The sequence below is a fragment of the Vibrio sp. 779(2023) genome (assembly GCF_033344285.1).
In the GTDB taxonomy this organism is placed as follows: Bacteria; Pseudomonadota; Gammaproteobacteria; order Enterobacterales; family Vibrionaceae; genus Vibrio; species Vibrio alginolyticus.
Window position 1 is genome coordinate 1 of record NZ_JAWPOM010000015.1, and the last position, 57671, is coordinate 57671.

A 57671-nucleotide genomic window follows, 5' to 3' on the forward strand; every position below is an offset into this window, starting at 1 on the left:
ATGAGTAGTTTTACAGGCAAAGCCGAAACGGATGATAACCACCTACTGAAGTAGGTGGTTTAGGGCTGAAAACAAAAGGGACGCGAGTCCCTTTTTTGCCGCAGATTACTTGCCAATATGCAACTAGATTGCTAATTTATACTTGTACTTAATGAGGAGAGTTAGCCTTGACTGAAGGAATAGTCAAAGTTGGCGAACGTCTGGCGTCCGTATGTAACGATAGCCTTAAACTAGGACTGCAAGACACTTACCGACTCGGCGTTTTACGTGGAAACGTCCCCTTTGCTACTTGTGTTAAAAACACGCGAGTTGAAGTTTTTTCATCCCTACATTTCGACCATTGCCGTTTGGATATAAGTCAAAATATCTTTAACAATGACTTTCTTTTTGTAAGTTTATCTCAAGCGACAAGCAAACTATTTCTGCTCAAATACTGGTTATGCCATTCATACCTTCGGCTAAGCCTTCATTATCCGAAACATTCCTCTACCTCAACGTTTAATAGGGGTATACATGATTAATTTTGATGTTCTCAATACATACATGGATAACGACGTAGATCTCATCGTCACTGTTTTTTCTACATACCTCGAAGATCACACGAGTGATATAGAGCGTATAGATGAGCTATATGCAAGCAGATGTTGGTCAGAACTCTATCTATTAGCTCATAGTTTAAAGGGCATTCTAGAGAGTTTCGGAGAAGACACCGCGGTCATTGCGTTTCAAAGAATAGAAGAAAAAACCAGAAACGATACAGCGCCAGATAGCTCAGATATAGCTATAGTTACTAAAGAGCTAGCTGCAATTAATCAACAAATCTTCGCTTACTTGAAGAATATGCAATAAAGAAATTCAAGGCTTAACTGGGGGAAATATGGCAATGAATAATAGCAATTTCAGGGAGTTGATTGAGTCTCTCAAAGACCTAACACCAACTCAAAAAAGGTACTTACTTAGCCGTACAAAGATGGCGCTAGATGATGAAAGTAATATGTTAAACATCAGTGATATTCTAACACCAGAAGAGTTGGAGGCGTTACTATCACCGGCACCAACAACGAATACAAAATAACAATGATATACAACGCAACCGTCAGATTAACGCTAGGGACCAAGTGAAGGAAATCGACTTTGCTTGGTTGTTAGTTTCTCTCCCTATTCCTTTTCACTACAACAAACGTATTGTTTTCGAAACCTTTTTCCAATTTAAACAGGTCAGATAATTGAGCGACTAACATCAGTCCGCGACCAGAGGAGGACCAACTATCGTCATCCATTAAGTTAGGTGCCTCAATCTGTTTGTTTTTATGTTGGATGAACGTCTTTTCATTGATCGGCGCTCCGCAATCAGAGACTCTCAGTTCCACGAAACCGGACACTTGGTCATCCCCAACCCTACACTCCACTTCAATTGGCAGGCCTTCTATTTCACTGTAAGAATGAATATAAGCGTTATTCATGAGCTCAACGACACAAAGCTCCAATGATTGAATTGCATTTAAGGGGATTTGATGACCCATCAAAAACCGAACAACGTCTTTGCTCGCACTTCGTGAGTGAGTAAGGGAGCTCCCGTAAGTTCGTTTAAATTCGCTCTTTGACATTCTTTTCCTTAAAATCGAGCCTCTCACCATGCCATTTTACCTGTAAAAGGCTGGCATCATCATCAAACTCATCTTCGTTATGCCAAGATTGTACTTTTTTAAAGACGTCTCCCACTTGGTCTTCAACTGTCAGCGTGCAAACAGCTTTTATACTCGATGCCAATCGTTGTAGTGAAAACATCTCCTCACCCTGCCTCGCTTCAATCAAACCATCCGAATAAAGCCACAATGCATCGCCCTCATCCAGACTAATTTGGTTACCGATATATTCCATCGGCTGCATTGCACCAACGATAAAGTTATCGTCACCTATCTGTTCCATCGTTTTCGTACTCGCTCGCCAAACTAAGATCCTGGGGTGGCCAGCCGTGCAATAGCTAAGTCGCCCTGATTTTGTGTTAAGAATGGCGTAAGCCATAGTAAAGTAAAGTTGACTGTTTCTAGTTTGCTGATAACGCCGATTTAGCCGTTCAATCACAGATGCAGGCTCACTTACGCAATAGCCGTCATCTCTCAACTCCATCGTGATCGAATCAGGCCCCTGACTTTGAGATAGCGTTTGTTGAATAGAAAAAGCCATCAAAGCTGAAGAAATACCATGACCAGAAACATCAAATACATAAAACGCAACATGTTGTTCATCGAGCTCCAAATACCCCAACATATCACCACCAATCTGGGAGCATGGTTTGTAGACATAACTAAACTGTATATTTTGGATAGTTGATTCAGAAGGGAGTAGTTGCTCCATCAGATGACTCGCAGACTGCAGGTCTTGGTGAATTGTTTGATAGGCCGCATCTAGTTCTTTATTTCTCTCAACGAGTTTGTTGTGCAGTTCTAAAGTACGAAACCCCGCACGGATTCTGGCCTGAAGTTCCTCTACAGACGTCTTCTTATCTACGAAATCATCTGCGCCAGCATCAATGCCTTTCACGATCGAACTTTGGTCATTTCTAGAAGACAGTAGAACAAAGAAAATGTAACGCTCGCTAACTTTAGATTTTAATTGGCGACACAATTCAATACCACTAATTCCAGGCATCATTAAATCACTCAGCACAAACTGAATATCAGGGCGGTGGGTTAGCACTTCGAGCGCCGCTCGTCCGTCTTCAACAGCAAGCACTTCATAGCCTTGCTTTTCCAATGCACTGCTGATGTAAAGCAGGACTGTTTTACTATCATCGACCAAAAGAATGGGTTTCATCTTCCTCCTTAATACGGTTGCTTTACTGGCTAACGCAAAACACTAGTCACTGACTGCTCATTTCTAAAACGGCTGTAGTCTTCGGCTAATAATTGGTGTTGATATCGAGTGTAAGACAACGCTTCATTAGAAATTAGTATCTGATGCTCTTTTTCGATTAACTGACTTTGCAGCCTTTCAATCTGTTCATTCTGCTGTGTGTAATTGAGGTACAGTGCGAATAGACCAAAAACCGAAACCATTAACAGGGCTATTAGAATATTATTGATAGTTTTCACTTGAATATTCATGACCTCTCCTTGTCTATTATTAGACTTTCCATGATGAAAGAGAGCGTCTACGGACCAAGAGCTCGAGGCTCTAAAACGCAACGAAGCAAATTGAGGTTGTTTTTCCAATTATAGGCGATAGGAGAAAAAATAAGAAAAATCTGAAAAAATTTGAATATCCTGCTGAGTTAAGAATCGGTAAGGTAGTAGCAGCGAGCTATCATCCACTCGCTGCAATACATTAACTCTGAAATGCAGGTCTAGCTAAAATTTGGTTATACCATCGAGCAATGTTTGGCGACGTCGATAGCACATCAATTTCTAGGCCTTTAATTGCGAAACTGATCAAGATAAAGCCTGTTATATCGACAATAGTAAAATGGTCTACGGCGATAAAATCATTATGTTCAAGACGCTTGTCTAAGACAGGCAGAAATTCGTAGACGCGTTGTTTTGATTCTTCGCCCCATGCTTCAACACAACGTTCTCTGTCTCCATAAACTCCGGTCATGTTTCGAAACGCCTGAAATGCCGCATTTAGTCCTTGGAACTCCACCACACGATGCCACATTTCTACCTGAGCACGTTCGAGCTGGTTAGCACCAAACAGCGCCAGATCATTTCCAAACGCTTCATCTAGGTAGCGACAAATCGCCACGCTTTCACAGATCGTCGTACCATCATCCAGTTCCAGCAGAGGCACTTTGCCATTCACGCTTTTCGATTTAAACGGTTCAGATAGGTTATCGCCCTCACGAACGTTCAGCGCAATTCGCTCAACCTCGCCACCGATTTCCTTCAGAAAAATGCTAACTCGCTTACAACTTGGAGTCATTGCGGTTTCATAGAGCTTCATTTCACATCCTTTTATCTTTTTCTAACCGATTGGTTAGGATATACTGTAGTCAGTTTATAAACGATCAGTCAAGAACTTCACTATCAAAAATTTTCAAACAGTTGTGGGTCTGTTTGCTGAGCGAGATTTTTGATGCCGTTTGTGAGTTCACATGAATTTGGGGGCTGATACCCAAGAATAGATGGGTATTCATCATATTGGTTCAGTTCTAACGCTAGAGGTTCTCTGTACCATCCCTCCAAAGCAATTTAATTACCCAATAAGCAGACCCAGGCAGGTAATTTATGGCAAGAAAAGCCAACTTCGACCGAGATGAAAAGCTTCTCGTGGCTATGGATGTGTTTTGGCGCAAGGGCTTTGCGAACACGTCTATCTCGGATCTCACCGACGAACTGAACATCAACCGCTTCAGTCTTTACAACACCTATGGTGACAAGCAACAGCTCTACTACGAAGCGCTCGATACTTACTTAAAAAAGGTCTCGCTACCGTCACTGAATGATTTGGAAAAAGACGACGCGTCTTTACCTGAGTTGGAATCGTTCCTTAAATCTTTTGCTGATCTGCAACGCAAACGCAGCTGTGGGTGTTTTATCCAAAATGCGTTGATTGAGCACGCTGGTGAAGACGATGATGTACTGCGCAAAGGGCATTTTTTGTTTGACCATCTTATCGACATCATTGCGGATGCGCTGACCAATGCACAAAAAGAAACCTTAGTGCCGAAAACGCTGAAACCAGAAGAGCTTGCTCGTTTTGTTCTCAACAACATGCAAGGTATGCGCGTACTTGGCAAAGCCAAACGTTATGCCGACTTGGATACGGCGCTTTCCTGCTTGCTGGTTTTGATTAGGAAGTGACATGTCGATTGAAGTGATAGCAGTACGTCTTACCAAAGGCATGGACTTAAAGCTGAGCCTAGCGAAATTGGTCGAGCAGCATGGTATCAAAGCAGGCTCGATTGCTTCATGCGTTGGTTGTGTCACTGACCTCAACCTTCGTTTGGCAGGTGCAGAGAGTACGTTAACCAAACAAGAGCCATTTGAAATCGTCTCTGTGATGGGAACACTAACGCCTGAGCATCAGCACGTTCATATCTCGGTGTCTGATCGTGATGGACGAGTTTGGGGTGGGCATTTGCTGGAAGGCACAGTGATTGATACTACCGCAGAATTGATCATCCATTCTTACTCAGAGCTTGAGTTCACTAGAGCGATGGACGACTCGACTGGCTATACCGAACTACAAGTGAATCCTTCCGAATAATTAAAAGCTCCAGAGCCATACTGTGGTGTCTCTGGAGCTTTATTCGCTTATCTCTTACGCTAAGAATTTACTCATATCGAGCAGGCAAATTTCTAGGATCATTCTTCGACTAAATAACAAACCTGATTATCGTCGACCGTTACTTGCCAAGTTTTTAGACAGTACGCTTCATCTTCCAAACACTGCCCACTCTTTAAACTGAAATGCTGTTTGTACAGTGGTGATGCAACACACATCTCACCATCGATATCACCGACGATCCCTCGACTCATCACATAAGCCTTACCAATTGGGTCCCAATCCTGAACAGCGTAAACACCGTTATCGGGAATGTAGAATAACGCGACATGCTCGCCTTCAATCAACACCGTGGCACCGATGAACGGCATTAGGTCATCAAGCTGACACAATTTCACTTTAGTTAAAGCTGCCATTTACACCTCCTGTTTCACGGGAATACGCTGACCGCGCACACGTTGGTACGGCAAGACTTTGCTGCCCGACGTGCTGTTCAAGAAAGGACGGAAGCGTTGCAATTTTTGAGGATTATCCAACGTGCTCTTCCACTCACACTGATAGGTATCTACGACTCGTGCCATTTGTTCATCCAAAGAGTCACATAGGTTGAGAGAGTCATCCAAAATCACTTGTTTAAGGTAATCTAAGCCCCCTTCCATGTTCTCCATCCACACCGACGTACGCTGCAAGCGATCTGCGGTGCTGACGTAGAACATCAATACTCGGTCGATCATGGTGATCAACTCTGATTTGGATAGGTCGGATGCAAACAAATCAGCGTGTCGTGGTCTCATGCCGCCATTACCACAAACGTATAGATTCCAGCCGTTTTCGGTGGCGATCACCCCAATGTCTTTACTTTGCGCTTCTGCACACTCGCGAGTACAGCCCGATACGGCAAACTTAAGCTTATGGGGCGCTCGCAATCCTTTGTAGCGGCTCTCTAACTCAATAGCTAATCCGACCGAGTCATCAACACCATAGCGACACCAAGTAGAGCCGACGCAAGATTTCACGGTGCGCACCGATTTACCGTAGGCATGCCCTGTTTCAAAACCAGCATCAATTAAGGTTTGCCAGATTTCAGGAAGCTGTTCTAACTGCGCGCCAAATAAATCCACGCGCTGACCGCCAGTGATTTTGGTGTACAGATCGTATTGCTGAGCAACTTCGCCTAGCACGATGAGTTTGTCTGGTGTGATTTCGCCGCCCGGAACACGAGGTACAATCGAGTAAGAGCCATCTTTTTGCAGGTTTGCCATGAAAGCATCGTTAGAATCTTGCAGAGATTGATGTTGAGGCTCCATGATGTGTTCATTCCACAAAGAAGCAAACACAGATGCTGCTGTCGGCTTACAGATATCACACCCATGCCCTTTGCCATGCAGTGCAATTAAGGTGTCGAAGTCTTTGATTTGTTCCACTTGGCAAATATGGAACATCTCTTGGCGACTTAACTCAAAGTGCTCACAAAGGTGGTTGTTGACCTCTACCCCCATGGCTGCTAATTGAGTATCCAATACCGACTTGACCATATTGCTACAGCCACCACAGCCAGTACCGGCTTTGGTGTTGGCTTTAAGGTCCGTCAGGTTGGTAGTGCCAGCTTGTATCTCGGCAACTAAGTCGCCTTTTGTGACGTTGTGACAAGAACAGATGATGGCGCTGTCTGGCATCTCTCCATCAAGCATTCCGGTATCAAACAGCAGGTTCGCTGCGTGGTCTGGTAGAACCGTTTTGTTCAAATAACACTGTAAGAGCGCATCGTAGTCGCTGTTGTCACCAACGAGAATCGCACCAAGCAATTGGGTGCCGCTCGCATCAACCACCAGCTTTTTGTAGATGCCTGCAACCGCATCTTGCAACACCATTTCCTGTGCGCCTTCGGTTTGCATTTGTGCATCGCCGATAGACGCCACATCCACCCCAAGTAGCTTGAGCTTGGTGCTCATGTCTGCGCCTTTAAAACCTTCGCTTGGCATACCAGTCAAGATATCGGCAGTGGTTCTCGCCATGGTGTAACCGGGTGCGACTAAACCAAAGATCTTCTGCTCCCAAAGGGCACATTCGCCAATCGCGTAAATGTTCTCATCGCTGGTTTGGCATTGGTTATTAATCACAATGCCGCCTCGCTCGCCTATTTCTAGCTCAGCCAGCCTTGCCAACTCATCTTGAGGACGAATGCCTGCGGAGAAGACAATCACATCCACTTCGAGAGGATCTTTGTCTTTAAACACCATACGATGCTTAGCCGTTTCACCATCGCAGATTCGTTCCGTACCCGTTGAGGTGTGAACGGTTAGCCCTAGTGCTTCAATCTTCTCTTTTAGCACTAAGCCAGCACCATCATCTAACTGCACGGGTATCAGGCGAGGTGCAAACTCAATGACGTGAGTTTCTAGCCCCAATAGTTTGAGTGCGTTTGCCGCTTCTAAACCCAACAAGCCGCCGCCAATCACTGCGCCTGTTCTTGCGCCTTCACATGCCTTTTTGATTTGTGAAAGATCATCAAGCGTGCGATAGACAAACACGTTGTCTCGGTCTTTACCTTCAATTGGCGGCACAAACGGGTAAGAACCGGTCGCGAGCACGAGTTGGTCGTAACCCAGCACATCTTCACCATCAAGCAGAATGCGCTTTTGCTCTCTGTCGATGCCTGTTACTTGGCTGCCAAGTACGAGTTGGATGCCATGCATGTCGTACCATTCTTGGTTACTCAGCATCAAATCATCATGAGACTTACCCGCAAATAAAGAAGAAAGTTGTACACGGTCATACGCGATAAAGCGCTCTGCACCAATCACGGTAATTCGGTGCTCCAAATGCGCGTTTTTCTGCACTAATTGCTCGACGAGGTGTTGCCCGACCATACCGTTGCCTACCACAACGATGTGGCTCAATGCGTTCTTTACTGGAATCGTTAAAGGACTGTTCATCGCTGCCTCCTTATGCCGTTTGCGCTGCGGTTTTGGGTTTGTCTTCTTTCGAAGCAGGAATCTCGACTTTGGATTGCTTCTCGTAAAGGAACTTCAGCACCGCTTGTCGACACTTCTGATACTGCGCATCATCCGCCAGTGCGACACGCTCACGAGGGCGAGGTAGATTCACTTCTAACACTTCACCAATGGTTGCCGCCGGTCCGTTAGTCATCATCACGATTTTGTCGGATAGCAGTACGGCTTCATCCACGTCATGGGTAATCATGATGACAGTGTTGTTTAGCTCGGCTTGAATCTTCATCAGTGCATCCTGCAAATGCGCACGTGTTAACGCATCCAACGCGCCAAATGGCTCATCCATCAGTAGAACCTTTGGTTGAAGTGCCAGTGCTCTGGCGATGCCGACTCGCTGCTTCATACCACCAGAGATTTCGTCCGGCTTTTTGTGCGCGGCATGCTGCATTTGAATCAACTCCAAATAGTGATTCACTTGCTCCTGAATCCACGCTTTGCCCTTTTTGCCGGCAATTTGCTTTACAGCTAACTCAACGTTTTGATACACGGTTAACCAAGGCAATAATGAATGGTTTTGGAACACCACTGCGCGGTCAGGTCCTGGTCCAGATACTTCTCGTCCATCGACGATCACGCCGCCGTCTGTTGGCATGTGCAGCCCTGCGACTAAGTTCAATACCGTTGATTTACCACAGCCAGAGTGACCAATTAGGGATACAAACTCGCCTTTATTGATTTGTAAATCGACGTTCTTAAGCGCGATGAACTCGCCATCTGGCGTTGGGAATCGCATCCCTAAACGCGTTAGATCTAATAATGCTTTTTCCATGATCGTTTCCCTTATCTCAACGCTTGTTGTTTATTCCAAGACAGCCACTTTTGAAGTTGCAGCATGCCTCTATCGAGCATCAAACCGATAAAACCAATGGTGATGACTGCCACCATGATGCGCCCCAATGATGCCGAGCTGCCGTTTTGGAATTCATCCCAAACGAACTTGCCTAACCCTGGGTTCTGCGCGAGCATTTCTGCCGCAATCAACACCATCCAAGCGATACCTAAAGAGAGACGTAAACCTGTGAAGATCATTGGAATGGCAGAAGGTAATACGATGGTGCGGATGTGCTGCCACCACGAAAGTTGAAGCACTTTACTCACGTTGATTAAGTCTTTATCAACGCTTGTTACACCCACAGCGGTGTTAATCAGCGTCGGCCATAAGCTACACAGCGCTACAGTGATCAGAGAGTTGATGAACGACTTAGCAAACATCGGGTCATCACTCACATAAGTGGCACTTACAACCATAGTGACGATAGGCAGCCAAGCTAAAGGTGATACGGGCTTGAGCAGTTGAATGATTGGGTTGAACGCTTGATACAGCCCTTGATTAAGACCAAGCACGATGCCAAGCGGAATCGCGATAACCGTCGCCAGCAAAAAGCCCGCAGTTACGGTCACTAAGCTTGTTATGATTTGGTCGAAGAACGTCGGTTTACCTGTGTAAGGACGAATCTTCACTTCCGCGTCTGGATTCTTCGCTAACTTCGCAGCATTGCGCTTTTCCTGACGCTCGATAAACGCTTGTTCCTTTTCTCGCTCTTGCCAATGGTCATCGACAAGGTTGCTGAACTGCTGAAAAGTTTGCACTGGCCCTGGTAGCGTACCTAATGAGGTTTGCACTTCTCTCGCTGCTAAGTGCCACATTGCCAAAAAGATCAGCAAGCCAATGACGGGCAAAAGCACCAGCCGACTTCGGTTCACTACCTGCTTAGCAGGAAACAGGGAAATGACATTACTAGACATACTCACTCCTAAGAAATTTACATCCTTGTTGCCACAAGCGAATTCCCTCGCCTGTGGCGTTTATCGTTATGGTTAAACCTTGTCTTTTCCTTTAAGCCCGATAGAGAACTTCTCTAGATATTTATTTGGCTCGCGACCGTCATAAACGATGTTGTCGATAAAGTGTGTTTGTGGCGCACGGAAACCATCTTCAGCACTAAAATCTGGGAAGTCTTTTTTGCTCAACACACCATCTTCAATCAGTGCTTGAGCCGCTTGTTGGTAAATGTCCGGACGGTAAACCTCTTTTGCGACATCCATGTACCAATCATCGGATTTCTCGCTTGAGATCTGTCCCCAGCGACGCATTTGGGTCAGGTACCAAATCGCATCGCTGTAATACGGATAAGTGGCGTTATGACGGAAGAACACGTTGAAGTCTGGCACGTCTCGTTTGTCGCCTTTCTCGTATTCAAATGTGCCCGTCATCGAGTTGGCGATAACTTCGGCATCGGCTCCAACGTATTCGCTTTTTGATAGCATCTTCACTGCTTCTTGGCGGTTGGCATTGTCGTTTTCATCCAACCAATGTGCCGCCCGAATCAAGGCTTTCACTACGCGAATGTGCGTGTTTGGATACTTCTCAGCCCAAGCTTTAGAAACACCAAACACTTTCTCTGGGTTGTTCTTCCAGATCTCGTAATCGGTCACGACTGGCGTACCAATGCCTTTGAATACGGCTTGTTGGTTCCATGGTTCGCCTACGCAGTACCCTTTGATCGTGCCCGCTTCCATTGTTGCTGGCATTTGTGGTGGCGGTGTAACACTCAAAAGAACGTCAGCATCCAACTGGCCACTGTTATCGCCTGAGTCTGGTGCGTAAAAGCCTGGATGAATCCCACCTGCCGCTAACCAGTATCGCAACTCATAGTTGTGCGTCGATACAGGGAACACCATCCCCATGTTGAACGGTTTGCCTTTATCCAGATAGCTGTCGACCACAGGCTTCAGTGCATCCGCTTTGATTGGGTGAACTGGTTTGCCATCTGGTTGCTTTGGAATGTATTGCTTCATCTGTTCCCAAGTATCATTGGAAACCGTGATTGCGTTGCCGTTTAAATCCATACTGAACGCGGTAATCACTTCTGCTTTTGTGCCGACACCAATCGTCGCGCCCAATGGCTGACCAGCAAGCATGTGCGCGCCAGCAAGCTCACCATCGATGACTCGGTCTAAAAGCACCTTCCAGTTTGCTTGTGCTTCTAAAGTGACGTACAAGCCTTCGTCTTCAAAAAAGCCTTTCTCATAAGCAACCGCCAGCGGTGCCATATCGGTTAACTTAATAAAACCAAACTTCAGGTCTTCAATTTCTGGCTCACCCAACTCTGCCTTTACGCTGACCGTGGTGAATACCGATAACGAAATTGCTGACACTTTCAGCATCGAACTCCATTTCATTGGTTTGCTCCCATAAAAAAAGCGCCACTACTCCGAAGAGCAGTAGCGCCGTTGCTAAGTCTACAATTACCGCCGTTGATAATTGAGATAAGCGATTCAACAATAAACCCAATTCTACTAATCCAATTACTGTGCCAACTTATTTTTTACAGTAGATACAATGAATTAGTATATTCTACCGTTTATTTTTCCCTGTTATTGCTTGCTGATAGTGCAACACGCACCACGTTAGAAAATGCACCCTAACCCCAAAGTGGTAGAGCAACTAATCCAACACTTCCAAAGTAGTTATCAAATTCTTGGCAACTTGTGCGAGCGTTTGGCTGGATTGCATAGCTGAATTTCTAAGCGCTTTGTAAGCCTGTTCTTCATCAACGCTGTGCATCTTCATCAGCAGACCTTTGGCTTTTTCCACCAGCTTGCGCTCTTCAATCTTGTGGGTCAGCGATTCAATTTCCGATTGCATACTTTCGAATTTCGTTCTCACTAATGTCGCATGTTCAATCCAAGGTTGAAGTGCAAACTCACTATCATGCGGCATGAGCACATAGTCCATTTTTTCTGATAAACGATTGATATCATTGGATGATAATTGCTTTAAGACGATAAGAAGTGGTGCCGATTTTCTGCGGCAGAAATCGACGATCAAACGCAGTTCCGCAGTTGGTTGCTGCCATCCAACCACAACGCTTGCTGACGGTTCTCGTTGCATTAACGTTTCTAGTTGTGCCAATTGGCAACCCATGATGTTGTCGTAATCTTTGCTCAATAAGCCGGACAATCGAGCCTGCTCTTGGTGGCTATCGCAGCATACTATGATGGGTGTTTTTGACGTTGATTGAGTCATGCACATTCCTTGTTTATATCTCACTCACTAAGAGAGACATAACAAGGAATGTGCCAACTAAAGCTGAAGCATTTTAACTAGAGGCGAGATGTTCTTTGAAGAAGCCGAGTGTGCGCTCCCAAGCGAGTGCTGCTTCTTCCGGTGCGTAGCGTGCTGTTGAGTCGTTATGGAAGCCGTGGTTGACGTTCTCATACATTAACGCTTGATACTGTGCGTCGGTTGCGATCAATTGCTGCTCATAAGCAGGCCATGTGTCGTTAACACGCTTATCGAGCCCTGCAAAGTGAATCATCAATGGCCCTTTGACTTGCTTTTGGATCTCTTGAGCCGCGGGTGTTCCATAGAAAGGCACACCTGCATCGAGCTCTTCAGGCATTACCGCTGCAAGCATGTTGACAATGTATCCACCGAAGCAGAATCCAACCGCGCCCAATTTACCGTTGCCACCCTCGTATTGTTTGAGGAAGTTAGCGGCTGCAATAAAGTCTTGTTCGATCTTGTCTCTGTCCATCTCTTTCTGCATCGCGCGACCTTCATCGTCGTTCCCCGGATAGCCGCCGAGTGGATAAAGCGCGTCTGGAGCGAAAGCAATAAAGCCGTCTTTTGCAACTCGTCTTGCGACATCTTTGATATAAGGGTTCAGACCTCGATTTTCATGAATCACCAACACGGCCGGCGATTTTAAGGTCTTCTTCTGTGGCATCACCAAATAACCACGCCCTTCTCCATGCCCATTTGGAGATGGAAAGGTTTCGTAAGTTGCTTTGATGTCAGGATCGTTAAATGAAACTTGTTCTGCGAGTGCGTAATTCGGGGTTAACGCATCGACCAGTGCTGTCATGCTAAAGCCAAGCACCGCAAGGCCACCCAGCCTGTTAAGAAACTCACGGCGCGTGATTTTTCCGTGGGCGTATTCGTCGTACCAATCGAAGGCTTCTTGCGGGATTGGGTGAGAAGCCTTTTCACTAGGAGTGGTATGCTTTAGAACCATTATCCATGTCCTCTGTGTCTTACCATATGGGATTTTCTCATTCTCAAAAGCGCAGCGAGAAACGAACGCGATTGAGGCTAAAACTGCGGTTTCACCACTCTGATACGGAGCAAGGTGGTGAAACACATCATTGGCGAGCTAGGATCTTTTACCTTCTTCAAACAATAGATAATGGATTCAGATTCAACAACTTTGCGTCGTTGGTTTTACATTAATTGACAATAGTGCGTCATTGCTGGGCGCAATAGGCTTGCCAGTAAGAGAAGGCTCGTTCGAATGCTTTTTCTCTGTCGTGCATTTGTGCAAATAGCACCACTGTCATGGTGGCAAGAACCGTATTCGCCATTTGGTTCATGTCATCTTCTGACGTCCCAAACGGGCAGTTCGCAGGCATTGTCACCTCAGACAGCATTTGCTCCGTCCAGTAGTGCGATGTCACGCCGCTTGTTTGGCTTAACCAGACCGTTTGGCTTACTTTCGGGTTGTATTCTGACTCACCCGATTGTCCTTTGAAGGACACAACAGCATGAGCGGTTTGACCAATCTCGTATTCGACTTCAGCATGAAGTTGTTGGAATCCAGGATGGAAGCTACCACGAATACCAACCGTCGCCTGCCCCGGATTCAATGCTCGAACCACAGTATTAATCGGCGTTCTAAGCCCATAACGATTCTTCCAACCGATCATGGTTTCTGCTTGAGGAGCGAACGCACTGAGCGGCAGATACACGATGTTTTGTGTGTCTAAGACACGTTTTGAGTCTTCGGCTGATTCCGCTTTCTTGATAGCAAACTTGTCGAGGTAATCTTCAGCATGCAAACGACCAGATTGACGGTCGTGATAACCATGCATCAGCACTTTATGGCCATTATCGGCGAGGATCTTCGCTGCCAACAGGTGCCAAGGTTGACCTGCCGCTTCACGTTTACCTGCATAACATGGCCAGTCGATGTCTGCACCAATAGCAGGCATGCGGGATTGGAATGCTTTCACAAAGCCGGCGATTTCTTGTTGAGTCTCGTTCTGTACACGAATCAGCATCAATAACATTGCCATCTGATCGTCATCGCACTCACCGTTTAGGTATTCATCCATAACTCGAAACGCTTGGTCAAAGTTCAGTGGTTTTCTACCACGTTCGCCACGACCGACTGTTCTAATACATTCCAAAATGCTGCTCATATTCCCTCGTATTTCGTCACTGACTGTACGGTTTCTATTAGTTGTTCGCGCAGTTTGACAACTTCTCCCATCACAATCAATGCTGGACTCACGCCTTTAAGTGTAATCGATAAATCATTGAGCTGATTGAGTTGTGTAACGTGCACTCGTTGTTGAGGGCTGCAACCATGAGTGATGATCGCGACAGGGAAATCTTCTCTCAAACCGGAGCCTAATAAACCCGTTTGTATTTGCGATGACTTTTCTAACCCCATATAGAAGACTAACGTTTGTCCGCTTTGCATCAGTTGGCTCCAAGCCTCAAATGCGCCTGTTACCACTTGCCCTGTCACAAAGGTAACGCTGCGAGCAACGCCACGATGAGTCAGCGGAATCAAGCTGTTTGCGGAACACCCAATCGCAGCAGTAATACCGGGGATGACTTCGTAAGCGATTGATTGTTTTACGAGTGCTAATGCCTCTTCACCTCCACGGCCAAATACGAAAGGATCTCCCCCTTTTAAGCGTACAACTCGCTTTCCTTGCTGAGCGAGCGATACCATCAAGTCACAAATTTCTTCCTGACCAATACTAGGTTGTCCGCATCGTTTGCCCACGTAAATCCAATCGGCTTGTGGCGAAGCCAACTCCAAAATATCTTTGTTAACCAAACGGTCGTACAGCAGAACCTCTGCCGACATAATCGCTTTCACAGCCTTTACCGTTAACAAGTCAGGATCGTGCGGCCCTGCTCCAACAATCGAGACAAAACCTTTGTGGTTCGCATCTAGATCTGTGGAGTGATTTTCTAAAAGTTGGTTCAGTTTGCTTGCTTGATCATGCTTAGAAAAGCGAGACGAGCGTTCTTGTTTCTGACTCGCTTGTCCTTTCTTAAACCAAGACTTTTGATAAGACGCTTCCATGTGCTTATCCTCTTTATGACTTACTTTATTTGAATAGCCAGACTTTGCTGGTTCGCTTGCTGTTTGCCCTTTTGATGCTGATGGCTGTCGACCATTTGTTTGATTTGAGAAACGCACGAGCCACAGTTAGTGCCGCATTTGAGTTTGTTTTGAAGTTGAGTCAGTGAAGTGCAGTCTTGCTTCTCCATCGCGTCATGTATTTGTTTATCAGTAACACGGAAACAACTACAAACCAGTTTGGCACTGCTTTGCGATTGAGTGATGGTAAGCAGTTGCGATAGCTCCATTGGCTTGCCAATCAAGCCGGTAAAGTTGGTGTAGTCGGTTTGAATCGGTTCACTAGACACCACTAAAACAGAACGAATGATACGAACGTCTCCAACAAGGTCGTAATCCACCGCTAGCCAACCTTGGGCAATATCTATCGTAATTCTGCGGCTCTTTTCCGTTCGACAAAAACTCTGCTTCTTTGGTCGCTTATCGTGTGCAAAGCGCCAAATGCCCAAATTGCTTTCTGCTTGAAATGCGCTGTAGAGAAACTTTCCGGAATCAAACTGTGTACCGATGAACATACCGTAGGTTTTGACCGCTGCGTCTTGCACTTCAACATAAGACGACTTAAACGCAGGCTGCCCAGAAATAGGGTCTTTTGCGCTGTTTACTATTGCGTTAACACCGCTTTCACCGCCATATCGACCCGCCCAGTGCATTGACATAAACAGCTCCTGAAAACCCAAACCTTCATCAATGGCAACTTTGGCATAAATACCGGTGTTTGAAGTAGACTGAAACAGCTTGGTGAGTTGTCCTGCTTTTAAGCGATTTTGAGTGGCAGAGAGTGTGTTCATGTACACGGTTGGTTCTAACTCAGAGGCGGCAAGGTGTGCGATATGACCTGTGCGCGTCATGGTATGCCATTGGTCTCGTTGCCTGCCAGTATTGAGCCACCAGCCTTTTGTTCTTTCTAAACGCGTTGGAGATTCACTGGTCACGACAAAACGCGCTTTTCCATCTGGGTGCGAATAGATTCCATCAGCAAAAGGACGCTCTCCTCCCCATTGTGTCGGTACCCACTCTTCGTATTCTTGCTCGGTTAAGTTGGCGTATTGAGAAAGATCTAGCTTCAATGGCGAATCTGCATTCATGCCTGTCATCGCGGCATATTCCCTGAATACCGCCCGCTCAGAAGTAAACGCAAAGCCATTTTGTGTCTTTTCCAATGCACACAAAGCTTGTCCAACTTGGCTTATCGCCCACCAATCTGATTTTGCTTCACCCGGAGGCGTTTGAAACTGGCGCTGCCTTGAAAGTCGACGCTCAGAGTTGGTCACCATGCCTTGCTTCTCACCCCAACCAGCGGCGGGCAGCAACAGATCCGCAAAATGCGCTACATCCGAATCCGCTGTGATATCGGAAACAATCACAAACGGACAAATCTCTAGTGCACGTTTTACCAATTGGTTATCTGGTAAAGAGACAACGGGATTGGTTGCCATGATCCACAGAACTTTAATCTCACCACGTTCTACCGCCTCAAACAGCTCAACGGCTTTTAAACCGGGCTGAGTGGCAATTTCTGGCGAATCCCAAAACACCTGCACTTGCTTGATAGACTCTGCGTCAAAAGCACGATGAACCGCTAACTGATTGGCCAATCCACCGACTTCTCGCCCACCCATCGCATTCGGCTGACCTGTAATAGAAAATGGCCCACAACCTGACTTGGCAATTTTACCTGACGCCAAATGTGCATTAATAATGGCATTGCCTTTATCGACACCATTTTCGGCTTGGTTAACCCCTTGGCAAAACAACGTGATTGCGGTTGGGCTTTGTGCAAACCATTGGAAGAATGTCGTGAGTTTTTCTTCTGAAATCCCAATGGAAGACGTTAGATTAGTGACATCGTAACGAAAGTCAGACACTTCTTCTGCAAGCGCATCAAACCCGTCGGTATAGGAGTTTATGTATTCAGAATCAATACATTGCTGCTCGATAAGAAACTTGAGCAACCCATTAAAAAGTGACACATCCCCATCGTTTTTAATCGGTAGATGCAAATCCGCTTGCTGCGCTGTGACTGTTTCACGCGGGTCAATGACCACCAGCTTGAGGTTAGGATTGTTCTCTCTCGCTTGTTGAATACGTCGAAATAAAACAGGATGCGTCCAAGCGGTATTAGCACCGCAAATTATCAATAGCTCAGTCTTATCAATATCGTCGTAATTGACGGGAACGACATCTTCACCAAATGCTCGTACATGAGCCGCAACCGCCGAAGACATACACAAACGCGAGTTAGTATCGATGTTTGCGCTGCCAACATAGCCTTTCATGAGTTTGTTGGCGACGTAATAGTCTTCCGTCAACAACTGCCCTGACACATACATCGCGACGGAATCCGATCCAAACTCTGCTTTCGCTTGATGAATCTTTTCTGCAATCAGATCCGTGGCTTGTTGCCATTGCACTTCTTGCCCTTGAGGTCGCAGCTTGGTGACAAGCTTTGGATACAGCAAGCGCGAAGGCATATTCAAGCTCTCTGCCAACGCGACGCCCTTTACGCACAGTGATCCCGCATTTGCAGGATGACACGCATCCCCAACGATTCCTTTCGCATTGACCTCGACACCACATCCAACACCACAATAGGGACAAGTGGTTTTTTTGCATCCTTGCGACATAACACCTCCAGTGCGATTCAGCCCAACTTACTAGCAAAAAAAAAGCCTCTCCCGAATCGAGAGAGGCAGCAATGCCTTTAACGCTGTTAGTACATTTTCAAAAAGTAATACCCTATACCGCTCTCGCCTGCTATTGAGAGCGGTGCATCGAGTTATCGATGAACGTTTATGTAAAGCAAGTGAGGTGCCAAGATTAAAAACCATTACTATACAAAAGGTTAGCTTAAAACCAATTATAGCAACGTAATGCTACGCACTGATTGTGTGCAAATTTCGGTCATTATCGTGCAGTATTACTTTACTAATTCCATGACTAACCTGGATTCTTCGTCACCAAAATAATGCGCTTCTTCTTCTAACGTTTTAAAGCCAAGGGAGAGGTATAAAGACAATGCAGGTTGGTTCTTAGGATCGACAGTCAATTTCACGCTTGAGCCTAACGTCAACGGCGCAATAACGTTTTCTAGGAGGGAACGCGCAATACCTTTACCTCTATGTTGAATATCGACGGCCAATGACATGATCCAATATTGATGTGCATTTGTGCTAGTCGTTAGCAATATATACCCTGCGACCTGCTCTCCCTCTTTTGCTACCAGTAAGGTCTCTCCCCAACAATCAAAAGCTTGCCGAAAGAAAAATTGAGGATAGGCGTGTTCTCCAAATAAAGTATTTTCGAGCTTATATATGGCAAATAAGTCCTCTTTTTGCGCAGACAAGATGTCCATTCAATGACTCCTTCTTTAACATGAATGGCAGCAGTATACCTAAATCTCATCTAAATGACGGGACACAAACATCTCAATTAAGTGCTTAAGAAATGTAATATTCTTCCTGAAAATTAGGCCTAACTCACTTAGAACATACATCCGTGATTAAGTTTTAACCGCAAAATCAAAAACCACACAAGATGAAAATTTCAACACATACAACCATTAAACGCATTAAATTTAAGAACTTTATTCTGGTTTATTGAAAAATTCATAGTTGGATAATTTACAACCACCCCAAATTCACAGCATTATTCACCAAGCTTCGCGTGTGATAATAAACACTAAAACCTTTACCATTTTCAGCATTATTATTTTTATAAAAGCGAGTTTTAAAGTGAAAGAATCTCGAAATGCCTTAAATCCTAGTGAAATAAACACAACCACAGCTTGGTCAAAACATGATACACATTGGGTTCTTAGCCTATTTGGAACAGCCGTTGGCGCAGGCATCCTGTTTCTGCCAATTAACCTTGGGATTGGTGGTTTTTGGCCTTTAGTCGCGATGGCAGTACTTGCTTTTCCAATGACCTATCTTGCGCACCGTGGCTTAGCTCGTTTTGTACTATCTTCTAAGATCAAAAACGCAGACTTCACTGATGTAGTGGAAGAGCACTTCGGCGCAAAAGCAGGCCGTTCTATTTCACTACTGTATTTTCTTTCGATCTTCCCGATCCTGTTGATATATGGTGTTGGAATAACAAACACAGTAGATAGCTTCATGGTAAATCAGGCTGATATGGCTTCTTTACCTAGACCTTTGCTTTCTGGCGTACTAGTGTTTGCACTAATTGCTATTATGATGGCGGGTGAAAAAGTAATGCTACGGGCCTTTGCCATTATGGTGTTCCCACTTGTTGCCATTCTTGCCTTTCTATCATTTTACTTAATACCGAACTGGACCATGCCTGTCATGGATGTGCCAGAAGCGTCAGCTTTTGCTAGCACTATGTGGTTAGCAGTTCCTGTAGTGATTTTCTCGTTTAGTCACGCAGCTGCAATTTCAAGCTTTGCAAATGTACAACGTCGCCATTACGGTAAGCAGGCAGATGCCAAATCCGAAGTTATTCTTCGTCGCACTAGCATCATGCTGATTGCCTTTGTTCTTATTTTTGTATTTTCCTGTGTGCTAACACTGTCACCTGAACAATTGGCTCAAGCAAAAGAACAAAACGTATCCGTATTGTCTTACTTAGCGAACGCAACCGATAATCCATTTATTGCAACACTTGGTCCTTTAGTAGCGTTTGTCGCTATCACTTCATCTTTCCTTGGGCATTTTTTAGGTGCGCGTGAAAGCTTAAATGGTTTAATTAACAAGCATTTTAACCTACCTGAGAAGCGTGTTGATCGTATCAGCGTGGCAGCACTGTTCTTCTCAATCTGGGCGGCGGCGATCATGAACCCAAGTATTCTTGGTATGATGGAAGCATTGTCAGGGCCTGTTATTGCAATGATCTTATTTATTATGCCAATGTTAGCGGTGTATAAAATCGAGGCGATGAAACAATATCGAGGAAATATCTCTACTTACTTTGTTCTAGCAGCAGGCATTGTGGCGGTAAGTGCATTGATTTTTAGCTTCTTCAGCTAATAACTAAAGACTAGCTTGGATTTTCAGGGGAATACCTTACACAAGGTTAAGGTGATTCCCTGAATTTTCTTACTCTTTAAAAGGTAATCATCGTTACCCTTGACTCTTAAATAAGAGCGAAAACACCCGCAATCATAAGTACTGAAGCAATGCAGGTACGGCCGATAATGCCGAAGTGCGAAGGTTGAATCATTTCATTATGCATAGTTAATCTCCTATTTATTATAAAAGCCATTTTTTATTGGCTTAATAACACTATGTCTAATATCCAGTTTTTTAACAACCCATACAAACATTAAATATTTATGACAGAAACGTAATTTTTTACACTTCACCCTGATTTCGAGCGATGAATCCGCGGCTTAAATCACTAGATTGAGTCCACCGAATATGCTCGCCTACCCGTCATCGTTACCTTGTCTATACCATCGCCTAATCATTGCATAAGTTTTCAATAGATTTTGATTTATAAATCATAATATTATAGAGATCCTTCTCGTATCTCACTCCCAAAACACTTTGCCACTGGGAATCCATCCGCACTTAACCAACAAGAAATGGTAGACTTAACTGGTATTCGGTTAAGAGATCACATTTTATTAATACGCTCATGCACTTCTCAATTAAAACACTGGCTTGCGCACTTTGTACTGCACTTGGACTTTTCTTGCATCCCACCAACGTACTGGCGAGTACTGAAAAGCAAGCTTATCTGGAAGAACACATTTCAGCAGAAAGCAAGCCCATGTTAAAACTCTACTTTCGCTCGATGGGTAAGCCGCGATCAATTCAAAAAGATGAGTTAAATGCGCCACAGAATGCATCAGCGGAGTCTCTTGCTCTGTATTACTTTGCACGAAAGTACCTTAAGCGTTACGAAGGCGTTCCATTACCGAAAGATATGCCCGATTTAATCGAATTCGGTAAAAAGCACCATTTGGAATGGGTCGTCGCTGAAGCACAGCTCAATAAGGCTGTAACAATGATTGAGCAAGACGATAACTGGAACGCAGAATTGTTACTCCATGACGTTGTTTCTACAGCCCGTGATCTTGGTTATCTAGCATTAGAAGGCCGTGCTTACCGCTGGTTAGGCAATCTAGAAGTATCTCGAAATCAACTACGCAGTGGCCTAAAATATTATCGCAATGCCTATGAGTTATTAGAAAAAACAGTATTTGAAATACAAGTCGCGATGACACTGAACAACATTGGGACGGTCTACATCGACGCATCAGATTGGGCTCGGGCCAACAGCTACCTAACGCAAGCTCTCGACACTTACCTAGAGAGCGAATATCAATACGATAATAGCTTTTTTATGGGGGTTATCTACGCAAACCTTAGCATCGTTCACTCGAGCCTCGGAGATAACAAAAAAGCGGAATATTATTTCAATGAAGCCATTCGACTTTCAATGCAAACGGGGTCTGACACAGTCAAGCACCACTCTTTATCCAGCTTTTCACAAATGTTGAGCTCGGTAGGAAAAATTGATGATGCATTAATGGTCGCACAGCGTTGCGTAGACCTGCCCATTCCAAAAAATCTAGAAATGCTAAAAACGTCTTGTTACGAGGCATTTGCAGAGGCTTACCTCGCAAACAAACAATACGATAAAGCTATTACAACAGCGCTTAACGTTCTAGAACAAACCAAGTCAACCAGTGAATTAGAGCTGCGGCAGCGTATTGATATGCTTTCGGTACTGGTAAACGCTCATCAAATTCTTAATGACTATGAAGCCGCTTTTCATTATTTAACCCAATTAAGAGAGCTGGAGGCTGAGTTTTCTCATCATATTCATGGTGAAGAGATGATTAACATTAAGTTTGATCTCGAAGCTAAGTTAGCCCAGAAAGAACTCAAATTGCTAGAAACAAAAAATGCGCTACAAGCGTCTGAACTGCGTTCGCAGCGCTATCGAGAAATGTTCTACTTTATCGCTATTACGGCAATTGGTGTCGTTGGTTTTCGTTACGTACTGCGCGTTAGACGTATTAATAAAGCACTCACTCAAGAAAATACTACCGATCCGTTAACTCAACTGCATAACCGTCGCTATCTTCACATTTGGCTGGACAAAATGGCTCGTAGAAGCCCAGATAGAACATTTGCCTTAGCAGTTTTAGATGTTGATCATTTTAAAACCTTTAATGATCAATATGGACACGATATTGGCGATAAAATGCTGACTCATATTGCCACGCTATTTAATGAATCCACTCGCTCTGGTGACCTACTCATTCGTTGGGGTGGAGAAGAGTTTGTCCTATTATTCGAAGTACAGCGAGCTGAAGATTGCGCTAAGTTTTTGGAGCGATTGAGATATACTGTTGAAAACACGCCATTGGTGGTTGACTCTAAACCATTAAACGCGACAATTTCCCTTGGAGCAGTGGACAAACTGTCGGCACAAATAATTAAACAAGAATGGGATCAATGGTTTTTCTTGGCAGACCAAGCTTTGTATGATGCGAAGCAAGCTGGTAGAAACCAGTTCGTCATTCATCCTACATCATAAAAAAGCACACATGAAAAAAAATCTAATCATTATTACTTTTGCGCCTCTATTTCTTATGGCGTGTAGTAATCAGCAAGCATCTCAACTGGGAATGCGCAGCAGCAGTGTCAACGTGTATGCCCAGCAAATGAGTAACACTCAACTATGTGAAACTCTCTACTACAACCGTGCAACTAACCAAACCAAAGTGGCGATTGGTGCTGAGTTCAATCGACGTGGATTAAACAAAAAGTGGTGTGATAAAGAATTCGATAAGTTGTACATTAAAAAGTGGATTGATAACGTGCTGCCTAAGAAAAAAGCCGAACCCAAGAAACCAATCGCAACTATTCAACCCGCTTCAACTAAATAACCCACCATCTTGAAGCAGACGGTACACTCGTATTTTCTGCTTTTCATTTTTCATGCATGTTCGATGCGACATATAAAAACCTCATGGTTTCAGTAAATTAACAAAGACTTATGTTGTCCATCGAACTTTTAATGTAAACAAGTTGTAAATGGTTTTCGTCCTTATTCTTTGTCGTTAGCTTTGTTTGTTCCTGTTAGCGGAATATGAAACAGGAACTAAAAAATTCCAAACAAAGACATGAGGTCAAAAATGGAAATACGCATTAATCGCCTATTTGCTGCTATGTTGGCAGTAGGCATTGCACCTGCCGTCTCGGCGTTTGATCCACTCTATTCTGAACAATGGCACTTAGACAACACGGGGCAAACTGCGTTTGCGGCTAATCCTGCTGTTGCTGGGAACGACTTAAACACTAGGCTCACTCAGGCAATGGGGATTGCAGGTGTTGGTGTGAAAGTTGCCGTCATTGATTCTGGAGTTCAGATCGATCACCCCGACCTTGCAGGTAATATAGTTACAGGTAGCAGAAACTTCGTCGAAGACTCTTCATTCCCACCAAGTTATCCGGTTGATACTAATGGTCATGGCACTGCTGTAGCCGGTTTGATTAGCGCCGTCGGCAACAACGGTGAAGGCGGACGCGGTGTCGCTTCTCACTCTTCCCTCATCGGTTTTAACTGGTTAGCCAACCAGACATTAGAAGGCTGGTTAATCTCCCATGGCATGGACCCAGCAACACGCGATGTTCGCGTATTTAACCAAAGTTACGGTTTCAGCCCTATAAACCCGATTACTTTTGATGAAAGCGACCCTCAACTAAAACTTGAAATGGACGTGATGAAAAACGTCAGCGAGAGTAACGCCTGGGGTCGAGGTGCTGTATTTGTAAAGTCAGCAGGTAATGGTTACCGCTATTTCAATACAGGGCGATTCTTCGTATTGCCAAGTAACTTCTTTGCTGGTGGAGACAATCAAGGCTTACCGATGCACAACTCTGCTCAGTCTTATGATAACGCCAATTACTTCAATTTAGTCACTAGTGCACTACGAGCGGATGGTACGCGAGCGAGTTACTCATCGGTGGGGTCGAACGTGTGGGTTGCAGCACCAGCAGGTGAATATGGGCAAGATTTCCCTGCTATGGTCACCACTGATTTAATGGGTTGTGAAGAAGGGCAAAATACCAGTGATGGCCTTGGCATTAATGGGTTACACGGCGGAACGGAGCTCGATCCGAACTGCAACTATACCAGTACGATGAATGGAACCTCATCGGCTGCGCCGAACACATCGGGTGCCATCGCGGCAATCATGTCAACCAACCACGCACTTTCTGCTCGTGATGTACGTGCTTTACTAGCGGAGACAGCAAAAGTAACGGATAAAGCGCATCCAGGCGTACAGCTTGAATTTACTAACCATAATGGTGAACAGGTTAGCTACGAGGCAATTGCCCCTTGGCAGAAAAACGCAGCAGGCGTAGATTTCCATACTTTTTATGGCTTCGGCGCTGTAGATTTAGATGAAGCGATGCAACGTGCTCGCATGACGAATCGTGTTTTGCCAACTCAAGTCATTACGCCATGGGTTAATAACGCTACAGAAGTAAGTGTACCCGATGCAAGTCTAGTTGGTGGTTCTTCAAGTATCGCCATTGCCGATGAGCTGACAGTAGAATCCGTTCAAGTGACATTGACACTGGACCACGCTCGTCTGCCCGACTTAGCTATCGAGCTCATTTCGCCATCAGGGACTCGTTCCGTTTTGCAAACACCGCGCAATGGTCTTGTTGGTCAATCTCTTGATTCATCGATTACTGGCTACAAAGATCAATTAATGTTGTCTAACCAATTTTATGGCGAAGATGCAAAAGGCGAATGGACGTTGCGAGCAATAGATACGAACGGCGATGAAGTCTATTCTTACATTGCATATTTCAACTCTTCCACCATCTATGACGTTCCGATGGCAAACAACGCTCAGCCCGGTGTTATTAAGAACTGGTCGATGCGCATATTTGGACACTAAGGAGTCAATAACATGAAATACAAATCATTTTCTATGCTGGCTCTCGTTATCATGACGTCGAGTGTATACGCTGAGCAACAGCTCTCTCAACAGCCTGCACCAGAACTGTTTGTGCCATCAGAAGCGGTTGAGATTAATGGCCAAGATTATCGAAAAGTGCAAACTGGCACTATTAGAACCCTATCTGAAGACGTAAAACTTCAAGCGGGTGATGAGGTGTTTAAGAATGCGTTTAGTAACGTATCCAAAGCCACTGGACTGGTTTATATCACCGTAAACAATCCTAACGAAGCGAAAGCAGTCGCCAAAGAGTTAAAATTAGAAGTTATCTTCGCAGAGGGGGAATCAGCGGTGTTAAAAGCATCTCAAGATCAAGATCTGCTAAGTATTAGCGACTACCTAAACGCAGACAGCCGGGTAAAAGCGTCTAAAATTGAACTAAACAGCGGTAAATACCGTGCACAATAATTCTCTAACAAGAGAAGTTGGCCTGTAAAACCATGCCTCAGCGATTGCTGAGGCATTTTTATGGGTAGGAACAGATAGGCTATTATTCTTTAATAACATTTCGCATAACCAGTATGATACCTAAACACCCTACTCGCCTGCGCCTGTCATTTCTTAAACAAAATAATTTCCGTTCTTAGCTCTTCTTCCGTGGTTTCCTTCGGGCTATTCAGATAGCGTTCGATTCCTAAAGGACTGGTTTTGACTTTCATATCACTCTGACGAACCAAGTTCATCGCTAAAGCCCATGCATTTCCCAAAAACTGATATTCACCTCGGTGTTCAACGACAAATGTTTCACTCTCAGGAATGGTACCGGTAACCGCCCCTTGAGGCGCTGGTACTGAGTTATGAAGAGGAAAGCAAGTGATAAACTCGAATGTACCTTTCTGCATATCCATCGACTGGTAATAACAAAACAATTCACCATTCACGGATAGGGTTTCGTCACTAATTAACTGTTCTAGTTGCTGAACATGCTTCTCAATTACCGAACCTAATTCCTGCAAGCTAGCCACACCCTTGATCCCAATGTAATGAATTTGAGGCAACGTTCGGTTACCTATTTCGACTAAGTCTGAATGCACTCTTCCGGTTTCAAGCTTACTTTTGAGCATGCGTAACCCACGTTGATAATCCATCTCTATCATCGACTTAAACATACTTTTCAGAAAGAACAGATACCAAGGGACGCGAGATTGCATTTGCCATTCGACTAAACAGCCATTTTGTGACGGCGTCACGATTAGAGTCACCTTTCCATGGCTCTTGATTGGGCGAAAGAAATGTAGCTCCATATCTAATCGATGCTCTTGAGTACTTTCCAGTACAATCGCGCCAGTCCCAATACGCTGACCATTCCATTGATAACCAGCTCCAACGTGGCCCTGATTATCACTGAATGTCAGCTCGCAGCTTGGTTCAAGAATGATCCATGGTGACCAGCTGGGCCAGTTATTGAAGTTCTTGAGATAGCCAATAATTTCACTTTGATTCTTATTAATTTCAATACTTCGGCTGACCTGATAAGAGAGCATAACGGTTCCTCGAGTTTCCGCTTCACTAACTTCAGTCTAATTCAAATTCCAGTTTTTTCTTGTTTGACTACGGGTTAGATGCGTACGACAAGAAAAATCCAGAGCGTTAATTCTCACTTGAATCAATACGCGCAAAGCTAAGAGCAGAACTCCACTTTTGCACTAAATCGAACACCATCATCGTCCAGTACTAACGCCCACCCCATCCGTTCACATATTCGTTGTACGATAACAAGCCCACAACCATAACCAGCGTTGTACGTCTCGTTGCCATCGTGACGGTTTAGGATCTTAAGCGCATGACCTTTCAACTCAATTTCAATATCTCCCACACTATAGCTAAAGGCGTTTTTAATCAGATTGTTGATAACAATGGTCACAAAACTCTCTGGTGCCTTCACTACACCACTATGTTGTTCGTGCAAAGCGTAATTCGAATCTTGCTTGGCAAATAAAGGAGCTAGCTCTTCCAACTGTTTTTGTAAACAAGTGAGAAGCTGATGCTCTCCGTAATGCTGAGGCTCTATTTTCTCTTTACCAAGTAAGAGAAACGCTTCTGTCAGTACACGCATTTCGTCACAAGCTGACTGCATCCTCGTGATGGCTTTTTGCGCAACTCGAGGTTGATCAGGAATACGCGTCAGAATGTCTGTTGAGCCTTTAATCACCATGATTGGCGTTCTCAACTCATGCGATGCAAAACGGCTAAATTCTTGCTCTCGTTTGAAATAGCCCGCGATATCGTTCTTATTATCCAGCAAAGTCTGCTCTATCTGGCGTGTTTCGCTGAACTTAGTTTCAACTTGGAAAGCGGGTTGATCCGGTGACATTTGGCTAATTTTGTCTTCAATTTGCGCTAATGGCCGAGACAATATTCGAACCATGTAAATACCATACCCAACCATGACAAATGAAAACAAACCACCGAGCAGCAGCGTAAACTGATGCAGCGAGCTTTCGTATTCGTCCAAGTAATCATCTGAGTCATCTTGAAACACAATGTACATAAGCCCCTTCCCTGAGGGATGGCTCAATACAACAAAGTGTTTGTCTTCTTCACCAAGCAGGTATTCGTAAAAACCAGGTGAAGTAAAAGAGAGCAACCAATCGGGTGTCGGTGCTTCACTCCAATATGAGTTGAATTCCAATACGTTTGGCAATGGCGCATCCCAGCCCTGTTTCTCGAAATTCTCACTATAAAGCGCAGCTTCAGTATCTAGCCAGTGATGTAAACTCAGCACTTCCAGTTTGTTTTCTGCCACATAAATCAGCGACCAAAAAAGAGTAAACATCACAAACGTCATGACCCCAAAACCCCAACGGATCTTGCGATAAATGCTTGGATATTCGTTATGCTTTAAGTCGGTAACCTTGTCCATGAATAGTCTCTAATCGTGATTCTTCAAAACCTTTGTCTAGCGCGGTTCTTAAACCGTAAATATGGCTACGAAGTGCATCACTTCCGGGTGGTTCGTCTCCCCATACACTATCGATCACTTCTGTGCGCGAGACCGCTGCTGGAGCACGTTGGAGGAGCAATTTTAAAATTTTAGTTTGAATTCGACTCAGCTTAATTTCTTTGTCTTTTCTCGTTACTTTTCCTGTACGCGCATCTAAACAAATATCTGCAAATTTGAGCGTTCCGATATCTTGTCTTGGACCACGATTAGCCAAAGCATGAGCACGCAAACTGAGCTCTTCCATCGCAAATGGCTTCATTAAATAGTCATCTCCCCCCGCTTTAAAAGCCGCGATTTTGTCATCTAGCGTATCTTTTGCCGTTAGGAAGAGAATTGGCGTTCCACATAACTTATCTTGTCGAAGCTTCTGTACCGTACTGATGCCATCGAGCTTCGGCATCATGATATCCATGATGATTACATCGTAATGATTTTCCTCGATTAACTTAATCGCAGCCTCTCCATGAAACGCACAATCGATTATCATGCCTTCGAGCTCAAGATAGTCTGCAATCGTCTCCGAGACGTTATGGTTGTCATCTACAATTAAAATTTTCATAAAATCACATTTCTTCACGATCTCTTCACGATATGCCCAATAAGATACAGGCAATTTCCTAAACTCGCTCGTAAATTGAGGTTAATACAATGAAAAAACTCGCTCTTATTTCTGTAGTAGGTTTGGCATTGTCTGGTTGTGGTGGTTCAGGTGGTGGCAGCAATAGCGATAGCACACCAACTCAACCAGCAGTGAAACCAAGTGTAGCGATTGGCTCTGTTGAAGCGGTCAACGCTGAAGAAAGCACGTTAACCGTCAATGGACATACGTATCGTGTGTCTGAGGTGGTTTATGACGACACACAAGTGCAACTGGCCGATGTAAAACCAAAAATGGTGGTTCGCGTGGGGTCAGATATTCGGCAAGCTTCGAATAATGGCGTCCGAGTCACACTTGAACCAACCATTACAGGACGTGTCACAGCGATTGATCATGTGAAGAAAACATTTACGGTAAACGGCGTAGATCTGCAGTTTGACGGTTTAAGTGATGATATAGAGGTCAACGACTGGGTGATGGTGTCATCATTGCCAACTGCTGATGCGGGTTATCGAGTGTTGTCTGTGGTCGAAATCGACGTAGATAACGATTACCCAGCCCTTGGAAGCTACTACGAACTGGAAGGTCGCATTACTAGTACCGATGAAAATGCTGGCACGTTTGAGCTTGGTACAAATATAACCGTATCTTACGACAACATTAGCCAACTTAGCATCGGCCAATGGGTGGAAGTAGAAGGTGAAATGCAAAACGGTATCTTCATGGCACATGAGGTAGAAGTTGAAGACTACGACGATCTAAAAAATGACAGCGATGTGGAAGGTATCGTGACTTGGGTTGCCAAGGATTATAGTGAGTTCTCTCTAAACTATCGAGGAGCCTTCTTCATTGATAACGCAACACGATTTGAGGATGGTAGCAAAGCTAATCTAGAACAAGGTCAAGAAGTAGAAGTGACCTCTGTGATGAAAAATGGCAAACGCACAGCTACCGTCATCGAATTTGAGCGGTCGGAGTTTGACAATGACAACCAATGGCGGGGTAAAGAGTTTGAATGTGAAGGCTATGTATCAAACTACGATGCTGATTCAAGAGTGTTTGAAGTTGAGCATTGTGAGAATGATGCTGATCAAGTACTAAGTAACACCACCGTTGTGATTGATGCACAAACACGCTTCCAAGGCATTGAAGAACTTAACCTAAATGGTGCTCGTGTCGAAGTCGAAGGTGTGATCATTAACAACCAAAATATTGCCCGTGAAGTGGAGTTAGACGTTTACGACAACTAATCCCTTCTACGCTTAAGAAAAAGTGTCACTTCGATGGCACTTTTTCTTTTCACCTTACTTTGCTTCCCAAGCTCAAACCAACAAATTCTCAGCCAAAGCCTTTTCTCTCCGTTACACTTTACCTATGTTCCACAAAATTGGTGACAACTATGAAAAAACGCAACCTCATTTTGTTAGTCTTGTTTTTTGGTTCAGCCACGAGCTTAGCTAGCGTTATGGATCCTGACTGCGATGCAGAAAAGGCAGCTAAAGCCGCTGCGACAAAAGCCGTGGTTGGTGTTGGTGGTCGCTGTACGCCTAAAGAGGCACTGAAAGATACCGCAGTTGATGCAGGAAAAGACAAATTGCCAGATGAAGGGATGGCGGGTAAAGCTGTTGATGCAATGACACCGGAAAAAGAGAAGAAAACGGTGAAAGACGTAACCAAAAAGCTCAATAAAGATTAACACCTACATCATAGATGTTTGAGCGTAAAAACATGTTCCTAGAATCAAGTGGCTATTTACCTGTTGTTTGAAGCACACGTCTAATCTTGGTTTTTTCATATTCCAAAAACTGCATTTGACCACACACTGTTTTTACTACACAAGTTCAAAAACTAGTAATAGTTTCTCCTAACTTTGAGACTTTGAGTCTAACTAAATGCGCAATGCATTGCATACAGATTGCTTGCCTATATTGTACACATACTATATCGGTTTAACGATGGTTAGAGGTTATAGTGAACAGACTCTAAAAACCGAACTGTAGTTCAATTGGCGGTACTGACTGGCTTAGATGCCGATTTGAACTTCATCAGAAACAACAGAGAAAAGGTTTTGCCTATAATCACAGGTGTCATTTTGTATCGACAGCTCAATAGACTCGACCAAAGAAAAGTCCTTGAGCAGGTACAGGCTTTAGGGAGTTCGAAATTTTTCGGTAAGATTCAAATGCTGGTAGCGCAAAGTATTGCTAAGCCAATGTGGAACCCTTGGAGCCTGTCAGATGGTGAGCTGCGCCAGTATTTTAATACTCATAAGGCAGTTGCAAATTTCCTTTCTACATGGTTTATCACCATCGATATTAAACTTGAGGTCGGCTTTATGGCAGCTGTTATATACGCACTATCAAAAGGTCAAGGGGCTGCATTGATTAAAGAAATGGCTTCAGTGCATATCGCTGAAGAGACTTTCAAAAACCTCAGCCTCTCATTAACTGCACAACAAGCTGGCGCGAGAGCATTTTTTGTAGCTGTTATTCTCACTACTGTACTCAAAGGCTTTAACGAGGCAGATGCGCTAGCTGCAAAGAAAGAGTTGTTACGACGTAATATGCTTAGAATAGAGGATTTGTAAGCTATGTTTTGGATACTGGGTCTTTTGGTTTCCTTGTTTATCATGTACTCGGATTACGCGCATTACTTCTATACCAAGCGACATGGAAAGAAATCTAGGGTTTCTCGCTTATTAAGCTTGTTGATCACGGTAACGCTCCCTATGATTGCGACTATCGAGATTTTGAACGATCTTAATGTAGAGAAAACCAGCTACCAAGTGTGTGTAGTTTTAGTCTCAGCTTTAGTTGGCCTTCTGGTCTGCTTGTCGGAACAGTATCGTTTTAAGTCAGAAAGAGATTAGTGGTATCGGGTTGTACTGCTATCAACAAAGGCATCAAATTGGTGCCTATTTTATTGTTGGTGTATTAATAACTGATCTGGCGAGTAAGGTCGACTCGAATGTCTTCTCACGTTCACCCTCGAGCACGAGACCGCTATCATGACTTCTTTAATGAAGGAAAGAGAACCTTTTGACTCGGGGAATTAGAGCTCTTAATCGTCTGAATGCACATAGTTCATACCCTCCATTGAGACGTCGGAATTATTCGCTGTACCATGATAGAAAATTATTTCTGTATTGAAACACATATACCTTGCTCGTGAATATCTAGCTGTCTCGGACATCTCAAATCTAGCCTCAACTTACATCCAAATGAAGTTGTAGTTTGTATGACCAATTGCTCATAGTTTATTTAACAAATAGAAACGAGTTCATGGGTAGCTAATACAAAAAAGAGCGCCGATTGACGCTCTTTCCGAACTTTAATAGGTAACCAATTATGCGGTCTCTGCTTCACCTATCCAATGATAATGGTGGTTGGCTTTTTTCCCCACTAAACCGAGCTCTGCCAATTCTTCAAATACCTTGTCTACCTCTTCCGCAGACAGCCTAAACTGTTTAGCAACGGCTTTTTTGGTGCACGTAATTTGATGTGTTTTAAGTGCATCGCTAACTTGCTCTAACAAGGTTTTCGGTTCCTTTGGTTCTTCTGGCTCCGGTGCAGCTGGTATTTCTTGCTCTTCTTCCTCTTTTATATGAGGAAGATAACCCGCAGGCGCTGGATCTATATCGCGAACTGTTTTCAATATCATGCCCTCATTTCTGCGATAGAAATATCGGAACCGTTGCTCTTCACCAATCAAGCCAACAAAAAATGCAGCAAAGAAGTCCAACAGAATCGAAAGAAATACAACCAAGCCAAGCTGAGCTTGCTGAGAGGTGGTACCAAATGCGTTGGCTAGGCTATCAATCAAACCAATCACTGAGCCTTGCGTGACCGGCGGTAAACTATCACGCTCCATAGCCAAGCGTTGCTGCTCTTCACGTAAGGCTTTGTTTTGATCCTGAATGCGAGTTACACCAGTCGCGATACGCTCCATCTCGATGTATTTCTGCGCTGCCATATTGTTGAGCTCAATCTGCTTATCGATTGCCGCAATCTGACGATTAAACGCTTCCACTTTCGCCTGCTCTACCGAAATATGACTTTGTGCACTATTGGTTGCACTATTAATCCCACCAATACTACCGCCAATGGAAATCGCAGCTAAGACTAAATAAAACACGAGAGCGGTTGCTGCTCCTGTGTAGTTGCGATGGGCTCGGCGCTCACCGTATTCATACCAAGCGTAAAATTTACCCGCTTCAAAAATGATCGCTAAACCACCAAATAAGGTTTGCATCATCGGGTTTTTGTCGATCGACAAAAACAGCAATAGAGAAAAAATAGTCGATGCTAAAATCGCAGCACCGGTGAATGCATATACACTCACCATGGCAAATCGACCTTTAGGGTATCGATATCCAATCTGTTGTTCGTATTTCATTTGAGAAATTTCTTAAGATTAATCGCCCCTCCGACTAAGTAGGACGGACGTTTCTGGCATGTACAAAGGAGCGCAGAATACCGTATCCTTTATTAAATTACTGTCATAATTCCGTTAATGGAAAGCAAGTGAAGATTCGGTGTGCATTTTGAATCGATATCAGCCAAATCTAGCACGTAAAAACACCACCACGACACCCACTAACCGAAGCTTCAGTGGCATATAAGAGAGATTAATTCGGTATCTTCAAAAGCGACTAGGCAAGACTGACAAGTTGAATTGGAGGTTGTGAATGTCAGCCGAATCAAGACATTAAAGCGTTAAAAATAGGCAATAAAACAAATAATGCACACTTGCATCACCTTTTAGTAAACTGATAATTACATTGTTTGGTTAATTTGTTAGTATCCCGCGCCGAAGAAGATAAGCACTCAATTGTATGGAAAACACTCTAATACAGCACAAACACCATCGCTTGCACGCTATTGCGGTTATTATCGCGGTGTTGTTTCAGTTGTATTTAGCGTCCACAGCCGCTCTTAACCCTACACAAGTTCACAGCACAACTTGGCTCAACAAAGTCCAAAGTGAAAAGGTTTTACTGTGTACCGCAGATGGTTTCAAATGGGTGGATATCAATACGTTGATTGAGGCTAACGCTCAATCTTCTTCTAAGCTCATCCAAGATCTTAACTTACACGACGGCTTTCAGTTTGAATGTCCGCTTCTTCAAGCTGTTCAATTCTTTCTTCTGGTTGCGATTGGGCTTTACCTGACAACCATCCATTGGCTGCGCCGAGTAAAGTATGCACTGACGACTTATCATTTTTCAAAATGCGATAAGCTCGTTTACAAACACATCGCGCCTAAGCACTCTCCGCCGAGTGTTTTTCCTGCCTAACAGGCATCTAATCATTGACAACTTTATTCAAAAATAACGATGACTCTGTTTGTTGTCCATTCAGAGAAGCTATTCATTCAAAAGGAAAAGCACATGCTTAAATCATTTAAAACCGCCGCTATCGCGCTTATTGCTGTCATCGCTAGCCCACTGAGTTTAGCGCACGATTATGAAGCAGGAAAAATTCATATCGACCATCCATGGAGCCGAGAAGCGCCACCAAACGCACCTGTTATCGGTGGTTTTTTTCAACTAACCAACCACGGTGACAGTGAAGATACATTGATCGCAGCAGAAAGCCCTATCGCAGGGCATGTCGAAATTCACACGCATAAGAAAGAAGATGGTGTGATGAAAATGATTAAGATTGACGAAGTGCGCGTTCCAGCCAATGAGTCTGTGTTGTTTAAACCAGGCAGCTTCCATTTAATGATTTTTAACCCAACACAAACTCTTAAAGAGGGTGACCGCTTCCCTATGACATTAACCTTCAAAAACGCAGGTAAGGTTGAAGTGGAAATGGCGGTTGAGAAACAAGGCCACATGGAAAAACACATGCACCATTAATGACGCAAACAAAAGTGCCCGCTGATTTAGCGGGCATTTTTATCTCAGCTTAGTCAAAATCATTATTCCGGTAGATCCTAACTCGACTCTTCAGAATAATGGTGATGAATAACGCTCGGCGAAACGGGGTCACATATCATAACAGCGTGCTCGGGCAAGAGATTCTAAATCACGCTCGTTCCTCGCTGTTCAGAATGACGTTAAAAGATTTAAGAATCCCAAATAGGTTTCCTACTCGCATGAAACTCAATCTCTCAGCGAAATCTTCCAACCATCATTTGATAAGCCTAAGCGAAGTCATAAATTTGGTAACAATGCCCATAGCGCAATTAGTTTTCTTTCTACTTGAAACAAACCTCAGCCCAACGAGCTAAGCCCGCAGTTACTGAGCCAAAATAGTTTCCACTGACAACCGGAATACTTGGCAGTACGGTTTGAACCGCATCGCGCAAGATTGGCGAGCGTGCCGAACCTCCAGTCATAAAGATAGCATCGGGGTTAACTCCAGCTTGCTCTACCGCTTCTGTCACCAACGCCGTCATTTTATTCTTTGGCGACTGGATCGCTTCGATCATTTCGTCACGTTGTACATCAACTTCAATCGTTTCTGATAGTAAGTTGATGCCAGTTCGGTAAGAAGCTTGTTCTGAAAGTGCCACTTTTGCCTCTTCGGCACGGCGAACAATGTTGTAGCCTAAAGACTCATGATACACCTCTAGCAAACGAGCAAGTTTTTCTGGCTCTTGAGCCTGCTTTTGAAGCAACTTTAACGCTGATAGGTTCTCTCGCGAATAGAAGTCACTCTGCGCTTCTACATTATTGATTGCTATCGGGTTCCAGAATTGGGTAGTCGGCATCACAATACCTGACTCCATTTTACTTCCCATGCCAAAAGGGAACATGAGCTGCTTAAATGCTAACGCGATATCAAGATCATTCCCGCCGACACGCTGGCCACTGTGAGCTAACAAGCTTGCGGTCCTATCTGCTTTGCCGCGCCAAGACGGTCCCATTTGGATCAACGAACAGTCCGTTGTACCACCGCCAATATCGACTACTAGAATGATTTTATCTTCGCTGAGTGTCGCTTCATACTCTAGGCCCGCCGCGACAGGCTCAAACTGAAACTCCACATTTTGGAAGCCCGCACGTTTCGCTGCCCGCAACAAAATGCGTTCAGCCTGAATGTTAGCCGTTTCACCGCCACGCCCATGAAAGTTAATTGGTCTGCCGATCACAGCATCGGTAATACTTTGCTGCGCATCGCTTTCGGCTTCCGACTTAATATTGTCCATCATCGCGCAGACAAGGTCTTCGAAAAAAGCCAATTGCACATCACGCAAGCCAGATGCACCAAGAAAAGACTTCGGCGATTTCACATAATAGATATCGCGAGGATCTTCCAAATAGAGGTTAAGTGCATCCTGACCAAACGCAATGTCGTCGGATTCTAAGTCAATACTTTCTTCTCGGTTTAAATTGATTGCCCGGCGTAAAACCTGCTCACCAACTTGATCTAATGGTTTAATATCTCGATGGCGAAATAAATGCTCGGATACCGATTCACGACTCGGTGCAGCAAGGGTGGAAGGAATAAAAGGGCTGTTTCCTTCTAGATTAAGCAGTACTGGCTCACCCGGTTCCATTTTAGCCACTGAACAGTTTGCAGTACCATAGTCAAAGCCGATAAACATTGTTTCTCCCACTGTCCCACTGATTAGTGGCCTTTTGACCGTTAAAAAAACTGGCGATGCTAACTTAATGGCATAAGAATTACTATCCTAAAATCGAATGTAATTTAACGTGGAAAACCTATCTAAGGTACACTATTTTCTCTTTTTGCAGATGGCACAACAACCGCTACCAATAAAGCTAACAGCAGGAACACAGGGCTAAGCATTAATCCATGCCAGATTGAATACCCATCATGGAACAGCCAGAATATACCAAGCGTCAGTAGGTACGAAAAGTAGCTGCAAAACACCAAGCTAATCGCGACAAAGCGCTTTTGATTAATAATAAGAATCCGCACTAGATACTGGCTAAGAATACCGGAGCAGCGCATGGCAAGTTGCCAATTAATGATAAAGAAAGCAAGCGCAATAAACCCAGCTACGACCAGTGCATCATGCGTGCTTAAAATGAAGTAGCTACCAAATCGGCTTATGATGACCGGATAATCGCCTTCGTATATCGTTGACCAAGATATTGCGTTCGCTGCTGCTACGTAATTGGCAAAATAAGCAATAGCGTAGAAAGTCGTTTGAGAACTGAACGGCTGAAATACATCCCTACAAAATCCTCGCCATTCTTCTTTGTTGGCGGTAGGCCCTACCCAGTCACGTTTTTTTTGGGCGGTACGCCCGGCAAACTCAGGCCCGTTGCGAAACAACAGCCAAAATATATAGAGTGCAAGTATAACCAAGAGTATTGAAAACATACCCTTCCCCCTCAGCAATTATCGGCGCCACTGCCAATGGCGTTGGGGTCGTAAACTGCACTTCCCTGCTATACCTATTTGATTTATCAAAGACTTATTGTTTTATTACCACCAAAATTCATTTAATGGCATGCTAAACAGCGATATTTTCACGCTTTGTGCGTGAAGTTCGAAAGCCTACTTTTAGGTTTAGCATAAAAATAGCTACAACAAAGCGTAAGATAGGGATTCCGCACCCATCAATGAAGATGAGGCGTTAAGCAGAAGCTGCGACCGCAATGAGAAGAGAAGGATTCAAAGCGGTCATGCATGGGCGGGAGGAGCAACTATTTCTCTAACTTTTCTTCAAATACACCAATCTCTCTGCCCAACCAAATCGCGCGTTCTGTGTGATCGAGCAACTCTTCTTCGCTTACTGGGTGAATAAGCACAGAAAAATCGCCTCGAATCGTATCAAGCCACGCCAAGAACTCTTCACTCAATGATTCTAGGTGAATTTCAAACATCGGCATTTTGTGTGGGCCAACTAACCTTCCAACTAATGGAAACACACGCAGCACATCTTGACGCTCTTGACGGATGATCTCGTTCAAGGCTTGCGCTTTATCTTGTTCTCTTAGGGGAAAATAAACATGAGCGTGGTACATAACTTCTCCATAATCACTTCCGCTTGAGCACCACCTACTTTGGATAAGCTCAAGGACTGCCGAGGGTATACATTTGTAATGCCGTCACCCTACCTTGATTCCACTCAGTTGGGAAGAAGTTATGCATTCTCATAAGGTCGAGGCTTCGAGCACAACAAAAATTTGCAATTCATCATATAGCAACTGTTTGAGTTGATTCATTAATAATGACTCACTTTGTCAAATTTTACAGCCAAATTTTGTTGCAAATATGTTTCATTAACCAGTAATTAAATTCGAGTTTAAAAATACCACCAACAAAATATCAGCATATTACTCTGCAAAATCAGGGTGTAAGCAAAACTTTACTACTGATCGAAAGTCAAAATGAAGCATAATTTAACAATTTGTTTACACTTATTGTATCTGGCTATACCACGATTTAGTTAGAGGGTTAGATACAGAAAAGCCTTTCTCTGTATCTTGCGGTGAAATAGTCGCAGCGATGTTATCGACAAATAGTTTAAGGGACGAACAGATGCCTACCGCTATCGAAAGCACACGCAACCTTAGGTATGGCCTTTGCGCTGATATCAGAGTTTGAGTACCCATACAAACTCTGGTTTTGTATGAACAGCTGCAGTCCAAAAGACCCGCAGCGTCAAAAGGAGCTTGAGATGAACGTTCAGGCATTACCCATGCATCGGTTTATCGACCATCGTGGGGACCTAGTCGGCCAACTACCCAACTGGGCTGACACTGAAACATTGGTCGGGTTTTACCGAGATATGGTATTAACTCGCACTTACGACAACAAAGCAGTTGCCTTGCAACGCACCGGTAAGCTAGGGACCTATCCCTCACACTTAGGCGCGGAAGCCATAGGCATTGCGGTCGGCAGAGCACTTAAAGCCGATGATGTGTTTGTTCCTTACTACCGCGATATGCCTGCGATGTGGTGTCGTGGCATTGGCATGGAAAAGAACCTTCAATACTGGGGTGGCGATGAGCGCGGGAGTGATTTTGCTCCTGAAGGCAGTCCGGTTCCTAGCCGAGACCTTCCCTACTGTGTACCCATAGCGACGCAATGTACGCATGCTGTCGGGGTGGCTTCCGCGCTAAAAATTCAAGGTAACCATGAAGCTGCGCTAGTCATGTGCGGCGATGGTGGTACATCCAAAGGGGACTTTCTTGAGTCAATAAACTGCGCAGGTACTTGGAATATTCCACTTGTTTTCGTCGTAAACAATAACCAGTGGGCAATTTCAGTGCCGCGTAGTCTACAATGTGCCGCCGATTTCTTATCAGCAAAAGCGCAAGGTGCAGGTATACCGGGTATTACTGTCGATGGTAACGATGTCGTCGCCGTTTATGATGCAACTAAAACCGCCCTTGAGAGAGCAAGAAAAGGGAAAGGCGCAACACTCATCGAAGCGGTGAGTTACCGACTGAGTGACCACACTACGGCCGATGATGCGACTCGTTATCGTAAAGAAGATGATGTTCAAACCGCATGGCAATACGAACCTATCGCACGTCTTAAAACGTATCTCCTTAATCAAGGCGCTTGGAGCGACGAACAAGAACAGCAATGGCTAGATTACTGTAAAGAGCAAGTAGAGTTAGCTGTTGAACGCTATCTGAGCTTACCGCCACAAGCACCAGAAACCGGTTTCGATTATTTGTATGAATCGCTACCTCAAGAGCTTCATGCACAAAGAGATGAACTCATCAACAAGGCAATGAGAATGCAGGGAGGCAGACATGGCTGAGCTAACGTTGGTTGAAGCAGTAAACCTTGCCCTGCACCACGAAATGCAACAAGACCCCAATGTTGTCGTATTAGGTGAAGACGTGGGCGATAATGGTGGTGTATTTCGTGCCACTGTTGGACTCAAGCAAGAGTTTGGTCTTAAACGAGTCATCGATACGCCACTCGCTGAAGCCTTAATCGGCGGGGTTGCGGTCGGTATGGCAACGCAAGGATTACGACCTGTCGCCGAATTTCAGTTTCAAGGTTTCGTTTTTCCTGCGATGGAGCACTTAATGTGCCACGCGGCTCGAATGCGTAACAGAACTCGCGGTCGGCTCACTTGTCCCGCGGTTTTTCGTGCGCCATTTGGCGGCGGTATCCACGCTCCGGAACACCACTCAGAAAGCGTGGAAGCGCTATTTGCTCACACTGCTGGATTTAAAGTAGTGATTCCTTCTTCTCCACAACGCGCATACGGCTTACTTCTCGCTGCAATTAGAAGCAATGATCCCGTCATGTTCTTCGAACCGAAGCGCATATATCGCACAGTTAAATCTGAAGTCGTTGATAACGGCGAAGCACTCCCACTCGACACCTGCTTCACCTTGCGTAAGGGGCGAGATATCACGCTCGTTACTTGGGGCGCATGCGTCGTAGAGTCACTTCAGGCCGCGCAAACCTTGTCTAGTCAGGGGATTGAAGTCGAGGTGATTGATTTGGCGAGTATTAAGCCAATTGATACCGCGACGATTTTCAGCTCACTAGAAAAAACTGGACGTTTACTCGTTGTTCATGAAGCGAGTAAAACTTGTGGTGTGGGCTCTGAGCTATTAGCTCGAACCGCTGAACATGCCATGTGCTTACTTAAAGCCCCACCTAAACGAGTAACTGGAATGGACACCATTATGCCTTATTACCGTAACGAAGATTATTTCATGGTTCAGGAAGAAGACATTGTGACCGCGGCGCGCGAACTCGTGGAGGATTGGAAATGAAGACGTTTAACTTACCCGATCTCGGCGAAGGCCTCGCTGAATCAGAAATTGTAAAATGGCACGTTAATGTCGGAGACATGGTTAAATTAGATCAAGTGATCTTAACCGTAGAGACAGCAAAAGCGACGGTCGACGTCCCTGCCCCCTACTCGGGCCGTGTGGTCAGCCGTCATGGTGAGGAAGGTGAAATCGTCAATATTGGTGCATTACTGCTAGAGATTGATGAAACAGGTGCCGGGAGAGAAGTAACGACAGAGAAAAAAGCCACTGCTGACGCCGCAACCGTCGTCGGCAGCGTTTCTCACCAAGCGCATCATGTAAACGTTGATGATTTCTGGATAGGTGGCAACCACAACACGACAGAAAGTAACCTCGTTACCGCCCTGCCTTCGGCTCGCTTGTTGGCACAAAAACTTGGGGTAGATCTTAACCTCGTGTCAGGTAGTGGCCCGAACGGACTTATCGTTGATGCCGATATTTACGACGAAGCCGGAAAACAGCGTCCAGGCACCGAAGTTTTGAAAGGCGCTCGACGTACCATGGTATCGTCTATGACCGAGTCGCACGAACATGTTGCCGCCGTAACCATTACGGAAGAAGCGTTGTTGGAAGATTGGCTGCCAAACGAAGATATCAGTATCCGCCTTGTTCAAGCGATTGTTCATGCGTGTCAAGAAGAGCCTGCTTTAAACGCTTGGTTTGATGCCGAAACCATGACACGCTGTGTACACACAACGGTCAATGTAGGAATTGCAGTAGATAGCCGTCATGGATTGTACGTACCAGTCTTGCGCCACGCAGATGAATACGAGCCACAAGATGTTCGTCGTTGGCTCGATCAAACCGTTGAAGGGATCAGAGAGAGAAAAATCGGTCGTGAGCAATTGCAGCACGCGACGATTACGCTTTCCAACTTCGGCGCGATTGCCGGTATTTACGCAACACCTGTCGTCACACCGCCACAAGTCGCTATTGTAGGCGCGGGCCGAATACTCGACCGAGTTGTGATAAGAAATGGTCAGGCAATTTCGGTGAAAGCAATGCCGCTATCCGTAACGTTTGATCATCGCGCTTGTACTGGTGGTGAAGCTGCAAGGTTTACGAAAGTACTTGCAGAGCACCTGCAACGTCCGAGCGAAAAGTAACTTATTAAAATCAAATGATAAAGGCTTCCAATTTGGAAGCCTTTTGTTTTAGGGAACAAGACTATATCTACAGCTTCTCTAACAGCTCAGGCATTACCACAAACAAATCGCCGACCAATCCATAATCTGCAATGTCAAAAATAGGCGCATCAGGATCGCTATTAATTGCAACAATCACCTTGGAATCTTTCATTCCCGCCAAATGCTGGATCGCGCCAGAAATTCCGACGGCAATGTATAACTCCGGTGCAACAATTTTGCCGGTTTGCCCGACTTGATGGTCATTAGACACATAGCCCGCATCGACCGCCGCTCGTGACGCCCCTACCGCTCCACCTAGCTTGTCAGCCAATTGTTCTACTAAAACAAACTTCTCTTTACTCCCGAATGCACGCCCCCCCGACACCACTACTCTAGCCACTGGCAATTCTGGTCGCTCACTTTCTGGCGTTTGTTGCGAAACAAACTCACTAAGTTTATTGATAATCACCGTGTCGACTTGAGTAAGCTTAGGGACAACTGGCGTGTCAGATAGCTCTGCGGCATCAAAAGCCGTACTTCTTATGGTCATCACTTTATAGGGATCATTCGACGTGACTCTCGCCAATGCATTTCCAACATAAATTGGACGAATCACCGTATCGATAGACTCGATTGTCATCACGTCAGAAAGTTGACCAACATTAAGCAACGCCGCCACACGAGGCATCACATTCTTACCAAATGTACTGGCAGGAGAAAGAATGTGTGAGTAGTTTTTGGCTACTTGTGAGATCAAAGGTGCGATATTTTCCGCTAATCCATGTTCATATCCCTTCGCATCAACCCAGATAATTTCTGCAACACCTTGAACACAATTCAACTCATCCAAAACTGATTGGCACTGATAACCAATAAGCAACACAGAAACAGGAAGCGATTTATCATCATCCTTAATCTCAAATGCCGCTTTAATTGCACACAGCGTCCCTACAGCCAACGATTGGTTGTCATGCTCTGCGAGCACAAGTGTTGCTAATGGTCGGTCTTCCATGGTCATGCCTCATATAACACGTCAGCTCCATTACTTGAGCTTAGTCCACTTCACGTTAACGTCAACTGAGCTATAGTTTTCTGTATAGAAACCAAAACCTGTCACGCAGATGACGATAATAGAAAGGAAGCATAAAGATGGAACGAGAATGCATGGAGTTTGATGTCGTGATCGTGGGGGCCGGACCCGCAGGCTTAAGCGCCGCTTGTCGGCTAGCTCAACTCAACCAAGACAGTGAAGGTGACGCACTTTCAATTTGCGTTGTAGAAAAAGGCTCAGAAGTGGGCGCACATATTTTATCTGGCGCTGTTTTTGAAACTAGTGCCTTAGATGAGCTTTTCCCCGACTGGAAAGAAATGGAGGCCCCGCTAGCAGCCTCGGTTCAACGAGATAATTTCCTTTATCTTACTACTGAACAAAACCATATTCGAGTTCCTCACATCCTTACACCGCGTCCAATGATAAATGGCGAGAATAATTACGTAATTAGCCTTGCCAACCTTTGCCGTTGGCTCGCTAACCAAGCAGAAAATCTTGGGGTGGAAGTTTTTCCGGGCTTTGCCGCTGCAAGCATCAATTATGATCAGACTGGCGCCGTGACAGGCATTAACACGAGCGATATGGGACTAGATAAGAACGGCCAGGCCAAACCTAACTTTGAACCAGGTATCGAGCTAAGGGCAAAATACACCCTTTTTGCTGAAGGTTGTCGCGGACATCTGGGTAAAGAACTTATTCAAAGGTTCGACCTAGACGCAGGAAAGCAACCACAGCACTACGCGCTTGGCCTAAAAGAGATATGGGAGTTACCCACTGACAGTAAGGATGTATCTGGCAGTGTTATCCATTCCGCTGGCTGGCCCTTGAGTGAAACAAATACCACAGGCGGCGGTTTTCTCTATCACATGGAGAACAACCAAATCGCCGTCGGGCTTATTGTCGACTTGAATTACAGCAATCCTTACTTGAGTCCGTTTGACGAATTTCAACGCTTTAAGCACCATCCTGCTATTGAAACACATTTGAAAGGTGCTCAGCGCATCGCTTACGGCGCAAGAGCCATTGCGAAAGGTGGGCTTTCCTCTCTGCCGAGACAGCAATTCCCTGGCGGTTTATTGATTGGTTGTGATGCGGGGACTTTGAACGTCGCAAAAATTAAAGGCAGCCACACAGCAATGAAATCCGGAATCATTGCAGCAGAAGCGGTACATACGGCCCGACAAACTGGAGCTTCTGAGCCAGACTACCAGTCGTTGTTTGAATCATCATGGTTGTATGACGAACTCGCCGAAACGCGTAACTTTGGCGCGAACATTCATAAGTTGGGCAGCATACTTGGCGGTGCTCTTTCGACTTTTGAACACAACCTGTGGCAACCACTGGTTAAGAAGCCGTTACCTTGGTCTATCAAGGACTATTCGCACGATCATGAGCAGTTAAAACCTAAACAAGAGTGCCACCCAATTGCATACCCAAAACCAGATGGTGAAATCAGTTTTGATAAGCCTTCGTCGGTATTTTTGTCGGGAACACAGCACGAAGAGAATCAACCTTGTCACCTTGTTCTGACTTACCCTCACATTCCAATTGATGTGAATTTAGGTATGTATGACGAACCAAGTCAGCGCTATTGCCCCGCTGGGGTTTATGAAGTGGTGGAAGTGAACAATAAGTTGAAGTTTCAGATAAATGCCGCCAACTGTGTGCATTGCAAAACCTGTGACATCAAAGATCCTTCACAAAACATCACATGGAAAGCACCAGAAGGCGGCGGTGGACCGAGCTATCAAAACATGTAGATACGTTAGTATGTTGACGATCTAACAAATGGATAAACAAACCGATTGGCAGAGCCTCATTACTCCTGCCAATCGGCAAAATGATCAAGCAAGAAGTCGATAGCCAATCGCGCTCGTAGTGGCAGAAAGTGACGATTCTGATAAACAATCCAGCTGCTGTTGCCACTTCCCCAATAGGGCTCTAGGATTGGCACCAAACGACCAGACGAAATAGCATCGTTGAAACTGCTCTTCGGTAAGTACGCCACACCTAATCCTTCTGCACAGGCTTGCAAGACCGTGTGTGCGTTATTGCTCTTCCATCTGCCCTGCACTTTTACGCCATCTAAAGGCTTGCCGTCTTTTTCAAACAACCAAACGTCTTTGTTGGCAATAATGCAGCTATGACGCTTGAGTTGCTCGGGGTGCGTTGGCAAACCATGTTCATCGAGATAACGCTGACTGGCTGCCGCTGCCATGGGACGATCCACCAGCTTTCTCGCAACCAAGCCTGAATCACTCAACCTTCCGTAACGAATAGCGAAATCGAAGCCATCTTCAATAAAGTTGACCATGCTGGTGTTGAAGTTGATTTCTACCGTGAGATTAGGATGTTGCTTGGCAAACGCCATCAAGGCAGGCGCTACATGGTTCTCAGAAAACGCACCAGCGGCGCTCACGCGTAACGTACCACTCAGTTGAGTTTGCTGCGTGATGAGCTGTTCATTCGCTTGCTGAAGCCCAATCACCAACTCTTTACACTGCTGATAATACGCTTGCCCTGCTTCCGTTAGACTCACCATTCTTGTCGAACGTGCTAACAAGGCGACACCTAATCGCTCTTCTAACCTTGTGACTTGACGACTGACATGACTGGTACTGCAACCTAACTGTTTTGCCGCTGCAGAAAACCCTAAGCTCTCAGCAACCGTAACAAACTCATTGATACCTTCAAAACTGTCCATACTTACCTTTGCTATATAGCAATAATGTTTTGCCAATTAATCGTATTATCACTTATTTGTTTAGCAATTAGTATGAAGGTGTTCAACAAATACACGTAAGCCAAAAAGGAAACCATCATGAAGAAAGTACTCATCATTGTGACGAACCATGCGACCCTTGGTGAAACTGACCAAGCAAACGGAACTTACGCGCCAGAGCTCACTCATGCCCTTAGCGAACTACTGGGTGCAGGCTTCGATTACGACATTGCCTCTATCAAAGGCGGGCAAGCACCACTGTACGGAACCGACATCGAAGGTGACGCAATAAACGAGAAAATCTTGGCGGATGATGATTTCCAGAACCGCATCAACAACACGATTCCAGTGTCACAAATCAACGGTGACAACTATGATGCGATCTTCTATCCGGGTGGTTTTGGTCTTCTTTCAGACCTAGCGAGCAACGAAGATTTTGCCAAGATTTCTGCAAAACACTATGAAGATGGCGGTATTGTTGCAGCAGTTTGTCACGGTTCGGGCGCTCTTCTCCCTATCACGCTTAGCAATGGCGAAAAGCTACTTTCGTCTAAATCAGTAACAGGCTTCACTCGTGAAGAAGAGATCGACTTCGGCACCATCAACGATATCCCATTCCTATTGGAAGAATCTCTTGCACGCAGCGCAGCGCGCTACTCTAAAGTGCAACCATGGCAAGAGTTTGTAATTGTGGATGATCGTGTCATCACAGGTCAAAACCCAACGAGCGCACACGGCGTAGGCAGAGCGATTGTTGAACACCTAGCTTAAACGCGCCGGAAACGACAACCATCCTAGAAGAGGAAAGCGTGCTTTGTCATGCTTTCCCTTGCTACAGGCGATCGCAAGATGCGCTTATACTTCTACCCCTGCCTCGTCCTCTTCTACGATATCTGTTTCTTGGCTCGCCTCTTCCAGCCATTGCTGTAAAGATTCACTTGCTAGCACCTTCTGTTGGTAGACTTTGGCACCTTCCGATAACTCGATACCATAAGTTTGGAAACGCAATGCCACAGGTGCATACATGGCATCCGCTATCGACCATTCTCCAAATAACCAGCCGTTGGGATACAGCTTGGCTTGTTCTGCCCAAATAGCGTCAATGCGTGCAATATCTTTACGTGCACCTTCAGTTAAATCGACTTTTCTGCGCGCGCGGATATTCATTGGGAGTTCGCTTCTTAAGTTAAAGAAACCCGAGTGCATTTCTGACGCAATGGCGCGTGCTTTAGCTCGTTCTGCGGAGTTGCTTGGCCATGCTTTGCCTTGTAAGTATTGCTCGTTAACGTATTCCAAAATCGCTAATGAATCCCACACGGTTGCGTCACCATCCACCAAGGTAGGTACTTTCGCCGTTGGTGTAATATCTTCCAAGGTCTTATAAAAATCTTCCGTGAATAATTTGAGCTTGGTGACTTTCACATCCAGTTTGAATTGAGAAAAGATCAGCCATGCGCGAAGTGACCAGCTTGAGTAGTTTTGATTAGCAATAAACAGTTTCATGACGCCTCCATGCGGTTCGTGTTTTGAGTACCCATTCACAATATCTGATTGTATTTAAGGGGACTAACGGATAGTTTTGATGGAACACTTCAACAAAAACGATGGATGAGTTTTAGATATGGATATCGATGCGTTACGCAGCTTTCTGGCTTTTGTCGAAACGGGCAGTTTCACTCGTGCAGCCAAGCAGATCAATCGCACCCAATCCGCGTTCAGTGCGCAAATGCGTAAGCTAGAAGACGAACTCAGCGTCAGTTTGTTTGAAAAAGAAGGTCGTAACCTCATACTGAGTGAAGCGGGGCTGGCACTGCGCTCTCACGCCGAGCAATTGGTCAGCTTGCACAATCAAGCGCTGAAACAAGTGAAACGTTATGAAAACAAGCGCCCTCTTCGCTTAGGTTGCCCCGAGGATTACAACGACAATATCCTGCCTAGAGTCATTCGCGTATTACAACAATCTGAGCCCACATGTTCGATTCAAGTCTTTAGTGAGCCAAGCATCACCTTGAGAGAAAAACTCGATGAAGGAAAGCTAGACGCCGCTATTGTGACAAGAGCACCGGACAGTGAAGAAGGTTACTGGCTAGCAAGCGACAAAGGCGTATGGATTGCTCACCCTGACTTTGACATTGAGAACGCCCAACCTCTCCCTCTCGCCCTATTCCAAACCGACTGTAAATACCATGCGGCAGCAGTAGACGGATTAACCAAACGTGGCACTCCTTATCAACTACTGGCATGTTGCAATACGGCTTCTGCACAACGAGCAATTGTACGTTCAGGCATGGCTATCGGTGCGATGGGCAGTATTAGCGTTAGCGAGGATCTTAAGATCTTAGACGATATGCCATCGCTACCTTCCGTGGATATCGTTTTGGTCACGGGCGTCGAGCCTCATCCGATACTGGATAAAGAATGCTTGGCGCAATTGGTTGAGTTAATGGCTTAACTGAATTCGCTAACCAATCACAAAGTTAAATTGGCCAGTTAATCGCCCGTCGGTTCGTATGGTTTCAAACTGTAGATAATCTCGGGCTTTGCCACCCCACCATTCATCACCAGTATTGCCTTTTAAGTACAACTGAGTGGTCAGAAGCTCTTGGTTATCCCGCCACAACTTAACGTGAATGTGCGGTGGACGAGAGGCATAAGGCACGGGGTACAAAGTCTGGAATAAGTAGCGACCATCCGATTGAGTTTCTACCGCGCCAAAACCTGCAAAGTGAGTATCAAACTTATCATTATTTGGCTGCTTAGGGTGATCGTAAATCCCCTGCCCATCGCATTGCCAGATTTCTACTTTGATGCCTGAAACTGGGTTTCCCGATGTATCTACGACTTTACCTTGCAACACGATAGCTTCACCGACCAAACCTTCTGATTGCAGAATCAAGTTTTGACGAAGAGGAATATCCACTACTGGATAAAATGGCCCTTCTGTTTGTGCTGGCGTCGGCCGCATTGGTGTCGTCGCTTTTAAAGAGGGTGCGAACAACAATGTCCACAGCGCTAAAAAGTGTCTTCTTTCCATGGTGCCACCAATACAATTGCATTGAATTAAGTTTGGTGGAACTTGAGGGATTTGCCATAACGAATATAAAAAATGCCCCTGCAAGAGAGCCATTCGCAGAGGCACTGTGGAACTAAATGATGAGTGTTGATTGAAGGATTATGCGGCTTCGAACGCCAATGCTTTCTTCTCTACCTGACGGAAAATGAGAGTTAGCACACCATTTACCGTTAAATAAAATGCGCCTGCAATACCAAATACCGTCAACGTATCGTAGGTTTGTGCGTTAATGCGCTGCGCGTAACCCATCAGATCCATGATCGTAATCGTGCTTGCTAGTGACGTGCCTTTGAAGACCAAAATCACTTCGTTCGAGTAAGCCGGAACCGCACGACGAATAGCGTATGGCAGCAGCACTTTTAGTGTTGCGGTTTTGTTCATACCTAATGCACGACACGCTTGCCATTGACCAGAAGGAATCGCGTTAAACGCTCCTTTGAACAACTGAGTGCTGTATGCAGCGGTATTGAGTGCTAGCGCTAACATCGCACAGAACCAAGGTTGGCTTAACCATGTCCAGAATACACTTTCTCTTACGGCATCAAACTGACCCGGACCGTAGTACACCAAGAAGATCTGTACCAGCAAAGGCGTACCTGTGAACAAGGTGATGATGCCACGACTTACCCAATGCAAACCCGGAGTACGTAGGATCAGAGTCAGCGTCATCATCAGAGCTAAAAGACAGCCCACAACCAAGGAAGCGGCGGTCAATTGGAGGCTAGTGCCTAAGCCATCCAGCATTTGCCAAACGTGTTGTTCGTTCATGCGGTCGCCTCCTGTCCCATGCTCATGCCTTGAATTGAGAACTTCTTATCAATCAGTTTGACGGCACGTTGTGTAATCAAAGTAATGCCTAGGTAAATCACCGCAGCGGTTGCGTACCATGTAAACGCTTCATGCGTCGCTGCAGATGTTAGCTGCGCTTGTTTCAACAAATCCGTTACGCCAATCAGTGATACAAGCGCGGTGTCTTTCAGCAGAACCAACCATTGGTTAGTTAAACCTGGTAGTGCGTGTCTTACTGCTTGTGGTAAAACAATGCGAACGAAAGCGTGTGCTTGACTGATGCCGAGTGCACTTGCTGCTTCTCTCTGCCCTCTTCCAACGGCTTTTAATGCGCCACGTAGAGTTTGAGAAGCGTAAGAAGCGAAGATCAATGACAACGCCACCACGCCAGACAAGAACGGGCTAACTTCAATAAAGTCGCCGGTGATTAAAAACAGAACCTGCGTCGAACCAAAATAGATGAACAACACGACAAGGATTTCTGGCAAGCCACGTACAATCGTCACAAACGCCGTCATTGGCCATTTAACGAAAACGCGGCGAGACATTTCACCACTGGCGAATACCACTGCCAGAATCAAACCGACTAAGAGGCTTGTGAAGGCTAGCTGGACAGTCATCCAACTAGCTTGAACAAGCGATAAAGAGTAACCCGTTAGTGCCATATTACTTACCGAAGTATTTGTTGTAGATTACGTCGTATTCGCCGTTTGCTTTCACTGTTTTCAGTGCTGTGTTCAGCTTGTTCACTAGCTCGTCGTTACCTTTATTTACTGCGATACCGAAACCGTTACCGAAGTATTTAGGGTTAGTGATGTGCTCACCCACGTAAGCTAGGTTGTCTTCTTTCTTGAACCATTCTGCTACGACTGCTGTGTCACCGAATACAGAATCAATACGGCCATTTTTCATATCGATGAACGCGTCTTGGTAGCTTGAGTAAGGAACCGCGGTTACGCCCGGCATTTGCTCAATCAGGTAGCTTTGGTGTGTTGAACCGTTTTGAACACCAACACGCTTACCTTCTAGTGCTTTTTGATCAGCCACTTTTTCTTTGATAGAAACAAACGCTGCTGAGTTGTCATAGTATGCATTCGTGAAATTCACTTGCTCCAAACGCGCCTCAGTAATGTCCATTGCAGAGATTGCCGCATCGTAGCGCTTGAATTTTAATGCAGGGATCAGGCTGTCAAAAGATTGGTTGTGGAAGGTGCATTTTGCTTCCATTTCTTTACATAGTGCGTTCGCCAGATCCACATCAAAACCTTGGATTTGGTTGTTTTCATCCATGTATTCGAATGGGGCGTACGTCGCTTCCATCGCAAATTTGATCTCTTCTTGTGCTGCTGCGTTTGCTGCCATAGTTGCAGAAGAAAGGCCGATTAGTGAAGCTAGTAGAATCTTTTTCATTGCAATACTCCGTGTGTACTTAGTGGGCTGACACTCGCAATGACAGCCGAGCTTATCTGTTAAATAGACTGAACTTTAAAAACGTGATTTAGTGATTTAAGTAGTCAGCAAACTGGGCGGTTTGCGGGTTAGAAAACGAATCATTTGTGCCGTGCTCAACGATGTGTCCTTTTTCTAAATACAGTACGTGGCTAGCGATTTTCTTGGCGAAATCCACTTCGTGCGTCACAACTACTTGTGTAATTCCGGTTTCGCTTAAATCTTTAATAATCTTAACGACTTGGTTAGTAATTTCCGGATCAAGCGCAGCGGTCGGTTCATCAAAAAGCAAGACTTCCGGTTTCATCATCAATGCACGAGCAATCGCCACACGTTGTTGCTGACCACCAGAAAGTTGCATCGGCCATGCATCCGCTTTGTCTGCCAAATGCAGCGTCGCAAGAATTTGCATTGCCTGCTTCTTCGCTTCTTCTTTATCCATGCCAGCGACTTTTACCGGAGCCTCAATCAGGTTCTCCATCACTGTCATGTGTGGCCATAGGTTGTACTGCTGGAACACCATGCCTACTTTACGACGAAGTGCTAAACCTTGTTTCTCTTTGATTTCAGTAGAGAAATCAAAAACATCATTTGCGATGTTTAGCTTGCCGTTATCCGCACCTTCAAGAAGGTTAAGAACACGTAGTAGAGAGCTCTTCCCTGCACCACTTGGACCAAGTAACACCAGTGTTTCGCCGCTTTCACACTTAAAGCTGACATCGTGAAGCACTTGTGTCTCACCGTAGGATTTATTGATTCCGCTTACCTGAATAGTCATGCTGACATACCGCATTAATTGTCACTTGGCATTTATATTACTCAAAAGGATTTTTTATGCAATAAAAATGTATAAAAATTAATTTTGTTAAATTTTTGTATGATAAGCAATCAATACAACAGAGAATATGACTGGTTTAATCAGTTGGTTTTAACTGAAATTGTTGATGAAAATCCAACAATATGATGGCAATCGAAACAAGGTTAAAATTCTGGTTACTTTTGTGCTTGTGTAGACGGAATTTTGAGTCTTTGAACGTACTACACCCGACGCAGACCTTCTCATTTTTGCCGGGCTTCCCCCCTCGATTTCCGGTAAAGCCTTCTATCGGCGGGTTCCTGATTAGGGCTTTGCGCATGGACTATAATTTCTCTTTGTATTCTGGCCCTTAATTCGAGTCATCTAAGTATGAGTGAGATAACCCCATGTTGAAGTCGCATTGTTTTTCTCTCATTGCACTTGCTTCTCTGAGCTTACTTTCTATACCCAGCGTTTGGAGTAGAACATCAATCGTGTTACCTGGATTGCATGAACAGGGTATTGATCTTCAAGATAAGCCTATCTCTGCTGTGGCTACACGTGAATGGGAACTGGATCATGCTGATATCGTGTTTGGAGCTTACAAAGATAAGAGTGATAACGAGCGTGTAAAAGCGCTTGGTTACATGTACAACCAAAAGCTGGAACTTAACTCAGGTTGGCTGGAAAACGATATACGTAACCAAGCAGAACTGAATGGAATTGACTACGAAGATTTCTTTCTCCACTTTTCTGAAGACACTATCCTAGCTGAAGTCGACTCAAGCCATGGTGAAAATACCTTACTCAATCGAAAACCGATGATCGTTGGCTATACCGCCAGCGCTGACCACGCCGGCTTTTGGCTATATCAACCACCGCCATGGGATGCTGATGTATTTGGCCAAGCGAATAATGGTGGAGCCCTCTATGTCTATCACTCAGAGAAGTTCGACCGCTTAGCCTTTACGTTCTCTCAGTTTGCTCAAGGCGGCAGCTTCACGATTGAATACCCTTCTGCCATCGACTCGTTTGGTCAGATATCGGAGTGGAAGCCCTTTGATATTAAGAAAGATAGAACACAGGGCATGACCAAAGACCAAACAGTAAACTGGTCTGTTCCTTCGGATTGGGTTCGCGCTACAACGCATGATGGTAGCGGAAAAACTTATGGTGGCGGTCAGTACTTTGGCTCCACCTTTTTACGCGACGGCGGCCGCCTTTACGTTGCGAAAATTACTTGGCATGACGACAACATAGAAAACCGCCCACGTCTCGAAAACATTCAACTCAAAGATAGCTTCCCTGCCGTCAATATCTCAGGAGCACCAACGGAGACACCTGAAGGTCAAACCATTCAACGCTGGCGTAAAATTCGTGGCTTCGACAAATCTGCAGATCGAAACCAAGACAATTATCTTTCTTGGCATGAATACAAAAACCGTTCGAATAAGAATGCAACCGCACGATTTCGTTGGGAGTCACGCGTTATTCCATTTGGTCGTATGTGGAATCAAACCTCTTCTTGGGCATTGACCAATCTCGGCAATCCCTTTTTTGCCAATACAATGCGCCACTCTTACCAAGCTAAATGGGCGAAACAAGGTTTAAATGGTGCGTACAACGACGATACGAATAAGTTACTCGGTGCAAATCAGTTCTACATATATTCCGGAGGCACAGTGGATGAACTTGGTTTGGTGGCGGGTAGCCAAGCTGCTGACGATGCTTACAAAGCGCAATTCTCGGCGTTCTTGAATAAACTGGCAACGCTGGATGAAGATGCGTTAATTGGCCTCAACATAGGTACGGCAAACTTATTCGGTCGTAATGGGCAAAACCACTTGGTTAACGCTGGCTCCTTGTACTTGCGCGAGCACTACCTTTTCCCTGCTACCGGCTTTAGTGGCTATGCTGGCTTGGCTAAATTTTGGGATAACTCTGCACTCGCCAAAGCTGGCCAGAAAGTGATTTATCAAGCGACCACGCGTTATGGTCGCGTTCAATACTTTGGTAACACAGAAAACAATTGGAAACAGGACCAATACTCTGCACTAGCGGTGTTCTACTTAAACTATCACCCTGAGCGCATTTACTTTAATCAGTGGAACAATGGCTACTTATATGGAAGTAATAACACAACAAGTGACAACTTCTGGAAGGCAGGCGTACCAAAGAATATTGCTTATCAACCTAGCGCCTTGCTTGCCGTTGATTTGGGAGAGCCTGCCAATCAAATACCAGAGGGGTATCAGGCGACTCCGCTAATGATGTCCACCAGCACGCCCTATTCCGCCGATTACACGGTGATTGGAGATGCTTCTATGAGCAAAGTGGCTCATCCTGACTTGCCTAAAGGCGCTATCGATTTGTTACCAACCCATACGTACTTTGCGTATCACTCAGACGATACGGTAGTGATGCATGGCCCTACAGAGATGGTGTTAGCCCGAGAATTCACCAAAGGCCGAGTTCTGTATCGAACTGATTTCTTTGGCAAGAATATCGATTATTTCACCTCACCGAAGATGACAATCGTGCTTCCAGAGCCTATGCGACCTGTAGATCAAGACGGTAACATCGGCGACTATGTTTCTCATATTGAGATTGGCGGCTACGAAGGAATGTTCTTGCTGTATTAACGCCCTTTAAACCCTTCTCACCAAACGCTTCATAAATCGCCGTTTTTATGCTTAACGTCACTGAAAAAAACTTGTTCACTGAATCTTTATAAACCGATGTATATACTGAAGTAAATGACAACGACAAGGAAATTCAGTCACATGAAGACGACACCTTCAATGCTCTCTGTTCTGCTGCTATCAGCATTATCTACTCATGCAAATGCGGACGAATGCGGAAAAATAACCATCGCAGACATGAATTGGAATTCGGCCAGCTTAATGGCGCACATCGACCAATTTGTCTTAAATGAAGGCTACCAGTGTGATGCGGAATTGATCCCGGGTGATAGCGTTCCTACAGGCACCTCTATGATTGAAAAGGGGCAACCTGACGTTGCGCCAGAGTTATGGACAAACGGCATTAAAGAAGCACTTGATAAAGGGATTGCGGATAAACGCTTGCGCATCGCTAGTGAATCGCTTGTCAATGGTGGTGAAGAAGGTTTTTGGGTTCCCGCCTATCTGGTAAAACAGTATCCAGAACTCGCGACGATAGAAGGCGTCATCAAGCACGCCAAACTATTTGAACACCCAGAAGATGATGACAAGTTCGCGTTCTATAGCTGCCCTGCTGGTTGGACATGCCAAATCACCTCCGGTCACTTGTTTAATGCATTAGGGTTAAGTGAGCACGGCTTTGAGATGGTTGACCCAGGATCTGGCGCAGCATTAGCTGGCACCATCGCCAAAGCCTATGATCGCAAAATGCCTTGGTTTGGTTACTACTGGTCACCGACCCCCGTATTGGGCAAGTATGATATGGTCAAAGTGGATTTTGGTAGCGGAACAGATTTAGAAGAGTATCGCAACTGTACCACTCAGCCTGATTGCGCTTCACCACAAGTAACAATGTACCCACCTTCTCCAGTTCGCACAGTAACAACTGAGGCGTTTGCGAGCAAAGAACCCCAAGCATTCGCGTACTTGCAGAAACGCGGATTTACCAACGAGCAAATGAGTGAAATGCTGGCCTGGATGGAAGATAACTACGCGGACGGTGAAGAAGCGATGTTTTACTTCTTTAATACCTACCCTGACTTATGGAAAGCCTGGGTATCTGAAGACGTTGCAGTGAGAATCGAAAAAGCGCTTTGATGATTAATACTTAAAGTGCCACAAATCATTTAACCTCCCATACCGTTTGAATAAACGGCATGGGAGACTCATCGCCGACTCGTTAATACATGGTGTGACCATTCAATGTTTCTTTAGGAATCTCTTGCAGAGCGTCCCAATGTTCAACAATCTTCCCATTATGATCAAAACGAAAGAAATCCATCGTCACGTATTCAATATCATTAGGCCATGTTTGGTGAGTGTGTAGTGCCACCAAGTTCCCTTCAGCAATGGCTCGCACAAACGTAATATCTTTATCGGGATACTCGTTTTGCATCCGCTCAAAATACTCGATAAAAGCCTCGGGGCCATTTCCAACTAATGGATTGTGCTGGATGTACTCATCGCCAACATAGTCTTCAACCGCTTTTCTTGGATTACCTCGATAGGCGGTTTCGTAAAACGCAATGGCATTTCTTTTATTCTCTTGCAGATCCATTTTTCTTACCTGTGTTGCTCCATCTTGCGGATAACGGTAATCATAGTCTTTGAACTTCAGAAGTGACCAAACTTCGCGCACAAAAAAGGCCGCTAAAGAGCAGCCTTCATCACTTCTACTTGGAATCATCGCCTTTCATCGCTTAAACCACACCGCCAGCACCGAGCATAGAACGCTCACTGTTCTCCACCAGCAACGCGGTTGCGGTTTGTTTCAGTGTTTCCCATTCTTGGTCTTCGACAAAGATACCATTTTGCCAAGAAGCTTGTTGCGTGCGGCTTAACTCATCACCTTCAATGTGGGTGGTATACCCTTGTGCACTTTTCTCGATATCGAAATCGTTCACGGAGAGCTCGATAACCATACTATGCAAATCCGTATCATGCCCATCAAACTGATCCGAGAAAAAGACTTCTGGCGCGATTCGTCCACGGTTTAACACATAAAGCGTTCGCTTGGGACTAGAGCCATTGACCCATTGTGCGCGACACGCGATGCCTTTCGCAGAGAGCTTCAACAACTCACTGAAACCCAACCAACGGTTATGGCACTGTTTCAACGTAATGGTAATCGACTTACGGTTAATCATTTTCTCAAGTGCGAAATCCAACACAGCGGGTAAATGACACGCCACACTGCCGTTGTGCAAATCCATCTCGATACTCGCTGACGTGCTGTTGGTCACCGATACGGCGCAGTCTGAATCTAGCCCAAGAAACAGACTGGCGTTATTAAAATGGCGAACTCCATGTAAGCCAACCATTTGCAAGTCCGCCACCATGTTCGCAATGACATCCGCCTCACCACAGTGACGGCGCATGCCAAGAAATGCCTTATTAACCGCGGCCACCAATTCGTTGTGAGAGACGATCATAATGCAAATCCTCCACTGATTTTTTGATTATCACTTTGCGCAATTTCGTCACGTGGCGGCATGCTAGGGAAAATCCATGTGTCTGCCAATTTAGGGTCGTGAATTTCATCCAACAGCGGCGCGCCTTGGAAAAAAGTTACTCGAACCCAACGATCCGAGCGCGGATCAAACTTAGTCGCGCCAAAGATCGCCAATTTACAGCGCAGTAAGTGCATTGGTAACGCATCTTTACGCAGCACATTCATTTGAATATCCCCCATCGCACGGTTGCCTAGCGTCCATACGCGACGTGTGATCGAACGATAAGCCGGTTTTTGCAATAGAAACTCTGCTACGGACATTTCTACATCACAGTCAAGCAAGGCCTGGTACAAGCGATTCACTTGTCTGCCGATATCAAGCGGCAGTTCTTTTTCTTCTCCAGCCTCTTCCCCGCGAACACCAAGCCTTGGCTCTTCTTTATCTTGTGAGCGATACCAGAACCAGTAGTTGTTCTCGGCTAGTGAGTAATCCGCATCAATCGCCCAGCGGTACTTGCTTTGCAACACTTCCAGTAAATCTTGGATCTTTTTCCCGCCCGGAATCGATAACGTTTCATCCGTATTCATTTGGCTAGCAAATTCATCCACTAAAGATGGGTAGAGTTCGATCAAGCAAGAGGTGAGGATTTCTTGGGCTTCCACACTCATTGTTTTCTTTTGCTCGACCAAACTCGCCCAGTTCGGATGTGATGCCATTAACGTTGTTAGCTCTGATAGCAGTTGTTTGATGTCTGATATCGCTTGGTGATTGAGCCTATCTTGATGTTCATTGATGGTGATGACTTGCTCTAAATGACGCTGTGCTTTTTGTAGTAATCCTTGCAAAGGAGCATGGAATGAAGCTTCACATGGCATCGCAAAGACTCGCGCTACCGCACGTTCGCGAGAGGTCAT

General features: G+C 45.0%; 57 protein-coding genes (1 of these 57 running past the window's edge). 23 read left to right on the forward strand and 34 right to left on the reverse strand.

Annotation, left to right across the window (positions count from 1 at the left end; genetic code table 11):
* The first annotated feature begins 513 nt into the window (after nt 1-513).
* Both R8O70_RS17435 and R8O70_RS17440 read left to right on the forward strand, forming a co-directional pair.
* Complete coding sequence (locus tag R8O70_RS17435; RefSeq protein ID WP_017820226.1) at nt 514-849, forward strand: Hpt domain-containing protein; 336 nt, start codon at nt 514-516, stop codon at nt 847-849.
* 34 nt (nt 850-883) lie between these two features.
* Nucleotides 884-1075 carry a hypothetical protein gene (locus tag R8O70_RS17440; RefSeq protein ID WP_025767706.1) on the forward strand — a complete coding sequence of 64 codons (192 nt, stop codon included), beginning with the start codon at nt 884-886 and terminating at the stop codon, nt 1073-1075.
* A gap of 70 nt (nt 1076-1145) precedes the next feature.
* Here R8O70_RS17440 and R8O70_RS17445 read toward each other — a convergent pair whose 3' ends face one another.
* From R8O70_RS17445 to R8O70_RS17460, 4 genes are all read right to left on the reverse strand, one after another.
* Nucleotides 1146-1607 carry an ATP-binding protein gene (locus R8O70_RS17445; RefSeq protein ID WP_053349943.1) on the reverse strand — a complete coding sequence of 154 codons (462 nt, stop codon included), beginning with the start codon at nt 1605-1607 and terminating at the stop codon, nt 1146-1148.
* Nucleotides 1588-2817 (reverse strand): PP2C family protein-serine/threonine phosphatase, encoded by a 1230-nt coding sequence (locus R8O70_RS17450; protein WP_025767704.1) that lies wholly within the window; start codon nt 2815-2817, stop codon nt 1588-1590. The genes R8O70_RS17445 and R8O70_RS17450 overlap by 20 nt, the downstream gene beginning before the upstream one ends.
* 29 nt (nt 2818-2846) lie before the next feature.
* The gene (locus R8O70_RS17455; protein WP_005375908.1) at nt 2847-3107 is read right to left on the reverse strand and encodes a hypothetical protein; all 261 of its coding nucleotides are present in this window, start codon (nt 3105-3107) and stop codon (nt 2847-2849) included.
* 220 nt (nt 3108-3327) lie between these two features.
* On the reverse strand, nt 3328-3942 hold the full coding sequence (locus tag R8O70_RS17460) for a glutathione S-transferase family protein (RefSeq protein ID WP_033907003.1): 615 nt from the start codon (nt 3940-3942) through the stop codon (nt 3328-3330).
* A 284-nt stretch (nt 3943-4226) separates the two neighbouring features.
* Between R8O70_RS17460 and R8O70_RS17465 the strand changes: the two genes are divergently transcribed.
* Nucleotides 4227-4802, forward strand: a complete 576-nt coding sequence (locus tag R8O70_RS17465) for a TetR/AcrR family transcriptional regulator (protein WP_009701863.1) — start codon at nt 4227-4229, stop codon at nt 4800-4802.
* Nucleotide 4803: 1 nt separating this feature from the next.
* Complete coding sequence (locus tag R8O70_RS17470) at nt 4804-5208, forward strand: PPC domain-containing DNA-binding protein (protein WP_226083046.1); 405 nt, start codon at nt 4804-4806, stop codon at nt 5206-5208.
* A gap of 98 nt (nt 5209-5306) precedes the next feature.
* Here R8O70_RS17470 and nirD read toward each other — a convergent pair whose 3' ends face one another.
* The 11 genes from nirD to R8O70_RS17525 all read right to left on the reverse strand — a co-directional run bounded on the left by nirD (nt 5307) and on the right by R8O70_RS17525 (nt 18758).
* Nucleotides 5307-5642 (reverse strand): nitrite reductase small subunit NirD, encoded by a 336-nt coding sequence (gene nirD / locus R8O70_RS17475; protein ID WP_033907001.1) that lies wholly within the window; start codon nt 5640-5642, stop codon nt 5307-5309.
* Nucleotides 5643-8162, reverse strand: coding sequence for a nitrite reductase large subunit NirB (nirB, locus tag R8O70_RS17480; protein ID WP_258624088.1), 2520 nt, complete (start codon nt 8160-8162; stop codon nt 5643-5645).
* A gap of 10 nt (nt 8163-8172) precedes the next feature.
* On the reverse strand, nt 8173-9009 hold the full coding sequence (locus tag R8O70_RS17485) for an ABC transporter ATP-binding protein (RefSeq protein WP_064376516.1): 837 nt from the start codon (nt 9007-9009) through the stop codon (nt 8173-8175).
* A gap of 11 nt (nt 9010-9020) precedes the next feature.
* Nucleotides 9021-9986, reverse strand: coding sequence for an ABC transporter permease (locus R8O70_RS17490; protein ID WP_005375889.1), 966 nt, complete (start codon nt 9984-9986; stop codon nt 9021-9023).
* A gap of 72 nt (nt 9987-10058) precedes the next feature.
* Nucleotides 10059-11423, reverse strand: coding sequence for a CmpA/NrtA family ABC transporter substrate-binding protein (locus R8O70_RS17495; RefSeq protein ID WP_005375887.1), 1365 nt, complete (start codon nt 11421-11423; stop codon nt 10059-10061).
* A gap of 265 nt (nt 11424-11688) precedes the next feature.
* Nucleotides 11689-12270 carry an ANTAR domain-containing response regulator gene (locus R8O70_RS17500; protein WP_206952866.1) on the reverse strand — a complete coding sequence of 194 codons (582 nt, stop codon included), beginning with the start codon at nt 12268-12270 and terminating at the stop codon, nt 11689-11691.
* Between the two features lie 73 nt (nt 12271-12343).
* Nucleotides 12344-13261 carry a dienelactone hydrolase family protein gene (locus R8O70_RS17505; RefSeq protein WP_258624089.1) on the reverse strand — a complete coding sequence of 306 codons (918 nt, stop codon included), beginning with the start codon at nt 13259-13261 and terminating at the stop codon, nt 12344-12346.
* A 229-nt stretch (nt 13262-13490) separates the two neighbouring features.
* On the reverse strand, nt 13491-14444 hold the full coding sequence (locus tag R8O70_RS17510) for a glycosyl transferase family protein (protein ID WP_258624090.1): 954 nt from the start codon (nt 14442-14444) through the stop codon (nt 13491-13493).
* Nucleotides 14441-15346, reverse strand: coding sequence for a uroporphyrinogen-III C-methyltransferase (gene cobA / locus R8O70_RS17515; RefSeq protein WP_258624092.1), 906 nt, complete (start codon nt 15344-15346; stop codon nt 14441-14443). Before cobA ends, R8O70_RS17510 begins: the two co-directional genes overlap by 4 nt.
* A gap of 20 nt (nt 15347-15366) precedes the next feature.
* Entirely contained in the window at nt 15367-18030 is a 2664-nt protein-coding gene (locus R8O70_RS17520) for a nitrate reductase (RefSeq protein WP_318184282.1), read from the reverse strand.
* A gap of 293 nt (nt 18031-18323) precedes the next feature.
* On the reverse strand, nt 18324-18758 hold the full coding sequence (locus tag R8O70_RS17525; RefSeq protein ID WP_054574324.1) for a GNAT family N-acetyltransferase: 435 nt from the start codon (nt 18756-18758) through the stop codon (nt 18324-18326).
* A 379-nt stretch (nt 18759-19137) separates the two neighbouring features.
* Here R8O70_RS17525 and R8O70_RS17530 point away from each other — a divergent pair, with 379 nt between their 5' ends.
* The 5 genes from R8O70_RS17530 (at nt 19138) to R8O70_RS17550 (ending at nt 25766) form a co-directional block, all read left to right on the forward strand.
* Complete coding sequence (locus R8O70_RS17530) at nt 19138-20394, forward strand: aromatic amino acid transport family protein (protein WP_158155229.1); 1257 nt, start codon at nt 19138-19140, stop codon at nt 20392-20394.
* 610 nt (nt 20395-21004) lie between these two features.
* On the forward strand, nt 21005-22918 hold the full coding sequence (locus R8O70_RS17535; protein ID WP_258488019.1) for a tetratricopeptide repeat-containing diguanylate cyclase: 1914 nt from the start codon (nt 21005-21007) through the stop codon (nt 22916-22918).
* 10 nt (nt 22919-22928) lie between these two features.
* The gene (locus R8O70_RS17540; protein ID WP_025998581.1) at nt 22929-23270 is read left to right on the forward strand and encodes a hypothetical protein; all 342 of its coding nucleotides are present in this window, start codon (nt 22929-22931) and stop codon (nt 23268-23270) included.
* A 249-nt stretch (nt 23271-23519) separates the two neighbouring features.
* Nucleotides 23520-25298, forward strand: coding sequence for a S8 family peptidase (locus tag R8O70_RS17545; RefSeq protein WP_017634214.1), 1779 nt, complete (start codon nt 23520-23522; stop codon nt 25296-25298).
* A gap of 12 nt (nt 25299-25310) precedes the next feature.
* The gene (locus R8O70_RS17550; RefSeq protein ID WP_005375850.1) at nt 25311-25766 is read left to right on the forward strand and encodes a hypothetical protein; all 456 of its coding nucleotides are present in this window, start codon (nt 25311-25313) and stop codon (nt 25764-25766) included.
* A gap of 146 nt (nt 25767-25912) precedes the next feature.
* On the opposite strand, the gene R8O70_RS17555 is transcribed toward R8O70_RS17550, so the two are convergent.
* The 3 genes from R8O70_RS17555 to R8O70_RS17565 all read right to left on the reverse strand — a co-directional run bounded on the left by R8O70_RS17555 (nt 25913) and on the right by R8O70_RS17565 (nt 28861).
* The gene (locus R8O70_RS17555) at nt 25913-26842 is read right to left on the reverse strand and encodes an SRPBCC family protein (protein WP_053307749.1); all 930 of its coding nucleotides are present in this window, start codon (nt 26840-26842) and stop codon (nt 25913-25915) included.
* 137 nt (nt 26843-26979) lie between these two features.
* Nucleotides 26980-28221: a sensor histidine kinase gene (locus R8O70_RS17560; protein WP_258624096.1), complete on the reverse strand. Its 1242-nt coding sequence runs from the start codon at nt 28219-28221 to the stop codon at nt 26980-26982.
* The gene (locus tag R8O70_RS17565) at nt 28193-28861 is read right to left on the reverse strand and encodes a response regulator transcription factor (RefSeq protein ID WP_064369211.1); all 669 of its coding nucleotides are present in this window, start codon (nt 28859-28861) and stop codon (nt 28193-28195) included. The genes R8O70_RS17560 and R8O70_RS17565 overlap by 29 nt, the downstream gene beginning before the upstream one ends.
* 89 nt (nt 28862-28950) lie before the next feature.
* On the opposite strand from R8O70_RS17565, the gene R8O70_RS17570 reads away from it, so the two are divergent.
* The 4 genes from R8O70_RS17570 (at nt 28951) to R8O70_RS17585 (ending at nt 31769) form a co-directional block, all read left to right on the forward strand.
* A complete protein-coding gene (locus tag R8O70_RS17570; RefSeq protein WP_258624099.1) occupies nt 28951-30150 on the forward strand; it encodes a DUF5666 domain-containing protein in 1200 nt (399 codons plus the stop codon).
* Nucleotides 30151-30299: 149 nt separating this feature from the next.
* Nucleotides 30300-30596: a hypothetical protein gene (locus tag R8O70_RS17575; protein WP_033906987.1), complete on the forward strand. Its 297-nt coding sequence runs from the start codon at nt 30300-30302 to the stop codon at nt 30594-30596.
* A 309-nt stretch (nt 30597-30905) separates the two neighbouring features.
* Nucleotides 30906-31487, forward strand: a complete 582-nt coding sequence (locus R8O70_RS17580) for a hypothetical protein (protein WP_225455663.1) — start codon at nt 30906-30908, stop codon at nt 31485-31487.
* A gap of 3 nt (nt 31488-31490) precedes the next feature.
* A complete protein-coding gene (locus R8O70_RS17585) occupies nt 31491-31769 on the forward strand; it encodes a hypothetical protein (protein ID WP_033906986.1) in 279 nt (92 codons plus the stop codon).
* A gap of 476 nt (nt 31770-32245) precedes the next feature.
* Here R8O70_RS17585 and R8O70_RS17590 read toward each other — a convergent pair whose 3' ends face one another.
* On the reverse strand, nt 32246-33295 hold the full coding sequence (locus tag R8O70_RS17590; RefSeq protein ID WP_258624103.1) for a Preprotein translocase subunit SecY: 1050 nt from the start codon (nt 33293-33295) through the stop codon (nt 32246-32248).
* 439 nt (nt 33296-33734) lie between these two features.
* Between R8O70_RS17590 and R8O70_RS17595 the strand changes: the two genes are divergently transcribed.
* Together R8O70_RS17595 and R8O70_RS17600 are read left to right on the forward strand one after the other, a co-directional pair.
* Nucleotides 33735-34196, forward strand: a complete 462-nt coding sequence (locus tag R8O70_RS17595; protein ID WP_005388493.1) for a hypothetical protein — start codon at nt 33735-33737, stop codon at nt 34194-34196.
* 93 nt (nt 34197-34289) lie between these two features.
* Nucleotides 34290-34763, forward strand: coding sequence for a copper chaperone PCu(A)C (locus R8O70_RS17600; RefSeq protein ID WP_085568981.1), 474 nt, complete (start codon nt 34290-34292; stop codon nt 34761-34763).
* A 341-nt stretch (nt 34764-35104) separates the two neighbouring features.
* Here the strand turns inward: R8O70_RS17600 and yegD are convergent, their stop codons facing one another.
* From yegD to R8O70_RS17620, 4 genes are all read right to left on the reverse strand, one after another.
* On the reverse strand, nt 35105-36457 hold the full coding sequence (gene yegD, locus R8O70_RS17605) for a molecular chaperone (RefSeq protein WP_161441559.1): 1353 nt from the start codon (nt 36455-36457) through the stop codon (nt 35105-35107).
* A 122-nt stretch (nt 36458-36579) separates the two neighbouring features.
* On the reverse strand, nt 36580-37203 hold the full coding sequence (locus R8O70_RS17610; RefSeq protein WP_130545582.1) for a hypothetical protein: 624 nt from the start codon (nt 37201-37203) through the stop codon (nt 36580-36582).
* 326 nt (nt 37204-37529) lie between these two features.
* On the reverse strand, nt 37530-37850 hold the full coding sequence (locus tag R8O70_RS17615) for a DOPA 4,5-dioxygenase family protein (RefSeq protein WP_005375836.1): 321 nt from the start codon (nt 37848-37850) through the stop codon (nt 37530-37532).
* Nucleotides 37851-38246: 396 nt separating this feature from the next.
* Nucleotides 38247-38441, reverse strand: a complete 195-nt coding sequence (locus tag R8O70_RS17620; protein WP_127891143.1) for a hypothetical protein — start codon at nt 38439-38441, stop codon at nt 38247-38249.
* 65 nt (nt 38442-38506) lie between these two features.
* Between R8O70_RS17620 and pdhA the strand changes: the two genes are divergently transcribed.
* From pdhA to R8O70_RS17635, 3 genes are read left to right on the forward strand one after another with little or no spacing between them, the layout of a single operon-like run.
* Entirely contained in the window at nt 38507-39601 is a 1095-nt protein-coding gene (gene pdhA / locus R8O70_RS17625) for a pyruvate dehydrogenase (acetyl-transferring) E1 component subunit alpha (protein ID WP_104980762.1), read from the forward strand.
* A complete protein-coding gene (locus tag R8O70_RS17630) occupies nt 39594-40577 on the forward strand; it encodes an alpha-ketoacid dehydrogenase subunit beta (RefSeq protein WP_017634235.1) in 984 nt (327 codons plus the stop codon). The genes pdhA and R8O70_RS17630 overlap by 8 nt, the downstream gene beginning before the upstream one ends.
* Complete coding sequence (locus R8O70_RS17635; RefSeq protein WP_161440803.1) at nt 40574-41722, forward strand: dihydrolipoamide acetyltransferase family protein; 1149 nt, start codon at nt 40574-40576, stop codon at nt 41720-41722. The genes R8O70_RS17630 and R8O70_RS17635 overlap by 4 nt, the downstream gene beginning before the upstream one ends.
* Nucleotides 41723-41789: 67 nt before the next feature.
* Here the strand turns inward: R8O70_RS17635 and R8O70_RS17640 are convergent, their stop codons facing one another.
* Nucleotides 41790-42755 (reverse strand): electron transfer flavoprotein subunit alpha/FixB family protein, encoded by a 966-nt coding sequence (locus R8O70_RS17640; protein ID WP_258624107.1) that lies wholly within the window; start codon nt 42753-42755, stop codon nt 41790-41792.
* 137 nt (nt 42756-42892) lie between these two features.
* Here R8O70_RS17640 and R8O70_RS17645 point away from each other — a divergent pair, with 137 nt between their 5' ends.
* On the forward strand, nt 42893-44554 hold the full coding sequence (locus tag R8O70_RS17645) for an electron transfer flavoprotein-ubiquinone oxidoreductase (protein ID WP_062730961.1): 1662 nt from the start codon (nt 42893-42895) through the stop codon (nt 44552-44554).
* A 59-nt stretch (nt 44555-44613) separates the two neighbouring features.
* On the opposite strand, the gene R8O70_RS17650 is transcribed toward R8O70_RS17645, so the two are convergent.
* Nucleotides 44614-45498: a LysR family transcriptional regulator gene (locus R8O70_RS17650; RefSeq protein WP_213916929.1), complete on the reverse strand. Its 885-nt coding sequence runs from the start codon at nt 45496-45498 to the stop codon at nt 44614-44616.
* A 117-nt stretch (nt 45499-45615) separates the two neighbouring features.
* Here R8O70_RS17650 and R8O70_RS17655 point away from each other — a divergent pair, with 117 nt between their 5' ends.
* Complete coding sequence (locus R8O70_RS17655) at nt 45616-46287, forward strand: type 1 glutamine amidotransferase domain-containing protein (protein ID WP_318184284.1); 672 nt, start codon at nt 45616-45618, stop codon at nt 46285-46287.
* An 84-nt stretch (nt 46288-46371) separates the two neighbouring features.
* On the opposite strand, the gene R8O70_RS17660 is transcribed toward R8O70_RS17655, so the two are convergent.
* Entirely contained in the window at nt 46372-47019 is a 648-nt protein-coding gene (locus R8O70_RS17660) for a glutathione S-transferase family protein (protein ID WP_318184285.1), read from the reverse strand.
* A gap of 118 nt (nt 47020-47137) precedes the next feature.
* Here R8O70_RS17660 and R8O70_RS17665 point away from each other — a divergent pair, with 118 nt between their 5' ends.
* Nucleotides 47138-47968: a LysR family transcriptional regulator gene (locus R8O70_RS17665; RefSeq protein ID WP_053307770.1), complete on the forward strand. Its 831-nt coding sequence runs from the start codon at nt 47138-47140 to the stop codon at nt 47966-47968.
* Nucleotides 47969-47977: 9 nt separating this feature from the next.
* Here R8O70_RS17665 and R8O70_RS17670 read toward each other — a convergent pair whose 3' ends face one another.
* The 5 genes from R8O70_RS17670 to artP all read right to left on the reverse strand — a co-directional run bounded on the left by R8O70_RS17670 (nt 47978) and on the right by artP (nt 51605).
* Complete coding sequence (locus tag R8O70_RS17670; protein ID WP_318184286.1) at nt 47978-48550, reverse strand: protocatechuate 3,4-dioxygenase; 573 nt, start codon at nt 48548-48550, stop codon at nt 47978-47980.
* A gap of 138 nt (nt 48551-48688) precedes the next feature.
* Nucleotides 48689-49357: an arginine ABC transporter permease ArtM gene (gene artM, locus R8O70_RS17675; protein WP_005388569.1), complete on the reverse strand. Its 669-nt coding sequence runs from the start codon at nt 49355-49357 to the stop codon at nt 48689-48691.
* Nucleotides 49354-50043 carry an arginine ABC transporter permease ArtQ gene (gene artQ, locus R8O70_RS17680; RefSeq protein ID WP_042521067.1) on the reverse strand — a complete coding sequence of 230 codons (690 nt, stop codon included), beginning with the start codon at nt 50041-50043 and terminating at the stop codon, nt 49354-49356. The genes artM and artQ overlap by 4 nt, the downstream gene beginning before the upstream one ends.
* Nucleotide 50044: 1 nt before the next feature.
* Nucleotides 50045-50788, reverse strand: a complete 744-nt coding sequence (locus tag R8O70_RS17685; RefSeq protein WP_053303704.1) for an arginine ABC transporter substrate-binding protein — start codon at nt 50786-50788, stop codon at nt 50045-50047.
* 88 nt (nt 50789-50876) lie between these two features.
* Nucleotides 50877-51605, reverse strand: coding sequence for an arginine ABC transporter ATP-binding protein ArtP (artP, locus tag R8O70_RS17690; protein WP_102970230.1), 729 nt, complete (start codon nt 51603-51605; stop codon nt 50877-50879).
* A 425-nt stretch (nt 51606-52030) separates the two neighbouring features.
* Here artP and R8O70_RS17695 point away from each other — a divergent pair, with 425 nt between their 5' ends.
* On the forward strand, nt 52031-54265 hold the full coding sequence (locus R8O70_RS17695) for a hypothetical protein (protein ID WP_318184287.1): 2235 nt from the start codon (nt 52031-52033) through the stop codon (nt 54263-54265).
* Between the two features lie 141 nt (nt 54266-54406).
* Nucleotides 54407-55402: an ABC transporter substrate-binding protein gene (locus R8O70_RS17700; protein WP_318184288.1), complete on the forward strand. Its 996-nt coding sequence runs from the start codon at nt 54407-54409 to the stop codon at nt 55400-55402.
* An 82-nt stretch (nt 55403-55484) separates the two neighbouring features.
* On the opposite strand, the gene R8O70_RS17705 is transcribed toward R8O70_RS17700, so the two are convergent.
* From R8O70_RS17705 to R8O70_RS17715, 3 genes are all read right to left on the reverse strand, one after another.
* Nucleotides 55485-55862 (reverse strand): nuclear transport factor 2 family protein, encoded by a 378-nt coding sequence (locus tag R8O70_RS17705; protein ID WP_031777276.1) that lies wholly within the window; start codon nt 55860-55862, stop codon nt 55485-55487.
* A gap of 142 nt (nt 55863-56004) precedes the next feature.
* Nucleotides 56005-56736 carry a DUF3726 domain-containing protein gene (locus R8O70_RS17710; RefSeq protein ID WP_137282554.1) on the reverse strand — a complete coding sequence of 244 codons (732 nt, stop codon included), beginning with the start codon at nt 56734-56736 and terminating at the stop codon, nt 56005-56007.
* Nucleotides 56733-57671, reverse strand: the 3' portion of a protein-coding gene (locus R8O70_RS17715) for a hypothetical protein (protein WP_318184289.1). The gene runs 798 nt beyond the window's last position; the window shows 939 of its 1737 coding nt (coding positions 799-1737); its start codon lies beyond the right edge, outside the window — the gene reads right to left on this strand; the stop codon is at nt 56733-56735. The genes R8O70_RS17710 and R8O70_RS17715 overlap by 4 nt, the downstream gene beginning before the upstream one ends.

What these genes read in the sequence shown, in the direction of transcription:
- R8O70_RS17595 (WP_005388493.1), top strand. Translation starts at nt 33,735, where the DNA reads ATGGAAAACACTCTAATACAGCACAAACACCATCGCTTGCACGCTATT.
- R8O70_RS17700 (WP_318184288.1), top strand. Translation starts at nt 54,407, where the DNA reads ATGAAGACGACACCTTCAATGCTCTCTGTTCTGCTGCTATCAGCATTA.
- R8O70_RS17550 (WP_005375850.1), top strand. Translation starts at nt 25,311, where the DNA reads ATGAAATACAAATCATTTTCTATGCTGGCTCTCGTTATCATGACGTCG.
- R8O70_RS17500 (WP_206952866.1), bottom strand. Translation starts at nt 12,270, where the DNA reads ATGACTCAATCAACGTCAAAAACACCCATCATAGTATGCTGCGATAGC.
- R8O70_RS17585 (WP_033906986.1), top strand. Translation starts at nt 31,491, where the DNA reads ATGTTTTGGATACTGGGTCTTTTGGTTTCCTTGTTTATCATGTACTCG.
- yegD (WP_161441559.1), bottom strand. Translation starts at nt 36,457, where the DNA reads ATGTTTATCGGCTTTGACTATGGTACTGCAAACTGTTCAGTGGCTAAA.
- R8O70_RS17540 (WP_025998581.1), top strand. Translation starts at nt 22,929, where the DNA reads ATGAAAAAAAATCTAATCATTATTACTTTTGCGCCTCTATTTCTTATG.
- R8O70_RS17505 (WP_258624089.1), bottom strand. Translation starts at nt 13,261, where the DNA reads ATGGTTCTAAAGCATACCACTCCTAGTGAAAAGGCTTCTCACCCAATC.
- R8O70_RS17710 (WP_137282554.1), bottom strand. Translation starts at nt 56,736, where the DNA reads ATGATCGTCTCTCACAACGAATTGGTGGCCGCGGTTAATAAGGCATTT.
- R8O70_RS17565 (WP_064369211.1), bottom strand. Translation starts at nt 28,861, where the DNA reads ATGAAAATTTTAATTGTAGATGACAACCATAACGTCTCGGAGACGATT.
- R8O70_RS17455 (WP_005375908.1), bottom strand. Translation starts at nt 3,107, where the DNA reads ATGAATATTCAAGTGAAAACTATCAATAATATTCTAATAGCCCTGTTA.
- R8O70_RS17555 (WP_053307749.1), bottom strand. Translation starts at nt 26,842, where the DNA reads ATGCTCTCTTATCAGGTCAGCCGAAGTATTGAAATTAATAAGAATCAA.
- R8O70_RS17620 (WP_127891143.1), bottom strand. Translation starts at nt 38,441, where the DNA reads ATGGGTACTCAAACTCTGATATCAGCGCAAAGGCCATACCTAAGGTTG.
- nirD (WP_033907001.1), bottom strand. Translation starts at nt 5,642, where the DNA reads ATGGCAGCTTTAACTAAAGTGAAATTGTGTCAGCTTGATGACCTAATG.
- R8O70_RS17490 (WP_005375889.1), bottom strand. Translation starts at nt 9,986, where the DNA reads ATGTCTAGTAATGTCATTTCCCTGTTTCCTGCTAAGCAGGTAGTGAAC.
- R8O70_RS17615 (WP_005375836.1), bottom strand. Translation starts at nt 37,850, where the DNA reads ATGTACCACGCTCATGTTTATTTTCCCCTAAGAGAACAAGATAAAGCG.
- R8O70_RS17610 (WP_130545582.1), bottom strand. Translation starts at nt 37,203, where the DNA reads ATGTTTTCAATACTCTTGGTTATACTTGCACTCTATATATTTTGGCTG.
- R8O70_RS17450 (WP_025767704.1), bottom strand. Translation starts at nt 2,817, where the DNA reads ATGAAACCCATTCTTTTGGTCGATGATAGTAAAACAGTCCTGCTTTAC.
- R8O70_RS17535 (WP_258488019.1), top strand. Translation starts at nt 21,005, where the DNA reads ATGCACTTCTCAATTAAAACACTGGCTTGCGCACTTTGTACTGCACTT.
- R8O70_RS17670 (WP_318184286.1), bottom strand. Translation starts at nt 48,550, where the DNA reads ATGGAAAGAAGACACTTTTTAGCGCTGTGGACATTGTTGTTCGCACCC.
- artQ (WP_042521067.1), bottom strand. Translation starts at nt 50,043, where the DNA reads ATGGCACTAACGGGTTACTCTTTATCGCTTGTTCAAGCTAGTTGGATG.
- R8O70_RS17630 (WP_017634235.1), top strand. Translation starts at nt 39,594, where the DNA reads ATGGCTGAGCTAACGTTGGTTGAAGCAGTAAACCTTGCCCTGCACCAC.
- R8O70_RS17465 (WP_009701863.1), top strand. Translation starts at nt 4,227, where the DNA reads ATGGCAAGAAAAGCCAACTTCGACCGAGATGAAAAGCTTCTCGTGGCT.
- R8O70_RS17510 (WP_258624090.1), bottom strand. Translation starts at nt 14,444, where the DNA reads ATGAGCAGCATTTTGGAATGTATTAGAACAGTCGGTCGTGGCGAACGT.
- pdhA (WP_104980762.1), top strand. Translation starts at nt 38,507, where the DNA reads ATGAACGTTCAGGCATTACCCATGCATCGGTTTATCGACCATCGTGGG.
- R8O70_RS17525 (WP_054574324.1), bottom strand. Translation starts at nt 18,758, where the DNA reads ATGGACATCTTGTCTGCGCAAAAAGAGGACTTATTTGCCATATATAAG.
- nirB (WP_258624088.1), bottom strand. Translation starts at nt 8,162, where the DNA reads ATGAACAGTCCTTTAACGATTCCAGTAAAGAACGCATTGAGCCACATC.
- R8O70_RS17640 (WP_258624107.1), bottom strand. Translation starts at nt 42,755, where the DNA reads ATGGAAGACCGACCATTAGCAACACTTGTGCTCGCAGAGCATGACAAC.
- R8O70_RS17665 (WP_053307770.1), top strand. Translation starts at nt 47,138, where the DNA reads ATGGATATCGATGCGTTACGCAGCTTTCTGGCTTTTGTCGAAACGGGC.
- R8O70_RS17440 (WP_025767706.1), top strand. Translation starts at nt 884, where the DNA reads ATGAATAATAGCAATTTCAGGGAGTTGATTGAGTCTCTCAAAGACCTA.
- R8O70_RS17460 (WP_033907003.1), bottom strand. Translation starts at nt 3,942, where the DNA reads ATGAAGCTCTATGAAACCGCAATGACTCCAAGTTGTAAGCGAGTTAGC.
- artP (WP_102970230.1), bottom strand. Translation starts at nt 51,605, where the DNA reads ATGACTATTCAGGTAAGCGGAATCAATAAATCCTACGGTGAGACACAA.
- R8O70_RS17560 (WP_258624096.1), bottom strand. Translation starts at nt 28,221, where the DNA reads ATGGACAAGGTTACCGACTTAAAGCATAACGAATATCCAAGCATTTAT.
- R8O70_RS17545 (WP_017634214.1), top strand. Translation starts at nt 23,520, where the DNA reads ATGGAAATACGCATTAATCGCCTATTTGCTGCTATGTTGGCAGTAGGC.
- R8O70_RS17695 (WP_318184287.1), top strand. Translation starts at nt 52,031, where the DNA reads ATGTTGAAGTCGCATTGTTTTTCTCTCATTGCACTTGCTTCTCTGAGC.
- artM (WP_005388569.1), bottom strand. Translation starts at nt 49,357, where the DNA reads ATGAACGAACAACACGTTTGGCAAATGCTGGATGGCTTAGGCACTAGC.
- R8O70_RS17485 (WP_064376516.1), bottom strand. Translation starts at nt 9,009, where the DNA reads ATGGAAAAAGCATTATTAGATCTAACGCGTTTAGGGATGCGATTCCCA.
- R8O70_RS17575 (WP_033906987.1), top strand. Translation starts at nt 30,300, where the DNA reads ATGAAAAAACGCAACCTCATTTTGTTAGTCTTGTTTTTTGGTTCAGCC.
- R8O70_RS17635 (WP_161440803.1), top strand. Translation starts at nt 40,574, where the DNA reads ATGAAGACGTTTAACTTACCCGATCTCGGCGAAGGCCTCGCTGAATCA.
- R8O70_RS17650 (WP_213916929.1), bottom strand. Translation starts at nt 45,498, where the DNA reads ATGGACAGTTTTGAAGGTATCAATGAGTTTGTTACGGTTGCTGAGAGC.
- R8O70_RS17655 (WP_318184284.1), top strand. Translation starts at nt 45,616, where the DNA reads ATGAAGAAAGTACTCATCATTGTGACGAACCATGCGACCCTTGGTGAA.
- R8O70_RS17470 (WP_226083046.1), top strand. Translation starts at nt 4,804, where the DNA reads ATGTCGATTGAAGTGATAGCAGTACGTCTTACCAAAGGCATGGACTTA.
- R8O70_RS17705 (WP_031777276.1), bottom strand. Translation starts at nt 55,862, where the DNA reads ATGGATCTGCAAGAGAATAAAAGAAATGCCATTGCGTTTTACGAAACC.
- R8O70_RS17590 (WP_258624103.1), bottom strand. Translation starts at nt 33,295, where the DNA reads ATGAAATACGAACAACAGATTGGATATCGATACCCTAAAGGTCGATTT.
- R8O70_RS17445 (WP_053349943.1), bottom strand. Translation starts at nt 1,607, where the DNA reads ATGTCAAAGAGCGAATTTAAACGAACTTACGGGAGCTCCCTTACTCAC.
- R8O70_RS17685 (WP_053303704.1), bottom strand. Translation starts at nt 50,788, where the DNA reads ATGAAAAAGATTCTACTAGCTTCACTAATCGGCCTTTCTTCTGCAACT.
- R8O70_RS17660 (WP_318184285.1), bottom strand. Translation starts at nt 47,019, where the DNA reads ATGAAACTGTTTATTGCTAATCAAAACTACTCAAGCTGGTCACTTCGC.
- R8O70_RS17600 (WP_085568981.1), top strand. Translation starts at nt 34,290, where the DNA reads ATGCTTAAATCATTTAAAACCGCCGCTATCGCGCTTATTGCTGTCATC.
- cobA (WP_258624092.1), bottom strand. Translation starts at nt 15,346, where the DNA reads ATGGAAGCGTCTTATCAAAAGTCTTGGTTTAAGAAAGGACAAGCGAGT.
- R8O70_RS17495 (WP_005375887.1), bottom strand. Translation starts at nt 11,423, where the DNA reads ATGAAATGGAGTTCGATGCTGAAAGTGTCAGCAATTTCGTTATCGGTA.
- R8O70_RS17645 (WP_062730961.1), top strand. Translation starts at nt 42,893, where the DNA reads ATGGAACGAGAATGCATGGAGTTTGATGTCGTGATCGTGGGGGCCGGA.
- R8O70_RS17570 (WP_258624099.1), top strand. Translation starts at nt 28,951, where the DNA reads ATGAAAAAACTCGCTCTTATTTCTGTAGTAGGTTTGGCATTGTCTGGT.
- R8O70_RS17435 (WP_017820226.1), top strand. Translation starts at nt 514, where the DNA reads ATGATTAATTTTGATGTTCTCAATACATACATGGATAACGACGTAGAT.
- R8O70_RS17520 (WP_318184282.1), bottom strand. Translation starts at nt 18,030, where the DNA reads ATGTCGCAAGGATGCAAAAAAACCACTTGTCCCTATTGTGGTGTTGGA.